We start from the raw sequence: 56350 nt of genomic DNA on the forward strand, positions 1-56350 counted from the left end.
TCAGGGTCATGCCCGGATTCACCCGCTGGCTGACCACCGCGCGGGCGGCAATGGCGCCGTTCGTGTTGAACAGCTCGACCCAGTCGTTGTCCTCGATGCCCGCGGCCTTGGCGTCGGTCTCGCTCAGCCAGATGACCGGACCGCCGCGGTTGAGCGTGAGCATCAGCAGGTTGTCGGTGTACGTGCTGTGAATGCCCCACTTCTGGTGCGGGGTGATGAAGTTCAGCGCGATTTCCTTGTTGCCGTTGGGCTTGCGACCCATCATCTCGTCCACCGTCTTGAGGTCGACCGGGGGACGGTAGCTCGACAGGCCTTCACCAAATGCCAGCATCCAGGGATGATCCATGTAGAACTGCTGACGACCGGTGAGGGTGCGCCATGGAATCAGCTCGTGCACGTTGGTGTAGCCGGCGTTGTAGGACACCTTCTCGGACTCGAGGCCGGACCAGGTCGGCGAGGAGATGATCTTGCGCGGCTGGGCCTGGATGTCGCGGAAACGGATCTTCTCGTCCTCGCGGTGCAGGGCCAGGTGGGTGTGGTCACGGCCGGTGATCTTGGACAGCGCTTCCCAGGCCTTGACCGCCACGTGGCCGTTGGTCTCGGGCGCCAGTTGCAGCACCACCTCGCAGGCGTCGATGTCGCTCTCGATCTTCGCCATGCCCTTGGTCACACCCTCGGTGTGCACCTTGCCGTTGAGCTCCTTGAGCTGCCCGACCTCGGTCTGGGTGTTCCAGCCGATGCCCTTGCCGCCGTTGCCGGCCTTTTCCATCAAGGGACCCAGTGCCGTGAAGCGGGCATAGGTATTGGGGTAGTCGCGTTCGACCACCGTGATCTGCGGCGCGGTCTTGCCCGGGATCAGGTCGCACTCGCCCTTCTTCCACTCCTTGACGTCGAAAGGCTGGGCCAGCTCGGCCGGCGAATCGTGCATCAGCGGCGTGAGCATGAGCTCCTTCTCGACGCCCAGGTGGCCGACACAGACCTCGCTGAAGGCCTTGGCAAACCCCTTGTAGATTTCCCAGTCGCTGCGGCTCTGCCAGGCCGGGTCCACCGCCGTGGACAGCGGATGGATGAAGGGGTGCATGTCGCTGGTGTTGAGGTCATTCTTCTCGTACCAGGTGGCCGTGGGCAGCACGATGTCCGAGTACAGACAGGTCGTGCTCATGCGGAAGTCCAGCGTGACCAGCAGGTCCAGCTTGCCTTCGGGCGCATTCGCGTGCCATTCCACTTCGGTCGGCTTGGCATCGTTGGGGCCGAGGTCTTTGCCCTGCACGCCGTTGGTGGTGCCCAACAGGTGCTTGAGGAAATACTCGTGACCCTTGCCTGACGAGCCCAGGATGTTGGACCGCCAGACGAACAGGTTGCGCGGCCAGTTGTTGGGGTGATCCGGATCCTCGCAGCTCATGCGCAGCGTGCCGTCCTTGAGCGCCTTGACCGCATAGTCCTTGGGGTCCATGCCGGCGGCCTGGGCATCCCTGACCACCTGCATCGGGTTGGTCTGCAGCTGCGGGGCACTGGGCAACCAGCCCATGCGCTCGGCGCGCACGTTGTAGTCGATCAGGCTGCCCCCGAACCGTGTCTTGTCGGCCAGCGGCGAAAGAATCTCCTCCACCCCCAGCTTCTCATAGCGCCACTGGTCGGTGTGGGCGTAGAAGGCACTGGTCGAGTTCTGCTGGCGCGGCGGACGGACCCAGTCCAGGGCAAAAGCCAGTGCGGTCCAGCCGGTCTGCGGGCGCAGCTTTTCCTGGCCCACATAGTGCGACCAGCCGCCGCCACTCTGACCGATGCAGCCACACATCATCAGCATGTTGATGATGCCGCGGTAGTTCATGTCACTGTGGTACCAGTGGTTCATGGCCGCACCGATGATGACCATGGATTTTCCGCGGGTCTTGTCGGCGTTGTCGGCAAACTGGCGGGCCACGGCCGTCACCTGGTCGCGCTTGACCCCTGTGATCTTCTCTTGCCAGGCGGGTGTGTAGGGCACGTCCTCGTCGTAGCTGCTGGCACCGGTGTCGCCCGGCAGGCCGCGATTGACCCCGTAGTTGGCCGCCGTCAGGTCAAACACGGTGGCGACCAGGGCGTAACGCTCTTCGCCGGCCTTGCCCAGCTTGATGCGGCGCACCGGCACCTTGCGCACCAGCACATCGTCCTGCTTGTTGGCGTTGAAATGCGGTGTGTCGATGCCACCGAAGTACGGGAAGGCCACGTCGCCCACGTCGTATTCGCTGCCCTCGCCTTCCATCAGGCTGAGCTTGAGCTTGACCTGCTCGTCGCTGCGGGCTTCCTTGTCTTCCAGGTTCCACTTGCCGGCATCGGCGCGACCTTCGGCGCCCCAGCGGAAGCCGATGGAGCCATTGGGCAGGACGATCTTGTCTTCCTGATCCACCGCCACCGTTTTCCACTCGGGGTTGTTGTCCTGGCCCAGCTTGCCGTTGAAGTCGCTGGCGCGCAGGTAGCGGCCGGGCACGGCCACCTTGCGGCCATCCGTCAAGGTGCGTTCTTCCAGCATGACCAGGTTGGGCATGTCGGTGTAGCGGCGCACGTAGTCGTCGAAGTACGACGAGCGTTTGTCGAAGTAGAACTCCTTGAGGATCACATGACCCATGGCCATGGCAATCGCCGCGTCGGTGCCCTGCTTGGGGTGCAGCCAGATGTCGCAGAGCTTGCTGATCTCGGCGTAGTCGGGCGTGATCGCCACCGTCTTGGCGCCCTTGTAGCGGACCTCGGTGAAAAAGTGGGCGTCGGGGGTGCGCGTCTGGGGCACGTTGGAGCCCCAGGCAATGATGTAGGTGGAGTTGTACCAGTCGGCCGATTCCGGCACGTCGGTCTGTTCACCCCAGACCTGCGGGCTGGACGGGGGCAGATCGCAGTACCAGTCGTAGAAGCTCATGCAGACGCCGCCGATGAGCGACAGATAGCGCGAGCCGGCCGCGTAGCTGATCATGGACATTGCCGGAATCGGCGAGAAGCCCCACACACGGTCAGGACCATATTTCTTGATGGTGTAGACGTTGGAGGCGGCAATGATCTGGTTGACCTCTTCCCAGGTGCTGCGCACCATGCCACCCAGACCGCGCTGCTGCTGCCATTCGCGACGGGCTTCGGCGTTTTCGACGATGGAAGCCCAGGCATCGACCGGGCTCTTGGCCACCGCCAGCGCGGCGCGCCAGTGCTTGAGCAGCTTGCCGCGCACCATGGGGTACTTCACGCGGTTGGCGCTGTACAGGTACCAGCTGTAGGAGGCACCCCGGGCACAGCCGCGCGGCTCGTGGTTGGGCAGGTCGGCGCGGGTGCGCGGGTAGTCGGTCTGCTGGGTTTCCCAGGTGACGATGCCGCCCTTGACATAGATCTTCCACGAGCAGGAGCCCGTGCAGTTCACGCCGTGGGTAGAGCGCACGATCTTGTCGTGGGCCCAGCGGTTGCGGTAGGCGTCTTCCCAGGTGCGGTCTTCGCCGGTGGTCAGTCCGTGCTGTCCCGAGAAGCTCTCCGTGGGTGCAGAGAAATGGGTGAGTCGGTCGAGAAAATGGCTCATCGTGGGCTCCAGTGAGTTTTCTTGGGGTCAGCAGGGATTGGCGGCGCCGCGGCGGGCATACATCCACCAGTTCAGCACGACGTTGAAGGCGAAGAAGGCGGCCAGGCCGTAGAACACCGGCGTGGCGGATTTGAAGGCGCCGAAGGAGGCGGCAAACAGCATGCCGAACAGGAAGGGCCCGTAGGCGGCGATGGCGGCAGTGAAGCCGATCACACCACCGGCCTGGCGCGGCTCGAACAGCATGGGCATCTGCTTGAAGGTGCTGGCGTTGCCCACGCCGGCGAAGAAGAACATGGTCAGCATGCCGGCCACGAACATCGGGAAGCTGTCCAGACCGGTGGGGCTGGTGAGCGTGGTCACCCAGACGGCGGAGGCGAGCATCCCCAGGCCAGCCCAGTGCGTGACGCGGGCACCGCCGAGCTTGTCGGACAGCGGACCGGCCACCACGCGGGCAGCGGAACCCACCAGCGGACCGTAGAAGGCCCAGGCCAGCGGATCGGGCGCACCTTCGAAGCCGCCATAGATCTGCTTGATCAGCAGCGGGAAGGTGGCGGCCAGGCCCGAGAAGGCACCGAAGGTCATCATGTACAGCGAGGTCATGCTCCAGGTGTGACCCGAGCGGAAGATGTCGAACTGCTGGGCGAAGTTGGCCTTGACCGGCACCGACTTGAGCATCAGCCAGGCGCTGACACCGAAGACGAAGGTGAAGGGGATCATCACGGCGGCAGCGTTCTGCAGGTAGACCTGGCTCTGCACGCCCGCCTTGGTCAGCGTCTGCGAGTCACCCATGAAGGCGGCGCCACCCATCAGCGCGAAACCGATGATCCAGGGCGTGACGAACTGGACGATGGACACACCGAAGTTGCCGATACCGGCCTGGATGGCCAGCGCCGTGCCCTGCAGCCGCTTGGGGAAAAACAGGCTGGTCGACGGCATGAAGGACGAGAAGTTGCCGCCGCCCAGACCGGCCAGGAAGGCCAGCAGCATCAGCATCCAGTACGGGGTGCCCGGATCCTGCACCGCGTAGAACCAGCCCACCAGCGGGATCAACAGGCTCAGGGTGGACAGGCTGACCACCAGGCGCGTGCCGAACATGGGCGTGAGGAACATGTGCACCAGACGCAGGGTGCCGCCAGCCAGGCCGGGCATGGCCGCCAGCCAGAACAGCTGCTGCGGCGTGAACTTGAAACCGATCTGCGGCAGGCGAACGACCAGGGCCGAGACCAGGAACCAGACGATGAATGCCATCGTCAGATTCAGGGTGGTGATGGTCAGTGTTCGCCAGGCCAGTCCGGACGCGCCGGCGCTCCAGAATGATGTGTTTTCGGGCTCCCAGCGCGACAGCCAGGTGCCATCGGTGGTGGCCGAAGGATTGAGGGTAGCCATGGTGTTTCCTTGCGGGTGAATGGGGGTGTGAAGCGTCACTTGACCGTCTAGGCCAACGGCGAGGCAGCGGCGTTGCTGCCCATGACCTCGGTGCGGCGCACTTCGGTCCAGTACATCCAGATGAGGGATACCCAGACCACGCCATACATCAGCATGAAGGCGCTGGAGCGGATGCCGGTCAGGTCCATCAGGGCACCGAACAGGATGGGCAGGATGAAGCCGCCCATGCCACCCGCCAGGCCGACGATGCCGCTGATGGCACCGATGTTTTTGGGATAGTCGTCGCTGATGTACTTGAAGACACTGGCCTTGCCGAAGGCCCAGGCCACGCCCAGGATGCCCATCAACGCGGTGAAGGCGTAGACGTTCAGGCCGATGTGGAAGGTCCTGGGCCCGTCGACGGTGGTGACGGTGAAGTCGGTCTGCGGATAGGACAGCAGGAACAGGCAGATCCAGCTGACCCACATCACCCACCAGGTGACCTTGTGCGCACCGTATTTGTCGGACAGCACCCCGCCGATGGCGCGCAGCACGCCGCCGGGCAGCGAGAAGCAGGCGGCCAGCAGGGCCGCGACGCGGATATCCAGCCCGTATTCACCCACGTAGTACTGCACCATCCACAACGAAAGGGCCACGTAGCCGCCGAACACGATGCTGTAGTACTGGCAGTACTTGAGCACCTTGGGGTCCTTCAACGCCTTGAGCTGGTCGGTGAACTTGACGTTGCTGGGCACCAGGTGCGACGGGTCGCTGTGGCTGAACAGCCAGAACAGCACCAGCGTACCCAGCATGATGGCGGCGTAAACCTGAGGCACCATGGCCCAGCCGAAGGCCACCAGCAGCACCGGCGCGACAAACTTGTTCACCGCGGCGCCCGAGTTGCCGGCGCCGTACACGCCCATGGCCATGCCCTGGCGGTTCTTGGGGAACCAGCGGGCCACATACGGGGTGCCCACCGAGAAAGAACCACCGGCCAGACCGACGAACAGGCCGATCACAAGGAAGTGCCAGTATTCGGTGGCGTAGCTCATCAGCCAGATGGCTGGCACAGTGATGGCCATGACGCAGGCCATGACGATGCGGCCGCCGTACTTGTCGGTCCAGATGCCCAGCGGCACCCGGATCAGCGAGCCGGTGAGCACCGGCATCGCGGTCAGCAGACCGAACTCGGTCGCGTTGAGGTTCAGCATCTTCTTGATCGGGATGCCGATCACGCCGAACATCATCCAGACCATGAAGCAGACCGTGAACGCCAGCGTGCTGACAATCAGGACCGACCAGGCCTTTCTCTCGTTTCTCAGTTCTGTTCCCATGGTTCTTCTCCTGAAGACATGCGTGAACTGTCGACGATCCACGGACGAATGCCCATCCACCGATGGCATGTCGACCCGTGTCGGAAGTAGTACGGAGATCTGAGCCCCCTCGTCCGAAAGGACTATGTGGGCATCAAAGCGGGGCTAGTTTGATCTATGTCAAACGATGCCGTGCGTGGTGGCGTACACGGCGGCCTGGACGCGGGACGTCAGGCAGAGCTTGCGCAGGATGTGCTGGACGTGGATCTTCACCGTGGTCTCGGCGATGTCCAGTTCGCGGGCAATCAGCTTGTTGCTGTCGCCCCGGGCGATCAGCAGGAGGATTTCACGCTCACGCGGCGAGAGCAGGTCCAGGCCGGGTGCCACGGGTTGGTCCGGCGGTGGCGCAGGTGCGGGCGCCACCCGTGTGGCGGCAGAATCCGGCACCGGGGCTAGCGGCATCATCGGACGCTGACGGAACACCGCCACCAGTTTGGTCATCATTTCGGGGCTGATGACCGATTCACCGGCCAGCACCTTCTCGATGGAATCGGCCAGCTGCTCCGACTCCATGGTCTTGAGCAGATAGCCGTCCGCCCCACCCTGCAGCGCAGCCGCCAGATCCTCGGCGTTTTCGCTGACGGTGAGCATCAGCACGCGCACCCCGGGCAATGCGTCCTTGAGGGTGGCAATGCCGTCCACACCACGAACACCGGGCAGGTGGTTGTCCAGCAGGATCAGGTCGGGCCGGGCTTGCGCGAGGCAGCGCAGGGCCTCCCCCAGATCGGAGGCCTCGCCGGTGACTTCCAGCCGCTCGTCCTGGGACAGCAGGGCTTTGAGTCCCCGGCGAAACAGCGTGTGGTCGTCGACCAGCAGCAGACGGATGGCGCGAGTGGCGTTCATGATGGCAAGGCTGTCGATTCTGGCAGATTCAGGCCCACGGTCCCGACATTGACCATGGCCACCGGGTAAGGTGGCAAGCTCAGCGTCATGCTGGTGCCCTGGCCGGGATGGGAGTCCACCACCACGCTGGCACCGATGCGCTCGGCCCGCTCTCGCATGATCTTGGTGCCCACATGGGTTTCCCCGTGACGCACCTGGGTGTCAAACCCCCGCCCGTTGTCCCTGACCACGAAGGTCCAGCCATTGCCCTTGGTCACATCCAGGCTGACATGGCTGGCCTGCGCGTGTTTGCGCACGTTGGACAGGGCTTCCTGCACCACGTGCAGCACTTGAACCTGCACATCTGGCGGCAGGGGAAGGCCTTCACCGTCGACCTGCAGGCGCGTGGGGATGCCGGTCTGGTGCTGGAACTTCTGCAGGGTCTCCTGCAGGGCGGCCTCGATGTGCTCGCTGTTGGTGCGGGTCCGGAAATGCACCAGGAGTTCGCGCACGTCGCTGATGCTCTCGCGCAGGCCCTCATCCAGTTCGTCCAGCGTCTGCTGCACCTTGGCAGGCTGGGCCCGGTCGATGGCGGTGCGCAGAAGCTGCACCTGGATTTTCAGAAACGCCAGGGATTGCGCGATCGAGTCATGCAGCTCGCGCGCCAGCAAGGCACGCTCCTCGCCGACCGCCGCCTCCCGCTCCAGCGCAGCGGCCCTCAGTCCCTCCAGGGCACTGGCCAGGTGGGCCGCCAGCGCATCCAGCAGTTCGGTTTCCTCGGTGCTGAGGTGGACCTCGCTGCGAAAGAACAGATCCATCTCGCCCAATAAGCGCTGCTGCAACCGTACCGGCACACTGACGAGGTTTTCGTAGCCGGCACGCGCGCAGTGCCTCATCGGGGCTTCGTCGTGCGCATGGATGGGGATGACACGGGTGCGCGCGTCGGGCTTGAGGTTGCCGCAGGCGCAGGCACCGGCCAGGAGACTGCGCTCCTCATCCTGCATGTCGGACGGGAAGCAGTCGGAGGCCAGCATCAGGTAGCGCTGGTTCGCCTCGTCCGACCAGCGCACCGCCACCGCATCGGCTTTCATGACTTCGCGCACCCGTTGCGAGAAACCCCGGGCCAGTTCCTCGATGTTGTTGGCCTTGGCCAAGAACGCGCTGACCTCATACAGCGACTCCAGACGTGCTCTCTGGGCTTCGATGCGCCGCGTCTTCTCCACCACCTTGGCTTCCAGGCCGCCGTACAGCGACTGCAGGGTCTGCGCCATGTGGTTGAAGCCCGCCGCCACCTGACCGAACTCATCCTGCGTGTCCACGTCCACCCGGGCACTGAAGTCTCCCGACTCCAGGCGCCGCAGGCCCTGGCGCAGGTAGTCCAGCGGGTGGATCACGTACATGTAGCCGGTATAGAGCATCACCACCGCCCCGATGATGGCCAGCGCCATCATCACGAACTGGAACAGGTTCAGGGTGGCGGTCAGACCCGAGAGCTGGAGCTCGATGGCCAGCACCAGCCGGTCAATAGCGTTGACGAAAGCCTCGGCCGCCACCTGCGACGAATTGCCTTCGCTCATGTGGCCATCCAGCCAGGCCGTACGCTGACCGGACCACAGGCGTTCCACCTCGGTGAAACGCTGGCGAACGTCCTGGTCCCAGGGCACAAACAAGGGGCGCGTGGCATCGCCTTCGCGCAGCAGGCTCAGACCCCGGTCAAACTCGCTCACCAACGCCGCAACGTCCTGGGCCGGCAGTTCGGCCTGCACCGCACTGCTCAGGCGCCAGGTCTGCATGCGCATGCGCCCGGCTTCGTTGACGGCGGCCGCACCGCCTTCGAGCTGCCAGGTCACCCAGAGCGTCAGGCCGATCGAGGCCAGCGCCACCACCAGCAAGCCGACCCCGATGCGGATCAGTTTGGTCGACAGGGAAGCGGTTTTTCGCATGCGCTGAGGTGATCTGAAGGGGACACAAACCCGTGGCCATGTCCGGGGATTGTCCCATCAGGATGCCCTTCGCACAAAACATTCATATAATATGAATTATAAGGAGATGACCATGACCCACGTCGTGACCGAGGCGTGCATCCAGTGCCGCTACACCGACTGCGTCGACGTCTGCCCCACCGATGCCTTCCGTGTCGGCAGGAACATGCTCGTCATCGCCCCGGACGACTGCATCGACTGCGCCGTCTGCGTACCCGAGTGCCCTGTCGATGCCATTTACTTCGAGGGCGACCTGCCGGCGTCGCAGCGCAAGTACATCCCGATCAACGCCGATCTGAGCAAGGACTGGCCGCTGATCACCCGCAGCAAGCCCGCCCTGCCCGACGCCGACCAATGGGCCAAGATCGCCGACAAGGCCGATCAGCTGGATCCGCGGGGTGCCGACCATGAGTGAACCGGCGGGGGCCGACGACGCACTGGTGGTGCGTTCGCTGTACGAAAAGCGCAAGAAGATTTATCCCCGCGCCGTGACCGGGCTGTTCGCGCGCTGGCGCTGGGTCATGGTCTGGGCCACGCAGCTGTTCTTCTACGGCATGCCCTGGCTTCAGTGGAACGGGCGGCAGGCCCTGTTGTTCGATGTGACCGAGCGGCGCTTCTATGTGCTGGGCCTGGTGCTGCAGCCGCAGGACTTCATCTACCTGGCCGCGCTGCTGGTGATCAGTTCGCTGGCGCTGTTCTTCTTCACGGCCATTGCGGGCCGGCTGTGGTGTGGCTATGCCTGCCCGCAGACGGTCTATACAGAGATGTTCCTGTGGATCGAGCGCCGCACCGAAGGCGACCGCAGCGCCCGCATCCGGCTCGATGCCCAGCCCTGGGGTCCCGGCAAATTCTTGCGCAAGGGAGCCAAGCAGGCACTCTGGGTGGGCCTTTCCCTGCTCACCGGATTCACCTTCGTCGGCTACTTCCACCCCATCCGGGAGCTGGCGCCCGCCCTGCTGGAGCCAGGCCTGTCCCCGTGGCTGTGGTTCTGGGTGCTGTTCTACGGCCTGGCCACCTACGGCAACGCAGGCTATCTGCGTGAGCAGATGTGCAAGTACATGTGCCCCTATGCCCGCTTCCAGAGCGCCCTGATCGACATGGACTCCCTGGTCATTGCCTACGACACCGCTCGTGGCGAGAACCGGGGTCCCCGCTCCCGCAAGACCGACCACAAGGCGGCTGGTCTGGGCGACTGCATCGACTGCACGCTCTGCGTGCAGGTCTGCCCGACCGGCATCGATATCCGTCATGGTCTCCAGAACGAGTGCATTGCCTGCGCGGCCTGCATCGATGTCTGTGATGACGTCATGGACAAGATGGGCTACCCCAAGGGTCTGATCCGCTACACCTCCGGCAACGCCGTCAGCCAGGGATGGGACAGCACCCGCATGCTGCAGAGGGTGTGGCGCCCACGCGTGCTGATCTACGGCGGCTTGCTGGCGGCCCTGGTCATCGCCTGGCTCTGGAGTCTGGGCCACCGCCGGGATGTCGACGCCGTGCTGATCAAGGACCGCGGGTCACTGGCCCGCATGGTCAGCAACGGCAGCATCGAGAATACCTACCGGCTGCAGGTGACCAACAGCCAGGAAGTGACGCGCCGCTTCGATCTGCATGCGCAAGGCATCCCGGGCCTGCGCATCGACACCGCCACCTCCCTGGAGGTGCAAGCAGCCGGCAATGCGTCGATGCCTCTTCGGCTGGTCATACCCGGCTCGGTGGCACTGGAGCACGCGGGCCAGACCCTCAGAGCCAGCGTGGCCGTGGCGCCTGAGGGACAGGCACCCGACAGCCCGGACGTCGTTCACGTGGAGGCCAGCTTCACCGTGCCGCGCTGATACCGATGCCGTCGGCCTGATCGTCGATCAGGTCGGCAAGGGTCACGCCATCGAGCACGGCGAGGTAGTTGTCGAGTGCCCGACCGATGAGGTGCTTGAGCTGACAGTAGCCATCCATGCGGCATCGGCTGGTCGCTGCATTGAAGCACTCCACCAGATGAAAGTCGGTCTCTGTCTGGCGGACGATCTGTCCCACAGAGATCTGCGCCGCCGGCTTCGTCAGCCGCATGCCCCCTCCCCGCCCACGTGTCGTCTCCAGCCAGCCCGCATGGGCCAGCGTCATCACCACCTTGGTCAGGTGGCTGCGGGAGATGCCGTGCACGCGGGCGACTTCGGCAATGGTGGGACAAGGGCGACGCCCTGCATGCATGGCGCAGTACATCAGCACGCGCAGGCTGTAGTCAGTCCAGTGGGTGAGCTTCATGGTGGCGCCCTCCGTCGTCCCGATGGAAAGCCCTCATCGTTCTTTGGAAATATGCACAGATTCTGAACTTTATTGAATAATACATTCATTACTGATGCATCTTTAAGGAATCACACCATGACCACGATCACCCCAGACCGCGCCGAGCAGGCCATCGGTCAGATTGCCGTCGAACTGCCCGGGGCCACCGCCATCTTCCGTCGCCTCAAGCTCGACTTCTGCTGTGGCGGCCAGATCGCCCTGCGCGAGGCCTGCGCCGGCAAGGGCCTGGCGGTGGATCAGGTGCTGGCGGAACTGGCCACGCTGGACCGGCCGGTCAACCAGGATGCGCCGGTGGAGGCCCCGGCCCTGATCGACCACATCCTGGAGCGCTACCACGCCGTGCACCGCGAACAGCTGCCCGAGCTCATCCGCATGGCCCGGCGCGTGGAGGCGGTGCACCGTGACCACCCGCAGGTGCCCGCCGGCCTGGCCGATCATCTGGAGCAGATGGAAGGCGAGTTGCTGGACCACATGGCCAAAGAGGAAGAGATCCTGTTCCCGCTGCTGCAACGGGGCGAATCCTCACTGGCGGCCTTTCCCATCGAAGCCATGCGGCACGAGCACACCGGCCACGGCCAGCAGCTCGAACGCCTGATGGCGCTCACCTGCGACGCCACCCCCCCGATGGGCGCCTGCAACACTTGGCGCGCGCTGTATGCAGGCATCGCCCAGTTGCAGAACGACCTGATCAACCACATTCACCTGGAAAACAACCTGCTCTTCCCCGGGTTCGAGCAGCACCAGGACGCCTGCTGCGCCTGAGCACCATGGACCTGATTTGCCCGGCAGGCAGCCTGCCTGCGCTCAAGGAGGCGGTCAACCACGGCGCCAGCGCCGTCTACCTGGGATTGCGCGACGCCACCAACGCGCGCAACTTCGCGGGCCTGAATTTTGATGACGCGGCCATCGCCACCGGCGTGGCCTACGCACACGCACGGGGCTGCCAGGTCTTCATGGCGCTGAACACCTATCCGCAGGCGGCCCAGCCCGAGCGCTGGCAGCGCGCCATGGACAAGGCCGTGAACCTTGGGGTGGATGCGGTCATTCTGGCCGACCCAGGCCTGATGCGTTATGCGAACAAGCGCCACCCGCGCCTGCGGCTGCACCTCTCGGTGCAAGGATCGGCCACCAACCACGACGCCATCAATTTCTATCACCGCCAGTTCGGTGTTTCGCGGGCGGTGCTGCCGCGCGTGCTCTCGCTGGATCAGGTGCGGCAGGTTATCCAGAAGACACCGGTGGAGATCGAGGTGTTCGGCTTTGGCAGCCTGTGCGTGATGGTCGAGGGACGCTGCGCATTGTCCTCCTACGTCACAGGGGAATCGCCCAACACCCATGGCGTCTGTTCACCGGCCAAGGCGGTGCGCTGGCAGGAAACCCCCAAAGGACTGGAGTCCCGCCTGAACGGGGTGCTGATCGACCGCTACGGCCAGGGCGAGAGTGCCGGCTACCCCACGCTGTGCAAGGGACGCTTCGACGTCGAGGACGACGAGAACTACTACGCCATCGAGGAGCCGACCAGCCTCAACACCCTTACGCTCCTACCCCAGTTGCAGCAGAGCGGCGTCAAGGCGATCAAGATCGAAGGTCGTCAGCGCAGCCCGGCCTATGTGGCACAGGTCACCAGGGTATGGCGCGAGGCCATCGACGAATGCACGGCGCAACCGCAGCACTACACCCCGCGTGGCAGCTGGATGGCTTCGCTCGATCAGGTGGCCGAAGGCCAGCAGCACACGCTGGGCGCCTACCACCGCCCCTGGAAATGAAATGAAGCTATCCCTTGGCCCCTTGCAGTACTACTGGCCGCGCCAGACGGTGTTCGACTTCTATGAGGCCGTCGCCGGGACATCGGTGGACATCGTCTATCTGGGCGAAGTCACCTGCTCGCGGCGGCATGAGCTGCGCCTGAGCGACTGGATGGACGTGGCGCGCCTGCTGCAGGAGGCGGGCAAGACACCGATCCTGTCGACCATGGTGCTGCTCGAATCGGGCGCCGATGTCAGTGCCATGCACAAGGTGCTGGATAACGGCGAGTTCGGGGTCGAAGCCAACGACATGGGGTCGGTGAGCGCCGTCGCCGGACGCCTGCCCTTCGTGGCCGGACCACACCTGAACCTCTACAACGGCCCCTCCCTGGACTGGATGGCCTCGCTGGGGGCCAGCCGTTGGGTGGCACCGCTGGAGATGCGACGCGACGATCTGGCGATCCTGCAGGGTGAGCGCCCTGCCACGCTGCAGACGGAGGTGTTCGCCCATGGCCGCCTGCCCCTGGCGTTTTCGGCCCGCTGTTTCACCGCGCGCCACCGCAATCTGCCCAAGGACGACTGCCGCTTCAGTTGCATGGACCACCCGGACGGTCTGATGATGCGCACGCGAGAGAAAAGCGAGTTTCTGGTGCTCAACGGCATCCAGACGCAGTCGGCCCGGGTGCACAGCCTGATCGACGTCTGGGATGAGCTGGTGACGCTGGGCGTGGACGTGGCCCGCATCAGCCCACAGTCTGCCCACACGACCGAGATCATCGGGCTTTACGACACGGTGCGCAGCGGCCGGACATCCCCTGCGGCAGCACGTCAGACCTTGCTGGACTGGCTCCCGGACAAGGACTGCAACGGCTACTGGCATGGGCAGCCGGGATTGGACCGGGTAGAACCGACAGCCTCTCTGGTGACCTGAAGCCATGGTGACCGGAGAACGCTTCAACAGCATCAGCCACCTGTTCGGCGCCTTGCTGGCCGTGGCTGCCGCAACGATGCTGATCACCACTGCGTCCCTGCAGGGTGACCCATGGCGCATCGTGAGCTTCAGTGTCTACGGCGCCATGCTGATCGCGCTCTATGTGGCCTCTACGCTCTACCATGCCCTGCAGGGCCGCGCGAAAGCTGTGTTCCAGAAGCTGGACCACTGCAGCATCTACCTTCTGATCGCAGGCAGCTATACGCCTTTTGCCCTGGTGTCACTGCATGGAGTCTGGGGCTGGAGCCTGCTGGGCATCGTGTGGACGCTGGCCGTTCTGGGCATCGTGCAAGAGATCTGGATGGCGCGGGGGGCCAGGGTTCTCTCGCTGGTCATCTATGTGCTCATGGGCTGGCTGGCCCTGGTGGCCGTTGTGCCGCTTTGGCAGGCGCTGGGACCTGAGGGGTTCGCCTGGCTGGCCGCAGGGGGTGCGTTGTACACCGGCGGTATCGCCTTCTACGCCACCGACCACAAGCTGCGCCATGGACACGGCATCTGGCACCTGTTCGTGCTGGGCGGCAGTACCTGCCATTTCTTCACCCTCTTCCTGTACGTGGCCTGAAGGTCATCGCAAGCCCATGAACCAACACGCTGCCCATGACCGTCACCATGCGGTGCCTCCACCGGTCGCCGCCGTGCTTTCACGCCTGCCGGCCTACCCGGGCTCCCTCCTGCTGGTCACCGGCCTGAATCTGGTGCTGGCTCGGCAGCTCCCGGATGATGTGAAGGACCGGCTGCGCGGACAGCGGGTGCGCATCCAGGTGCGCGACGCCGGCCTTCGGTTCGACTTCGTCTGGCAAGGCCAGCAGTTCCGGGCCTGCCAGCCCCATGACCGGACCGATCTGACCATCAGCGCCAGCGCCCACGACTTCATTCGCCTGGCCCAGCGTCAGGAAGACCCGGACACCCTGTTTTTCAACCGTCGCCTGTCGATGGAAGGGGACACCGAGCTGGGTCTGCTGGTCAAGAACGCACTGGACGCCCTGGAGCTTCCCGTGTTCAACCTGGCCGAGTATTCACCGCCCGCCGTGCTGGAGCGATTGCGTCAGCGCTGGCACACGAGCCGTCCCACCCATCCCCCCGCGCACTGAGGAGATCACCATGGACACGATTGCCCGGCAGCAGAAACCCGTGGTCTATTCCTGTTCGGGCTGCTCCAGCGCAGCCCAGCTGGCCAACCACGTCGCGGTGCGCCTGGACCGCAGCGGTGCGGCAGAGATGTCCTGCATCGCCGGGGTGGGTGGTGATGTGCCCTCGTTGGTGAAACTGGCCAAGGCGGGACGGCCGATCATCGCACTGGACGGCTGCCAGCTCGCCTGTGCCCGCCATTGTCTGGAGCGGCACGGCATCACACCCGACCAGCACCATGAGCTTCAGATCTACGGGGTACGCAAGCGCCTGCACGAGGACTTCGATCCGGACCAGGCCGAGATGGTGCTGCTGCGCGTGCGAGCCGACATCCAGCAGCTGATGTCCGCCCCCAGGGAAACGATCCATGACTGAAGGCAGCACTTCGGCCCGGCGGGTGCTGGTGGCCATCACCGGCGCCAGCGGTGCTGTCTACGGCTGGCGCCTGCTGCAGGTTCTGAGCGAGGTGCCAGACGTCGAGTCCCATCTGGTGGTGTCACCCTCGGGCTGGACCACCCTGCGCCATGAACTGGACCTGGGGCCGGAAGCCCTGCAGCCCATGGTTCACCGCCTGCACGATGCGGGCGATCTGGGTGCGGGTCCGGCCAGTGGTTCCTTCCGATGCCACGGTATGGTCATTGCCCCCTGTTCCATGCGGACACTGGGCGCGGTGGCCCACGGGCTCGCCGACAACCTGGTCACGCGGGCCGCCGACGTCATGCTCAAGGAACGCCGCCGACTCGTTCTCATGGCCCGCGAGACGCCCTTGCACCTGGGCCACCTGCGCAACATGACCACGGTCACCGAGATGGGGGGCATCATCTGCCCGCCCATGCCGGCCTTCTATCTGCGCCCCCAGCGCATCGAGGACCTGGTCGACGCCAGCATCGCCCGCGTGATGGATCTGCTGGACCTGCCCCACCAGCTCAGCGACCGCTGGAGCGGTCTGCGGCAGAGCGTCTGAGCGGCATGGCCTACCGGGACCTGCGCGACTTCATCACCCAGCTGGAAGCGGCCGGCGAACTGCGCCGGGTGCGGGAGCCCGTCTCCCCCCATCTGGAAATGACGGCGCTGTGCGACCGGGTGCTGCGATCCGCCGGCCCCGCCTTGCTGTTCGAACGCCCCACCGGCCACCGCATCCCCGTCCTGGGCAATCTCTTTGGCACGCCCGATCGGGTGGCACGTGCCATGGGGGTGAACAGTCTGACCGAGCTGCGGCTGTTCGGCGAACTGCTGGCGCGACTGAAGGAGCCCGAGGCACCCAAAGGCCTCAAGGACATGACCGGACTGGGCAGCATGGTCCGATCGCTGTGGCACATGAGTCCTGCCCAGGTGCGACACGCGCCCTGCCAGGCGGTGGTGATCGAGGGCGACGATGTCGACCTGCATCGCCTGCCCATCCAGCACTGCTGGCCGGGCGACGTGGCGCCACTGCTCACCTGGGGCCTGGTCATCACGCAAGGGCCGCACAAACCCAGGCAGAACCTGGGCATCTACCGCCAGCAACTGCTCTCGCGCAACCAGCTGATCATGCGCTGGCTCGCCCACAGGGGCGGCGCGCTCGACTTCCGCGACCACTGCCGCCAGCACCCCGGCCAGCCCTACCCGGTCGCGGTGGCCATCGGTGCCGATCCGGCCACCATTCTGGGCGCCGTCACCCCGGTGCCCGACAGTCTCTCCGAATACCAGTTTGCCGGCCTGCTGCGCGGCGCCCGCACCGAAATCACTCCAGCCATCGGCGTCCCCCTGCGTGTGCCAGCCCAGGCCGAGATCGTGCTCGAAGGCCATATCCTCCCGGACCCGTTACACCCCAGCGGCTGGCAGCATGCGCTGGAAGGACCCTACGGCGACCACACCGGCTACTACAACGAACAGGCCGAGTTCCCGGTCTTTACGGTCGAGCGCATCACCCACCGCACCGATCCGATCTACCACTCCACCTACACCGGCAAGCCCCCCGACGAGCCCGCCGTGCTCGGCATGGCCATGAACGAGCTGTTCATCCCGCTGCTGCAGCGCCAGTTCCCAGAGATCACCGACTTCCACCTGCCACCCGAGGGCTGCAGCTACCGCATGGCCGTGGTCAGCATCCGCAAGGCCTACGCCGGCCATGCGCGCCGCATCATGATGGGCATCTGGGGCCATCTGCGCCAGTTCATGTACACCAAGTTCATCGTGGTGGTGGACGACGATGTCGACGTGCGGGACTGGCGCGAAGTCATCTGGGCGATCACCACCCGCATGGACCCCGCCCGCGACAGCTTCACCATCGAACGCACCCCCATCGACTACCTGGACTTCGCCTCCCCTGTGAGCGGCCTGGGCAGCAAGATGGGGCTGGACGCCACCAACAAGTGGCCGGGCGAAACCCAGCGCGAGTGGGGCAGAACCATGCAGATGGACCCGGCGGTCAAAGCCCGCATGGATGCCCTGGCTCAAGGTATCGGTCTGTGATGCAGTCCGACGAAGGGGCCCCGTACTGAAACCAACGGCGCCCGATAGCTCCTTCGGACGATGGTGCATGGGGCAGCAAATTCCTACAGTGAACGGCATCATTCACCTACCCGAACTTGCCATGCAACGCCGTCATCTTCTGGTCCTGCTGGGCTCCTCGCCGCTCGCCCGGTACGGCCACGCCCAGCCCACTGAATCCCTGCCGCTGGGCACAGCCATCAACCGTGCCGGTCGCCTGCGCGCGCTGTCACAGCGCATGTCCAAGCTGCATGTCCAGTCCAGCCTGGGTGTGCTGCCCGATCGGGCCCGCGATCTCATGCGCCAGTGTCGCCAACTGATTGAAAGCAGCATGCAGGAGTTGGGACGTCAACCGGCGGGCACCGACACCCAGACGCTCATGCCGCGTTTGCAAGGACACGTCGAACGGCTCCTTGTGCTCACCACCGGCAACACCATGTCCAGCCGGACGGACGACGTGGTCCGCGCTGCGGACGACATGCTCAGGTCGGCCGACGATCTCACCACCGCGTTCGAAAAGCAGAGCAACCAGAGCGGTGCACGGGTGGTCAACGTGGCCGGTCGCCAGCGCATGCTCTCGCAGCGTGCCGCCCGCGCCTACTTCCTGCAGGCGACCGGTGGCGCGGCCTCGGCCGGCCATGCGCAGCAACTGGATGCCGCGCGCCGCGAGTTCGATGACGGGCTGGGCTATCTGAGCAATGCCTCCCTGTCGACCCCCGCCATCCGCCAGCAACTGGAGCTCGCGCGCGGCCAGTGGCTGTTTTTCGAGCAGGCGCTGCGCAAGCCCAGCCAGGGTGACACCCTGCAGACTGTGGCCACCACCAGCGAGCGCATGTACGAGGTCATGGATCAACTGACCCTTCAGTACGACCAGGCGGTGCGCGAACTGTTCCGCTGAACGCTGACACGATTGCATCGGCCGGCACCATCGCTGACTTGCGTCAATCCGGTGACTGATGATTTCAAATATTATTGCGATCGATTCCTATTCGCTTTTTATTTGACTTTCCCATGCGCTTTTCCCGGAACCGTCGCTTTCTGCTGAGCAGGATGTTGCCCGTTGCCACTGCAGCAGCGTCTCTCCCCGCCCTCGCCACGCCTGCGGCGCCCATGCCGGACATGGTCAGGCTCGGTGCGGCCTGGCGCACGGCCGAGGGTGACCGTGCTGTGGATCACGTCGGCATCCTTCAGGTCGACTGGTCCGCCGGGTCGATCCGGATCACCAGCGATATCCGTCTGGACAGCCGCGCACATGGCCTGCTGCCCGAAGCCGGTGGCGGTTTTCTGGCCATCGCCACGCGACCTGGTCGCTGGCTGGTGCGCGTAGACCCCCAAGGGCAGGTCGTCACACGCCGCCGCATCGACAGCGAATCCCCCTTGAGAACCTTCGGCGGCCATGTACTGGCCAGCCCCGACGGCCAATGGCTCTACACCAGCGAAACCGACGTGCAGGATGGCGCCGGCTGGATCTCGGTGCGCGATGCACGCAGCCTTGAACGCGTGGCCGCCTGGCCTTCGCATGGTCTCGATCCCCACCAGATGCAGCTGTCCGATGACGGCCGTTCGCTGTTCGTGGCCAACGGCGGCATTCCCCGGGATACCAGCGGCAAGAAACGCGATCTGGATCGGATGGCGCCGTCGCTGGTACGCCTGGACCTGCAAACGGGACAACGGACAGGGCAGTGGCATCTGGACGATCCGCGCCTGAGCATCCGTCACCTCGCGTGGAACCGCCATGCCGACGGCACACCCCTGCTGGGGATCGCACTGCAGGCCGAGCACGACGACGCCAGCCGCCGACGCGATGCCCCGGTGCTGGCCCTGTGGGATGAGCGCCAGGGCTTGCGCCTGGCCACCCGAGCCGGGGGTGGCGCAGGCTACGCTGGCGACATCAGCGCCGGTCCGGGAGGCGGGTTTATCGTCAGTGGGCAACGCACGGGCGAGGGTCTGCTCTGGCACCCCGATGCCCCCGACGACTGGCTCACCGTGGCCCGCCTGACCGAACCCTGCGCGCTGGCCGCCTGGCCGTCACCCGCCGGTGTGCTCATCGGCGCCGCCCGAGGCATCGCCCGCTGGGGCACGCAGGCACCGGCGGCCATGCTGCCCTGGCCTCAGGCCATGAACCCGGACAACCACTGGGTTGTCCTGGGCTGAGCAGCTGATCGTCCGACTCAGCGCGGGACCAGGAAGGTCGTCTTCTCGTCGACCTTGATCGATGGATCCTGCTGCGCCTGCACGCTGAACCGGATCGGATGCGATCCGGTCTCGGCGCCCGGTGGCACCTGGACCCGCACCGCCACACTGCGGACCTCGGCCGGCAACACCTCCACCTTTGATTCCGACGCCAGGGTGATGCCTTCCATGCCCTCGACGGCAATGGCCACTTCCTGACGCTGTTCGGTCGCGTTCATGATCTGCAGACGGTAGACGTTTTCGATGCGCCCGTGCTCGACCATGCGTGCCATGGAGCCCCGGTCGCGGATCACGTCCACCTTCATGGGCACGCGCAGGAACAGGCTCACACCCACGGCCACCACAATGGCCATGAGGATGGCCGAGTACACCAGCACCCGCGGCCGCAAGGCGCGTCTGATGATCTGCGCCCGGTCCCAGCCCTGCGTCATCGCGTTCTGGGTGGAGTACTTGACCAGGCCCCGTTCATAGCCGAACTTGTCCATCACCTCATCGCACACATCGGCACAGGCACCACAGCCGATGCACTCGTACTGCAAGCCCTTGCGGATATCGATGCCCGTCGGGCAGACCTGCACACACAGGGTGCAGTCCACGCACGAGCCCAGTCCCTTCTCTTTCGGGTCCACCTTCTTGCCCCGCGAACCGCGTGGCTCACCGCGCGCCTGGTCGTAGGTCACGATCAGCGTGTCCTTGTCGAACATCGCACTCTGGAAGCGGGCGTAAGGGCACATGTACTTGCACACCTGCTCGCGCATGAAGCCGGCGTTGCCGTAGGTTGCAAAGCCGTAGAACAGGATCCAGAAGGTCTGCCAGGGCCCCAGGGTACCCATCACCACCTCGGCACCCAGGGTGCGGATCGGCGTGAAGTAGCCCACGAAGGTGAATCCCGTCCAAAGCGCGAACAGGATCCACAGCGCGTGCTTGCCTGCCTTGCGCCCGGCTTTCGCTGGCGACATGGGTGCGCCGTCCAGGCGCATCCGTGCGGCACGGTCGCCCTCGACCCATTTTTCGATCCACAGGAAGATTTCGGTGTAGACCGTCTGTGGACAGGCATACCCGCACCACAACCGGCCTGCCACCGCGGTGAACAGGAACAGCGACAAGGCCGAAATCACCAGCAGCCCGGTCAGGTAGATGAAGTCCTGGGGGTACAGCACCAGGCCGCCCAGGTAGAAGCGACGAGAGAGCAGATCAAAAAGCACCGCCTGACGCTCGTTCCAGTGGATCCAGGGCAGGCCGTAGAACACGATCTGCGTCAGCCAGACGAAAACCCAGCGCCAGCGGGTGAAGAGACCGGTTACGGCCTTCGGATAGATCTTCTTGTGCGACTGGTACAGGGAGATCTCCACCTCCGGCGGCTCTGCGGGGTGGTTGGTGTCGGCGGTGGCGGAAGAAACGTGGGAATTCATCGGATACCTCAAGGGTTTTCCCTGACTTACCAAGATCCATGCCAGACCGGACCACCTCAAAAAATCCAATGCCCACAGCCACTTGCCTCGATGGACCATGCGGCGTCCGCCTGTTCTTTGCCAACACTGGCAGTCATGTCCGCCATTCATGACATACCAAGGGAAAACCGCCCACCCTTGAAAACAGCGACCACCACCCTTATCATTAGCACTCGCTGGAGTTGAGTGCTAACAAGCTGCTCCACATCGTTCGGTGGTCAGTCCTCCTAACTGGCCGCGTTGTCTGATGTCAACCAACCATCCTCATCTGGAGATGCAATGAAACTTCGTCCTCTCGCCGATCGCGTGATCGTCAAGCGCCTGGAAAACGAAACCAAGACCGCTTCGGGCATCGTGATCCCCGATAACGCCGCCGAGAAGCCCGACCAGGGTGAGGTGCTGGCTGTCGGCCCGGGCAAGACCAACGACAAGGGCGAAACCAAGGCCCTGTCCGTCAAGGTGGGCGACCGCGTGCTGTTCGGCAAGTACAGCGGCCAGACCGTCAAGGTCGATGGCGACGAACTGCTGGTCATGAAGGAAGACGACCTCTTCGCCGTGGTCGAGAAGTAATCCTTCCCTCATTCATCCCATTTACCGAAACCGGAGAAATCAAACATGGCAGCAAAAGACGTCATTTTCGGCGGCGAAGCCCGCGCCCGCATGGTCGAGGGTGTCAACATCCTGGCCAACGCCGTCAAGACCACCCTGGGTCCCAAGGGCCGCAACGTGGTGCTCGAGCGCTCCTTCGGCGCCCCCACCGTGACCAAGGACGGTGTGTCCGTGGCCAAGGAAATCGAGCTCAAGGACAAGCTCCAGAACATGGGCGCCCAGATGGTCAAGGAAGTCGCTTCCAAGACTTCTGACAACGCTGGTGACGGCACCACCACCGCCACCGTGCTGGCCCAGGCCATCGTGCGCGAAGGCATGAAGTACGTGGCCGCCGGCATGAACCCCATGGACCTCAAGCGCGGTATCGACCGTGCCGTGGAAGCCCTGATCGCCGAGCTGAAGAAGGCCTCCAAGCCCACCACCACCAGCAAGGAAATCGCCCAGGTCGGCTCCATCTCCGCCAACAGCGACGCCTCCATCGGTGACATCATCGCCAACGCGATGGACAAGGTCGGCAAGGAAGGCGTGATCACCGTCGAAGACGGCAAGTCCCTGCAGAACGAACTCGACGTGGTCGAGGGCATGCAGTTCGACCGTGGCTACCTGTCGCCCTACTTCATCAACAACCCCGAGAAGCAGGCCGCCCTGCTGGACAACCCCTTCGTCCTGCTGTTCGACAAGAAGATCAGCAACATCCGTGACCTGCTGCCCACGCTGGAAGCCGTGGCCAAGGCCGGCCGTCCGCTGCTGATCATTGCCGAAGATGTCGAAGGTGAAGCCCTGGCGACCCTGGTGGTCAACACCATCCGCGGCATCCTGAAGGTCGTCGCTGTCAAGGCCCCTGGCTTCGGCGATCGCCGCAAGGCCATGCTGGAAGACATCGCCATCCTGACGGGCGGCAAGGTCATCGCCGAAGAAGTCGGCCTGACCCTGGAAAAGGTGACCCTGGCCGACCTGGGCCAGGCCAAGCGCATCGAAGTGGGCAAGGAAAACACCACCATCATCGACGGCGCCGGCGCTGCCGCTGACATCGAAGCCCGCGTCAAGCAAATCCGCGTGCAGATCGAAGAAGCCACCAGCGACTACGACCGCGAGAAGCTGCAAGAGCGCGTGGCCAAGCTGGCCGGCGGTGTGGCCGTCATCAAGGTCGGTGCCGCCACCGAAGTCGAGATGAAGGAAAAGAAGGCCCGCGTGGAAGACGCCCTGCACGCCACCCGCGCTGCCGTGGAAGAAGGCATCGTCGCCGGTGGTGGCGTGGCCCTGCTGCGCGCCAAGCAGTCCGCTGGCGCCATCAAGGGTGACAACGCCGACCAGGACGCTGGTATCAAGCTGGTCCTGAAGGCCATCGAAGCCCCGCTGCGCGAGATCGTGGCCAACGCCGGTGGCGAGCCCTCCGTCGTGATCAACAAGGTGCTGGAAGGCAAGGGCAACTTCGGCTTCAACGCCGCCAACGACACCTACGGCGACATGATCGAAATGGGTATCCTGGACCCGACCAAGGTGACCCGCACCGCCCTGCAGAACGCCGCTTCCGTGGCTTCCCTGATGCTGACGACCGAGTGCATGGTCGCCGAGGCACCGAAGGAAGACGCTCCGGCCGGCATGCCTGGTGGTATGGGTGGCATGGGTGATATGGGCGGCATGGGCATGTAATGTCTCCTGCTCTCCTTGCCTGAGGCTCCAGGCCGTTGTTGCAAGGGCTTGCCGTGGCGATGCCACTGTCTGCGCCCTTGCGCCTAGGCCTGAAACCTCATGCAGCGTCGGGATGCCTCTTAGCGTTCTGACAGAGCCCCAAACAAAAAACCCCGCGAAGCGATTCGCGGGGTTTTTTTGTTTTTTGACGCAACGACCGCCAGTAGCGAGGGTGCTCGGACGGGCCGGGCGGCGATTTGCTGGCGCGCAGCGACTGATGAGCCGCCTGGCCCGCCCGAACGCCCTCGCGTTCCATGGGAGAAGAGCGAGCTCAGCGCATCATGGCTTCGAGCTTGATCGTGTCCGCCACAAACGCCCGAATGCCTTCGGCCAGCTTCTCGGTCGCCATCGCATCCTCGTTCAGCGCAAAGCGGAATGCCGCCTCGTCATACTGGACGAAGGGAATGTCCATGGCTTTCGCGGCATCGGCATCCAGGGCCTTGGCCAACGGCGCCTCGGTGCCGGCCAACTGGGCCAGCAGATCAGGGCTGATGGTCAGCAGGTCACAGCCAGCCAGCGCCGTGATCTGACCGACATTGCGAAAGCTCGCGCCCATCACCTCGGTGGTGATGCCGTACTTCTTGTAGAAGTGGTAGATCTTGCGCACCGACTGCACGCCCGGATCGTTCGCACCGGCCATCGCGGCCTCATCCCAGGAAGCCCCAGCCTGCTTCTTGTACCAGTCGTAGATGCGCCCCACAAAGGGCGAAATCAGCTGTACCTTGGCCTGCCCGCAGGCCACTGCCTGACAGAACGAGAACAGCAGGGTCAGGTTGGTGTGAATGCCCTCGCGCTCCAGCCGAGCGGCCGCCTGAATGCCCTCCCAGGTCGACGCGATCTTGATCAGGATGCGATCCACGTGCACACCCTCACCCTGATACAGATCGATGATGCGGCGCGCACGGGTCACAGTGGCTTCGGTATCGAAGCTCAGGCGGGCATCCACCTCGGTCGAGACGCGTCCCGGCACCTGCTTGAGAATCTCCATGCCGAAACGCACCAGCAGCCGGTTCATCACCTCTTCCACGCCATACTGACCGTACATCTCCACCGTTTCCTTGAGCAGGTGAGCGTACTCAGGCTTCTGCACGGCCTTGAGGATCAGCGACGGATTGGTCGTCGCATCGCGCGGCGAGTAAGCGGCGATCTGGTTGAAGTCACCGGTGTCGGCGACCACGGTGGTGAGCTGTTTGAGGGCGTCAAGCTGGTTCATCCGAGCATTATCGGGTGTAATAAGGTTTCACGCTTTGTGGTAACTCAACCCGAAACCATTCCGTAACCATGCTGGACCGCATCAAAGCCTCCCTGCCCTCCCTGGCCCCCGCAGAGCAACGCGTCGGCAAACTCGTGCTGGCCGATCCGCGCAGCTTTGCCAGCCTGCCGGTCTCGGAACTGGCCGACCGGGCGCACGTGAGCAAGCCGACCGTGGTGCGATTCTGCCGCAGCATGGGCTATGACGGTCTGTCGGACTTCAAACTCAAGCTGGTGGGCACGGTCAGTGAAGGCGTGCCCTTCATCCACCGCAGCGTGGACGTGGACGACAAGGTCAGCGATGTGCTGGTCAAGGTGATCGACAACACGGTGGCCGCCTTCCTCAAATACCGCAACGATGCCTCCACCCACGCCATCGAGAAGGCGGTTGACGCGCTGATGGAAACCTACCGCCGCCGCGGGCGCATCGAATTCTTCGGCGCCGGCAACTCAGGCATCGTGGCGCAGGACGCGCAGCACAAGTTCTTCCGCCTGGGCATCAACGCCATCGCCTACAGCGACGGCCACATGCAGGTGATGAGCGCCTCCCTGCTCGGTCCGGGTGACAGTGTCGTGATCATTTCCAACTCGGGTCGCACACGGGATCTGATGGATGCCGCGGACATTGCCCGCAAGCACGGCGCCACCGTGATCACCGTGACCGCCAGTGGATCTCCGCTGGCCACCGCCGGCCACATCCACCTGGCGGCCGACCACCCGGAGGGTTACGACCGCTACAGCCCCATGACCTCGCGCCTGATGCACCTGATGATCATCGACATCATGGCCACCTGCCTGGCGCTGCGCATTGGCGGCACGGCCCTGCAACCGATGCTGCGCGAGATGAAGAACAACCTGCGCAGCAAACGGTACGCCTGAGCCTCAGATCCGGCCTTCCTCGACGGCGTGGCAGGCGATGCGGATGCCACCCAGCGTCTGCAGGGTGGGTCGCTCCTGACGGCAGCGCTCGTTGGCGTGCGGGCAACGCGGGTTGAAGGCACAGCCGGATGGTGGGTTCAGCGGATTGGGCACCTCGCCCTGCACCGGCGTACGCGCCTTGCCGGTGTCGTGCATCTTGGGGATGGCGTCCAGCAACATGCGGGTGTAGGGGTGACGAGGGGTGTCGAACAGCGTGTGCTTGTCCGCCAGCTCCACCAGACGCCCCAGGTACATCACCCCCACCTGATCGCTCACATGGCGCACCACCGCCAGGTTGTGGCTGATGAAGAGATAGGTCAGGCCCTGCTGGCGCTGCAGGTCCTTCATGATGTTCAGCACCTGGGCCTGCACCGACACGTCCAATGCCGACGTCGGTTCGTCGCACACCAGAAACTCGGGATGTGTGGCCAGGGCTCGCGCAATCGAGATGCGCTGACGCTGACCGCCCGAAAACTGGTGCGGGTACTTGACACGATCCAGCGGTGACAGGCCCACCGAATGCAGCAGCTCTTCGACCCGGGTCCGCAGATCGCCCTCGTCGCTGAGAATGCCATGCTCGCGCAGCGGCTCGCCGATGATGTCCTCCACGCGCCAGCGCGGATTCAGGCTGGCATACGGGTCCTGGAAGATCATCTGGATCCGCTTGCGCAACTGCCGGCCCTGCGGGGTCTTGAAGGCCGCATGGGCATCCATGCCATCAAACTCGAAGCCGCCACGCGTGGGCTCATACAGACCCACCAGGAGGCGAGCCACCGTGCTCTTGCCGCAGCCGGACTCGCCCACGAGGGCCAGTGTCTGCCCCTTGGGAATCTCGAAGCTGACACCATCGACAGCGCGCAGAAGCTGGCGCGGCTTGCCCTCCAGCACCCGGTTGAGCCAGGGTGCGGACACATCGAAGGTCTTGGCCAGGTCGGTGGCCTTCACCAAAGGAGACTGGCTCATGCGGCCTCCCCAGTGGTCAGCATGCTGGAGGCGTCGTGCAACCAGCAGGCGGCCTGCGTGGCGCCCGCGGGCATCAGATCAGGGCGTTGCTCGTGGCAACGGTCAAAGCCGCGGTCACAGCGCGGGTTGTAGGCACAGCCTTTGGGAATGGCATTGAGTCGGGGCATGGCACCGTCGATCTGGTGCAGGCGCTCACGGTCGGCAGTCATGTCGGGAATGCAGGCCATGAGACCCTTGGTGTAGGGGTGGGCGGGGTGGTTGATGACGTCGTGCACCGGCCCGATCTCGGCCACCCGGCCCGCGTACATGACCGCCACGCGGTCGCAGGTTTCGGCGATCACACCCATGTCGTGCGTGATCAGCATCACCGCCGCGCCACGTTCCTTGCAAATCGTCTTGAGCAGGGTGATGATTTGCGCCTGGATGGACACGTCCAGGGCGGTGGTGGGTTCGTCGGCCACGATCAGCTGGGGCTCGGCGGCCAGCGCCAGGGCGATCACGACGCGCTGACGCATGCCACCCGAGAACTGGTGGGGATAGTGGTCGATGCGCTGCTCGGCCGCCGGAATGCCGGTATCGCGCAACAGCTGAATGGCGCGCTCGCGCGCCTCCACCTGGCTGACCGGCAGGTGGGTGGTGATGGTCTCGATCAGCTGCCGCCCCACCGAGTACAGCGGGTTCAGCGAGGTCAGCGGGTCCTGGAAGATCGCACCGATCTTGCGGCCACGCACCTTGCGCATCTGCTCGTGCGGCAGGTTGTCGATGCGCTGCCCCTCCAGCAGGATCTGGCCCGACGCCACCCGGCCCGGGGGCTCCAGCAGGCCGATGATGGAGGCACCGGTCAGTGACTTGCCGGCACCGGACTCACCGACCACGCCCAGGATTTCTCCGGGCGCAATGTCGAACGAAATGTCATCGAGGGCGCGGAGGGTACCGCGCCGGGTCGGGAACTCCACGACCAGGTTTTTTACTTGCAGCAGGCTCATGGGATTCTCAGCGCAGTCGGGGGTTCAGGGCATCACGCAGCCAGTCGCCCAGCAGGTTCACGCTCAGGGCAATCAGCACCAGCATCACGCCCGGGAAGATGGTGATCCACCATTCGCCCGAGAACAGGTAGTCGTTGCCGATGCGGATAAGCGTCCCCAGCGACGGCGATGTCGGGGGTGCACCCACCCCCAGGAAGGACAAGGTGGCCTCGGTGATGATGGCGGTCGCCACCTGGATGGTGGCCAGCACCAGTACCGGCCCAAGCACGTTGGGCAGCACGTGCTTGCGCATGATGCGCAAGGGCGCCACACCCGTCACGCGGGCCGCCTGCACATACTCCTTGTTGCGCTCCACCAGGGTCGAACCGCGCACCGTGCGTGCGTACTGAACCCACCCGGTCAGGGTGATGGAGATGATCAGCACCCCGAACGCCAGCGTGTCGTGGGCATTGGGGAACAGGGCCCGGCCCACCCCGGCAATCAGCAGTGCCACCAGAATGGCGGGAAAGGACAGCATCACATCGCACACGCGCATGAGCAGCGTGTCGACCCAGCCGCCCAGGAAACCGGCCAGCAGGCCCAGGGCCACGCCGATGATGACCGACAGGACCACCGAAGCGATGCCCACGGCGAGCGAAATGCGGGCGCCATACATCAGCGCCGACAAGATGTCGCGCCCCTGGTCATCGGTGCCGAGCAGGAAAGAAGTGTTGCCGTCCGGACTCCAGGCCGGGGGCAGGCGTGCATTGGACAGTTCCAGCGTCGCCAGATCAAACGGATTGTGAGGAGCCACCCAGGGGGCGAACAGCGCGGCCACCACGCAGATGAGCGCAATGATCGCCGCCACGATCGCGGTGGGCGAGGTCTTGAAGCTGTAGCCGACATCGCTGTCGAGCCATTGACGGATACGGGAAATCACAAAGTCTCGTGGGTAGTGGGAGATTGGAAGCCGGTGACCTTCTTGTGAAAGGCCACCGGCGACGGAGAAGCGCGGAACTTACTTGACCGACATGTAGCGGAACGGCATCTGGTTGTCGGCCCGCTGGATCAGCTGGACGTTGTTGCCGACGCCCCAGGCCAGTGCCTGCTGGTGCAGCGGCAGGTGCCCGATGTCTTCCGAATGGATGGTGTAGGCCTCCTTGATCATCGCGTTGCGCTTGGCCTGATCGGTCTCGGACGCGATCTTCAGCGTCAGCTCGTCCACCTTCGGGTTGCAGTACGAACCCAGGTTGAACTGGCCGGCGCCCTTGTCGTCCACACAGCGGATGATGGCGTTGAGCACGTTGTGGGCGTCATAGGTCGACGGCGACCAGCCCAGCAGGTAGAAGCTGGTGTCGCGGCGCAGGATCTTGGGGAAGTAGGTGCCCTTGGTCTCGGCCTGCAGGTTCACCTTGACGCCAATACGGGCCAGGTTGGACGCCACCGCCTGGCAGACGTTGGAGTCGTTGACATACCGATCGTTCGGGCAGTTCATGCCCACCTCGAAGCCGTTGGGATAGCCCGCATCGGCCAGGAGCTTCTTGGCCGCCTCGACATCGTAGGGCAGACGCTTGTCGATCGAGGCGTCATAGCCGCTGACCCCGGGACCAATCAGCAGCGCGGCCGGCGTGGCGGCCCCGCGCATCACGTTCTTCTGGATGCCGTTGATATCAATGGCCTGGTAGAAGGCCTGACGGACACGCTTGTCCTTGAACGGGTTCTTGCCTTTGACGTTCGAGTACAGCAGTTCGTCGCGCTTCTGGTCCATGCCCAGGAAAATCCAGCGCAGTTCCGGCCCTTGCATGACCTTGGCCTTGCCACCGGCATTGATGCGGGCCACGTCCTGCACCGGCACAGGCTCGATCACGTCCACCTGACCGGACAGCAGTGCCGCCACACGGGTGGCGTCGTTGCCGATCGGCGTGTATTCCACATTGACGACATTGCCCTCGATCTTGCCCCAGTAGTTGCCGTTGCGGACGAAGCTGGTCTTGACGTTGGGCTGGCGCTCGCGCAAGCGGAACGGCCCCGTGCCATTGGCGCGGAAAGAGGCTGCGTTCTCCACGCCCTTGCGGCGGTCCACCGGGCGCGTGGCCTGGTTCTCCTCCGACCACTTCTTGCTCATGATGTACAGGAACGAGAGCTGGGCGGGCAGGATGGGAAAGGGTGCCTTGGTCTCGATCTCGACCGTGTGGCTGTCGATCTTGCGCACCTCCTTGATGTCGTTGGTGTAGGTGCGCATGTCCGACCCGTCACCCGAAGCACGAGCAATGCTGAAGAGGACATCATCGGCGGTGAAAGGCGTGCCGTCGTGGAACTGGACGCCCTTGCGCAGTTCGAAGCGCCAGACCGTGGGAGACGTCTGCTTCCAGCCAGTGGCCAGCGCCGGGATCAGGTTCAGGTCCTTGTCGCGCGTGACCAGCGGCTCGTAGACGTTGCCGGTCACGCTCAGCTGCAGCGATTCATTGAGCGAGTGCGGATCCATCGACAGCGCATCGCCCTGGTTGCCGATGCGCACCGTCTGGGCGGACGCCGTGCCCAGGGTCGCCAGCGCGGTGGCCACGAGGGCGGCGGACAGTGTCTGCTTGAAATTCATCGATCGCTCCTTGTCGTTGGTGGAAAAACGTCAAACGAAACCGGAAAACCGGTGCCTCAGTCGGTGGCACCAGACAACGGCATGCCTTGCTCGATGAGTCCGGCATGCAGCGCCGCCCCCAGGGGCAGCACCTCGTCATTGAAGTCGTAGCGGCTGTTGTGCAGCATGCAACTGCCCTCGCCGCCCTGCCCCAGCCGCAGGTAGGCACCGGGCTTGACCTGCAGCATGAAGGAAAAGTCCTCGGCACCCATGCTCGGCTCCATGTCACGCACGACATGTTCATGCCCCAGCAGGCGCTGAGCCACGTCGGCGGCAAAGCGCGCTTCGGGCGCCGAATTGATGGTGGCCGGATAGACCCGGTCGTACTGGACATGTGCGGTGGCTCCAAGGCCCATGGCCACGCCGGAACAGACCTCGGCCAGGCGGCGCTCCACCAGGCTCTGGATGTCGGGATTGAAGGTGCGCACCGTCCCGACCAGGGTGGCCTTGCCGGGCACCACACTGAAGGCCCCCGGGTCACCGGCCTGCATCGAGCACAGGCTGATGACCGCGCTGTCGATGGCGCGCACGTTGCGCGAGACGATGCTCTGCACGGCCGTGATAATGTGCGCGGACACCAGCACCGGGTCCACGGTCAGGTAGGGGTGCGCGCCATGCCCGCCCTTGCCGGACACCTCGATCGTGATGCGATCGGCCGCCGCCATCATGGGGCCGGGATTGATGCCCACGGTACCCGGCTTCATCTGCGGCCAGTTGTGCATTGCATAGACCGACTGCACCGGGAAACGGTCAAACAGGCCGTCCTCGATCATGGCCTTGGCGCCGGCAAAGCCCTCTTCGCCCGGCTGGAAGATCAACACGGCCGTGCCGTCGAACTGCCGAGTCTCGGCCAGGTAGCGTGCGGCACCCACCAGCATCGCCGTGTGGCCGTCGTGACCGCAACCGTGCATCATCCCCGGACGGCTGGACTTCCAGGCGAAGTCGTTGTGCTCGGTCATGGGCAGGGCATCCATGTCCGCCCGCAGCCCGATCATGCGACCGCTGGTGCGTTGCCGACCATGAATGACCGCCACGACCCCCGTGCGACCGATACCGGTATGGACTTCGTCCACCCCACAAACCTTCAGCGCCTCCACCACGCGACGCGCGGTGTAGTGCTCCTCGAATCCGATTTCGGGATGCGCATGCAGATCACGCCGCAGCGCCGTCAGCTCGGGATGGAACTCGGCAATGTGGGCAAAGGCCCGCCCATGGGCCCGAATGCGTGGGGAGAGCATGGATGTCACCGGCTCAGTGTCCGCCCGCCTTCTCCACGCGCAGGCGCGGATCGACGGCAAAGTACAGCAGGTCGACGATCAGGTTGATCACGACGAAGATCAACGCGATCAGGCACAGGTAGGCGGCCATCACCGGAATGTCGGCAAAGGTCACGGCCTGAATGAACAGCAAGCCCATGCCCGGCCACTGGAACACCGTTTCGGTGATGATGGCAAAGGCGATCAGACCGCCCAGCTGCAACCCGGTAATGGTCATGACCGGGACCAGCGTGTTCTTCAGCGCATGACCGAAGTGAACGGCACGGTTGGTCAGGCCGCGGGCACGAGCGAACTTGATGTAGTCGGTGCGCAGCACCTCCAGCATCTCGGCACGCACCAGCCGCATGATCAGTGTCAGCTGGAAGATGGCCAGTGTGATGGCGGGCAGCGTGATGTGATGCCAGCCCTTGGCACTCAGCAGCCCGGTGGTCCACCCCCCGATTTCCGTGACCTCGCCACGACCGAAGCTCGGGAACCAGCCCAGGTTCACGGCGAACACCAGGATCAGCAGGATGCCGATCAGGAAGGTCGGCAGTGACACGCCCAGCAGGGAAATGGTCATGAACACCTGGCTGGTGAAGGTGCCCCGTTTCAGGGCGGCGTACACCCCCATCGGAATGCCGACCACCAGCGCCAGCATGGCGGCCACCAGGGCCAGCTCCAGCGTCGCCGGGAAGCGCTCCGCGATCAGGCTGGACACCTTGGAACCCTGGCGCAGGCTAAGACCAAACTCGCCCTGCGCGGCGTTGACCAGGAAATGCCAGAACTGCACGAAGAAGGGCTGATCGAGCCCGAGATCGGCACGCAGCTCACGGATCTGCTCCGGTGTCGCGTCCTGGCCGAGCAGGAACACCACCGGATCACCGACGTATTGAAACAGCATGAAGGCGATCAGCGCAACGCTGACCATCACGACGACTGCCTGGACCAGCCGCCGGAGAATGAATGCAAACATGAGATGTGGGAACAAATAGAGGGTCGCCACCGCTGTGCGCGACCCTCCTGTTATCAGACGTGGATCAGTTTACCTTGATCAGGCGCCAGTCCAGACGATTGTCCGCACGGTGCACCACGTCAATGTTCTTCTTCATCGCCCAGGGGATGACCTGGTTGTGCAGCGGGATGTGGGCTACATCGTCGTTCTGCAATTGCAGGGCCTTGGTCAGCAGCTCGGTGCGCAGCTTCAGGTCGGTTTCCTTCTTCGCGCGCTCGATCAGACCGTCCATCTGCGGGTTGGAGTAACGGCCCACGTTGTAGTTGCCATCACCACCAGCGCCCACCGAGCGGGTGAGGGACTGCAGGCTGTACATCGCGTCAAAGGTAGGCACGCCCCAGCCCAGCATGTAAATGCTGGCTTCGTAGCGCTGGATCATCGGGAAGTAGGTCACCAGCGGCATGGTGCGCAGCTTGGCCTTGACACCCACCTTGGCCCACATGGCCGCCACCGCCTGGCAGATGGCCTCGTCGTTGATGTAGCGGTTGTTCGGGCAGGCGAAGTCGACCTCGAAACCGTCCTTGTAACCCGCATCGGCCAGCAGCTTTTGCGCGGCGGCGGCGTCGAACGGATAACGCTTGTGCACCGCCTCGGTCCAGCCGTTGACCTGTGGAGCCACCAGGGCGCCGGTGGGTTGCCCCAGGCCGCGCAGGGTCACGCGGGCGATGGTGTTCATGTCGATGGCCTGGTACAGGGCCTTGCGCACGCGCTGGTCCTTCAGCGGGTTCTTGCCCTTGATGTTGCTGCCCGGCAACTCGTCGCGGAACTGGTCCATGCCAAAGAAGATGGTGCGGTTTTCCACGCCATCGATCACCTTCAGCGCGCTGTTCTGACGGATGCGCGGCAGGTCCTGCGGGCTTGGGTCCAGCACGAAGTCCACCTCACCGGACAGCAGGGCGGCCATGCGGGTGGCCACGTTCTTGACCGGGGTGTAGACCACTTCGGTCACGTTGGTGTCCGACTTGCCCCACCAGTTCGGGTTGCGGGCCAGCACCAGCTTCTGGTCGGGCTGCCACTCCTTGAGCACGAACGGACCGGTGCCGTTGGCGTTGCGGTGCGCAAAGTTCTCGTCCTGGGTCTTGATGTCCTTGGGCTCGACCGACTTGTTCTTCTCGGCCCAGGCCTTGCTCATGATGCGCAGCTCGGTCAGCTGGTTCAGCAGCACCGGGTTCGGGTCCTTGGTGAAAATGTCGAATGTGAGGTCGTCGACCTTGACCACGCGGTCGATGCCGGCGGCATACACCGCGAAGTTGGACGTCTTGGCCATGGCGCGCTGCAGCGAGAACACCGCGTCATCGGCCGTCAGCTCGCTGCCGTCATGAAACTTGACGCCTTTGCGCAAGGTCATGCGCAGCTGGGTGGGGCTGACCTGCTTCCAGGAAGTCGCCAGCACAGGCTCGGGCTTGAAGGTCTTGCTGTTGTAGTAGACCAGCGACTCATAGACAGCCGCGTGGATACCGTTGGCCAGCGCGTTGTTCTGCGAGTGGATGTCCCAGGTCGGGATATCGCTGGAGCTGGTCCATTTGAACGTCTTGGCGTTGGCAGCGCCTGCGGCCAAGGCCACAGCAGCCACCAGTGCGGTCAGATGAAGTTTCATTGCTTGACACCTAAAAGAATGTGATAACCCGTGACTATGCAACAAGCGTACCCGCGTGTTGCACCGGGCTAACCCTATTGTGTGCACCAATCTGGTACCAATCGGTCCAATCCGGCACGCAAGGGAGGAGCCAGTCTCTTGTGTCTCCCCTTTCGTCCCCTGTTTCAGGATTCCCTGACACCTGTGGTGGGATTAGTCTCCCCGGTGCACCATCCCGCAGAGAGTGGCTGTTACCGCACACATCACAAGGAGGAAACAGAATGCTTCGCCGCACAGGAGTGACCCTGGTCGTGCTGCTCATGAGCCTGTGTCAGGCATGGGCTGCCGTGGACATCAACCACGCCACCGAGCTGGATCTGGACAGCATCAAGGGCATTGGCCCCAGCACGGCCCGAAAGATCATCACCCAGCGTCAGCTCAAGCGCTTTGACAGCTGGCAGGACTTCATTCAGCGGATCCCCGGGATCGGCGAGAAGAAGGCACAGCGCATGTCGGAAAGTGGCCTGACCGTCAATGGCCAGCGCTTTGGCACCGGTGCATCGCCACCGGTGGCCATCGCACCCAGGAAACCTGCCACCTTGCCCCCGGACCCGTTCCCAGGCGGCTCCATGCTGGTCGAATGGCCCCGGCAACGTACCGGTGCCGACGGCCGGGCCCAGAAATGAAAAAAGCCACCGGCTTTCACCGGTGGCTTTCAACCTTGAAGAACCGGATGACCTCACGGTCATCCCAGGGTCATCAGAAGGTGTGCTTCACGCCAACAGCAACGCGGCTCCAGTCGCCAGCGTCCTTGTTGTCCTTGTTGAAGCCGGTGTACACGCTGGTGCGCTTGGACAGGGCGTAGTTCACGGCCATGCCGAAGCGGGTCGGGTTGCCGTCTTCGCCATCGACGTCCACGCGGGTCAGGCCAGCAGACAGCACCAGAGCGGAGGACAGAGGCACGTCCACACCCAGGGTGAAGTCCTTGCTCACGTCCTTGACCTGGCCGTAGGAAGCCAACAGCTTGGCAGCGCCGAAGTCATACGAACCGCTGACGCGGGTCAGCTTGGCCAGATCGCCGGTGTCGTCCTTCTGCTGTTCGTAAGCAACACCCACGAACACCGGACCACCTTCGTACTTGACGTGGAAGGCGTTCACGCGGGCGTTGGTCGCACCGGTCTTGAACGTCGTGCTCACAGCACCGCTGAAGCCACCAAAGGAGGGCGTAGCGTAGTACACAGCGTTGTTCGGGTTGCCAGCTTCGAGAACATAGCTGGGAGCGATGTTGTTGGTCGTCAGGGCGCCTGCGTCGAACAGGGGGCTGGTGGCACCGACGATGTCGTCGTAGGCGTTCCACATCTTGCCCAGCTTGACTTCACCGAAGCCACCGCTGAAGCCGACGAAGGCTTGGCGGTTGAAGCCATCACCACGCAGGGAGCCGTCGGTCAGGTTCAGGCCTTGCTCGAAGTTGAAGTTGGCCTTCAGGCCGCCGCCCAGGTCTTCGCTGCCCTTGATACCCCAGCGGCTGGTGCTCACGCCGCCCGAAGACATCTTGGCGCTTTCGCCCTTGTCCTTGTGGATGACCACGTCGGCGATACCGTACAGGGTCACGGAGGATTGGGCCATGGCGGCGCCGGAAACGGCCACTGCGGCCAGTGCGATCAGGGTTTTCTTCATGACAGGGTTCCTTGAAGTTGGTGCTGCCCCGCAATAGGAGACAGACTGGTGAAACAAAATCACCATGCCATCCTAAACGGCACAAGCCCAGAATCAAGGGTTTTCCCTGAAATGGTGATGACAAGCAGGATTTTTTGTAGCTTGATCGCAACAAATCTCCTCTTTGGTGCATCGCGCGTCAGCTCGGCGCCAGCCTGATGCGATGGAGCAGCAAAAAAAAACCCGCTGCGTGAGCAGCGGGTTTTGCCTCATGATCGCGTCAGACCGGGACAAACCCGGTGGCTGCATCAGAAGTTGTGGCGGATACCGATGCCAAGACCGGTCACGTCGTCGCCAGCAGCGCCCAGAGCACCGGCCTTCTTCTTGCCGTCGCGCAGCAGAGCGACGTAGCTGAAGGTGCGCTTGCTCAGCGGGTACTTGACTTCAACCAGCAGGTCGGTGTCCTTGGCTTCGGTGTCGCGAGCGATGTCCAGCACCAGATCGACCGGGCCAGCCTTCACAGCACCACCGATGGAGAAGCCCTTGGCGTCGCCAGCGGGATCCATGTAGCCACCGGCCAGGGTGAACATGCCGAAGTTGTAACGTGCGCCAACGTGCACGTTCTTCTCGGCGTCCTGGACCTTGTTGTAGCCCAGAGCAACAGCCAGCGGGCCGTTGGCGTAGATGGCGTTCAGGTCAACCTTGGCCTTTTCGTTGGCGCTGTTGCCCTTGAGCACGTAGCCCACGGTGGCGCTGAAACCGCCCATGTTGGGGGAGGTGTAAGCAATCTGGCTGGAGTTGCGGATGCCACCCAGCACGGCGCCGAACTGGCTCACCACGACGGAGTAGTTGGCAGCGCCGGTCAGTTCCCAAGCGGCAGCAGCGTAGAACGAGGGGTTCAGGGTGCGGCCCAGACGGACTTCACCGAAACCGCCGGACAGGTTCATCCAGGCAGCGCGGCCGAATTCACCAGCACCCGACTTGGCCAGCGTGCCGTCATTCAGGCTCAGGCCTTGCTCGAAGTTGAAGCCAGCCTTCAGGCCACCGCCGAGGTCCTCGGTGCCACGCACGCCCCAACGGCTGGTGCCGTTGTTCATGGCGCCAGCGCTGGACAGAGCCGCGGACTTGTCGGTCACCTTGGACAGGGAAGCGTCAGCCACGCCGTACAGGGTCACGGAAGATTGGGCGAAGGCAGCGGTGGAAGCCAGGGCTGCCAGGGCAATCAGGGTCTTTTTCATGTTGAAAGTTCTCCAAGGTTGATAAAGAGGCTGCGGGTCTAGCGCCCCCGAGCCAACCTCCGTTGCGGGAAGCTGAAAGCCATTGCACCAGAACGAGCGCAGGTATGCAAAACTTTCGGCGCGTTTTGTTCGCATTTGTCGCACCCCCACAACATACCGGGCAAACACCCGAAAAGACGCCAAAGTTTTGCTTTCTTTGGACTGACAGGGTTATCCCTAGATCCGTTGAAATACCATCCAAAGTCTCATCCGCCACCCGCCCCGGAGAATCTCATGGACCATCTGATTGCCGCCGCCGATGATGCGTTGCGCACCCTGTTCGCGCAACCACGCGCCACACGGGTTTGCCCCACTCTGCCGGAGACGCCGGATCACCCCCTCTCTTCCGAGGACAAAGCCCTGTCAGGCGCCCTGATGCGGGTCAACCACGTGGGCGAGGTCTGCGCCCAGGCGCTCTATGCCGGACAGGCCCTGGCGGCACGCCAGTCCCCGCAGCCGGACCTGGCCTTGGCCCGCCACCTGGAAGCCGCCGGCCGCGAAGAGACCGATCACCTGGCCTGGACGCGTCAGCGGCTGAACGACCTGGGCGCGCGCCCGTCCCTGCTCAACCCCCTGTGGTACGCCGGCGCCTTCGGCCTGGGCTGGGTGGCGGGACGGATGGGCAAAGCCGCGAGTCTGGGCTTCGTGATCGAAACCGAGCGACAGGTGGAGGCCCATCTGGACGGCCACCTGGACCGTCTGCCCGCCGGTGATCAGGCCTCACGCGCGATCGTGGCCCAGATGAAAGACGACGAGGCGCGCCATGCGCGCGAAGCCCAGCGGGCCGGGGGAGCGGAATTGCCGGCTCCGGTCAAAGGCCTGATGCGCGCGGCGGCCAAAGTCATGACCACGGTGGCCCACCGGATCTGAGCGGGCTCTCAGGCCTCCACCAGATCGAAGCTGGTGGTGATGTCGGCGGTCTTGGCCAGCATGATGCTGGCGGAGCAGTATTTTTCGTGGCTCATGGCAATGGCTCGCTCGACGGCCGCCGGGGGAATGCCCTTGCCCGTGACGGTGAAATGCATGTGGATGCGGGTGAAGACCTTGGGATCGGTCTCGGCACGCTCGCTGGTGAGCTTGACCGAGCAGCCACGCACATCGTGCCGGCCCCGCTTGAGGATCAGCACCACATCGTAGGCGGTGCATCCGCCCGTGCCCGCCAGAACGGTCTCCATGGGCCGCGGCGCCAGGTTGGCACCGCCATTCTCGGGCTTGTTGGCGTCGGGCGCACCATCCATGGTCAGCACATGCCCGCTGCCGGTTTCGGCGACAAATCCCATGGATGAACGGGTGCCGGCGGCGCCGGTCCAGGTGACGGTGCATTCCATAGTGGTGCGTTGTGGAAAAAGTCCGGAAGTTGGGGGCAGCTCTCTAAAAGGGAGCAGGGATCACCCCGAATGTGTTGCATTGCAGCATGAGCACGCTACAATGCAGCCATTGTATTGAAGGTTGTCTCCTCTACCCTCCACGGGTGGATTCAGGCCCGGACCCGCCCTGCGTGTCCGGGTTTTTTTTCGCCCCGCTGCGCCCTGGCGGTGCTTGTGAGGGCCGCCCCTTATGATCGGTATCGAGGAACCGCCATGCCCAGAAGCCCATCCAAGTCCACGATTGCTCCGTCGCCCGTCACGTCTCTTCAGCCGGCCGACTACCTCAAGAAGATCCTGACCGCCCGCGTCTACGACGTGGCCAGGGAGTCACCACTGGAGGTCGCGCGCCACCTGAGCCGGCGTTTGCACAACACCGTGCTGCTCAAGCGGGAGGACCAGCAACCGGTGTTCAGCTTCAAGCTGCGGGGTGCGTACAACAAGCTGGCGCACCTGACGCCGGAGCAGCTGAAGCGGGGCGTGATCTGTGCCTCAGCCGGCAATCACGCCCAGGGCGTGGCGCTGGGGGCTCACAAGCTGGGGTCGCGGGCGGTGGTCGTCATGCCGGTCACGACGCCGCAGGTCAAGATCGATGCGGTCAAGGGCTTCGGTGGCGAGGTGGTGTTGCATGGGGACAGCTACTCCGATGCCTATGGTCATGCCCTGACCCTGCAGAAGAAGGAGGGGCTGACCTTCGTCCATCCGTTCGACGATCCGGACGTGATCGCCGGCCAAGGGACGATCGCCATGGAAATTTTGCGCCAGTTGCAGGGTCTGGGAGGATCGGGTCGGCTGGATGCGGTGTTCGTGGCCATCGGCGGTGGCGGCCTGATTGCCGGGGTGGCCAACTACATCAAGGCCGTACGCCCCGAAATCAAGGTGATCGGCGTCCAGATGAACGACTCGGACGCCATGATGCGATCGGTGCAGGCCGGCGAGCGGGTGAGCTTGCCGGATGTGGGCCTGTTCTCCGACGGCACCGCCGTGAAGCTGGTGGGGGAGGAAACCTTCCGCATCGCCAGTGACCTGGTGGACGACTTCATCGAGGTGGATACCGACGCCGTCTGCGCCGCCATCAAGGACGTGTTTGTGGACACCCGCAGCGTGGTGGAGCCCGCGGGCGCCCTGGCGGTGGCCGCCATCAAGAAGTACGTGGCCAGCCGCAAGACCCGGGGCGAAACCTACGCGGCCATCCTGTGCGGCGCCAACATGAACTTCGACCGCCTGCGCTTCGTGGCCGAGCGCGCCGAGGTGGGTGAAGAGCGCGAGGCCCTTCTGGCGGTCACGATTCCGGAAGAACGGGGCAGCTTCAAGCGCTTCCTGGAGGTGATCGGCACCTTGCCGGGCGGACCGCGCAATGTCACCGAATTCAACTACCGCATTGGCAGCGCCGAACTGGCCCATGTGTTCGTGGGCCTGACGACCCATGGCAAGGGCGAGTCCGGCAAGATCGCAGCCAGCTTCAACCGCCACGGCTTCGAGGCCCTGGACCTGACGCACGATGAACTGGCCAAGGAGCACCTGAGGCACATGGTGGGCGGCCATTCGCCCCTGGCCCAAGATGAACGCCTGTTGCGCTTTGTGTTCCCCGAGCGGCCGGGAGCGTTGCTCAAGTTCCTGAGCCTGATGCGGCCTGGTTGGAACATAAGCCTGTTCCACTACCGCAACCAGGGCGCAGACTATGGCCGCATCCTGGTCGGCCTTCAGGTCCCCCCCAAGGACGACAAGGCGTTCCAGCGGTTCCTGGACACGCTGGGGTACCCGTACGTGGAAGAAACCCACAACCCGGCCTACCGTCTGTTTCTCAAGAGCTGAGGAGCCCGAGGATGAAAGCACCGCCCAACGGTCCGGATCATGGCCTTGCGGCGGCCTTGCCGCCGACGCTGCCCAGCGGATTGCATTTGCCGACGGTGCTGCCGGCCAGCCCCAGCGGCCAACCAAACAGGCCCGAATGGGGTCGCATGGCGAATCTGGCCAACCGGATCGGCGCCGTCCTGCGCAAGGACAGCCTGCGGCGCCCGGGCCTGGTGCAGCCCCAGTTGCTGGTGTTTGCCGCGGACCACGGCATTGCGGACGAGGGCGTATCGCGCTTTGGTCAGGAAGCCACCCGCCACCGGGTGGAAGCCCTTGTCCAGGGCAACACCGACGTCAACCGGATGGCCAGGGACGCCGGCGTGGCGCTGACCGTGGTGGATGCCGGCATTTCGGTACCGCTCACACCGGCCCCGGCGACCGAGGCAGGCGCACCCCTGCTGTCGCGAAAGATCGCGTATGGCACCCGGAACATGGTCCTGCGATCGGCCATGTCGACCGAACAGACCATCGCCGCCATGCGGGCCGGCATGGATGTGGTGCGGCATCTGCCCGGCAACGCCGTGCTGGTGGCTGAGACGGGCGTGGCCAACACGTCATCGGCCATTCTGATGCTTTCACGTTTGTGCGGCGTTCCCCTGGCAGACGCCTGCGGCCACCATCCCGACCTGAACGATGAGATGGCCCGGCACAAGCTGGAGAAACTGTTCGCGGCGGCCACCCGCCACCGCAAGGCGGTGCGGCCCTTCGAGGTGCTGATCACCATGGGCGGTTTTGAGCTGGCGATGATGGCGGGCGCCATGATCCAGGCGGCCAGCGAGGGAAGGCTGGTGGTGGTCGATGGCTTTGTCGCGGGCGCCGCGGCACTGGTCGCACGCGGACTGGTGCCGGCGGTGTCTGACTATCTGGTGTATTCACACCTCTCGGTTGACCCGGGGCACCGCCTGCTCATGATCCATCTGCAGGACAGGCCCCTGCTGGACATGGAATTGCGCCTGGGACAGGGTGCTGGCGCCTTGCTGGCCTGGCCGCTCATCCTTGCAGCAGAACAGCTGGGACAGACCGGCACCTGAGGCCCTCAAGGCGTCGACGGTGGGAGAGTCAGTTCGACCGCCCCACCTGCGCCATCGCTGGCCGACAGGCGGACGCGCTGGCGGTCCACACTCTCGAGCACCCAGGTATCGGCCACCTTGTCACCGACGCGAAACGGACGGGGCGGCTGCCCATCCACCGACAGGAGCGCCGCCCCCTGAGATGCTGGCTGTGCTGCCACGCCCAGCAGGCGAAGGCGCGACACCGGGGAAGGCTGACTCGGCGCAGCGACCGGCGAGGCGTTTTCACGGTAGCCCAGCGCCCTGGCCACCGCGGCAGGGTCCGCCACCACTGCTGGAGCCGGCAGGACGGGCACCGGCTGCCATGAACCCCTCCCGGAGAAGGCCAGAAGCCACCAGACCACCGCAGCCCCAGCCAGCAGCCACGTCACTACTGCGCCGATCATGGGAAGACGCAGGTCCGCCCTGGTCGCCAACAGCTTCCAGTTTCCTCGTCCGGGTAAGGTCTGCAACTTCATGCGGCGATTATGATCCACACCCACTGTCACGCCGCGCGACATCCGGTACCTGGATGCCGCGCCGAAACCTTGACCGGCGCCTGTGGCCGGCTTCCCGGGAGATTGTCTTGCTAATGCCTTCTGTCTTTCCTGCCCGCACTGGACGACTTGCACGCTGGCGACGCCTGGCGGGCTTCACGCTGATCGAGCTGATGGTGGTGCTGGTGATCATCGGCGTGCTGGCCGCCCTGATCGTGCCCAATGTGCTGGACCGCGCTGACGATGCACGGGTGACCGCCGCAAGAACCGATGTGAGCAACCTGATGCAGGCACTCAAGATGTATCGCCTGGACAACCAGCGCTATCCGACGGCAGAGCAGGGCTTGCGCGCTCTGGTGGCCAAACCGGCCACCAATCCCGTGCCCCCCAACTGGCGGCCCTATCTGGACAAGCTGCCCTCGGACCCCTGGAATCAGCCCTATCAGTACATCAATCCGGGGGTGCACGGGGAAGTGGACGTGCTGTCCTTTGGTGCCGACGGCAAGGCCGGTGGTGAAGGCCGGGATTCGGACATCGGCAGCTGGCAATAAGCGCGGGGACGGGGCAGATGCCAAGGCCCTCACGTCGGTGGAGCAGATCCGGTGGGTTCACCTTGCTGGAGTTGCTGGTGGTCGTGGCGCTCATCGCACTGGCCACCACGGGGGTCAGCTTCGCCCTGCGGGACAGCCAGGCCTCTGTGCTGGAGCGTGAGGCAGCCCGTTTGCTGGCCATGCTGGAAACCGGCCGGGCGCAGTCAAGAACGACGGGGGCCACTGTCCGGTGGACACCCGATGCCAAAGGCTTTGTCTTTGACGGCGTGAGCACTCGCGGCGTGTCGACCGAATCGCTGGCAGGTCCCCGCCCCTGGCTCGATCCGGCCATCGAGGTTCAGGTGATGGAGCCCGCGGGCGAACGCAGCCTGGTGCTGGGTCCTGAACCGCTGCTGCCACGTCAGTCGTTCGTGCTGCGCCTGGGGGCTCATCAGCTGCGCCTGGGCACGGACGGACTGGCTCCCTTCGCACTGCAGACCGGTGGAGAGCCTTGATGCCCGCACGCCAGGCAAGCCGCCGCCCGAGGGGCTTCACGCTGATCGAGATCCTCGTGGCATTGTCGATCGTGGCCGTCGCGCTGACCGCCGGCGTACAGGCCAGCGGCGCGCTGATGCGGGGTACCGAGCGGCAGGGCGAAGTGTGGCTGGCCCAGATCTGTGCCGAAAACGCGCTCGGCGCGCTCCGGCTCCAGCGGCAGCTGCCCGCCACCGGCGAGAGCTCGTCACCGTGTGAGCAAGGCGGACGTCAGTTCGCTGTGACGGTATCGGTACAGCCCACCCCCAACCCGAACTTCAGGCGCATCGACGCGCGTGTGGCCTCTGGCGACGGACGACAGGTGGTCAGCGTGGCCACCGTCCAGGGGCGGTTCTGATGAATGCCGCACGCCATCACCGCCCCCCCGGAGGGTTCACGCTGATCGAGGTGCTGGTGGCGGTGGCCATCCTGGCGGTGCTGGCGCTCATGAGCTGGCGCGGCATCGACGGCATGGTCCGCACCCAGACGCTGACGCGCACCCACGCGGATGCCCTGCTGAGCAGCCAGGCGGCCCTGGAGCAATGGGTGACCGACCTGAATGCCCTGCAGGAAACTGGTGAGCTCAACGCCCTGGAATTCGATGGGCAGGTGCTGCGCATGACCCGGACGGCGCCCCCGGACGCCACAGGCACCAGCACGGGCGTTCAGGTGGTGGCCTGGGCCCGACTGACCGCGGCGCCTGGGGCCAATGGGCCCCAGTGGATGCGGTGGCAATCGGCCGCGTTGAACCAGCGTGCGGACCTGGCACGCGCCTGGCAGCGCGCGGCGCAGTGGGGTCGTGGCTCACCCGTGACCGATCCGGACCCACGCGACACGTCCGTGAGACTGATGGGACTGGACAACTGGCAACTGTTCTACCACCGGGGAGAAACGTGGACCAATCCCCAGTCGTCCACGGGCAATGAAACGCCGGGAACGGTGGTGTCCTCGGACGGCCAGATCCCCAACGGAGTGCGACTGGTGATCGAACCGGCGCCAGGTCAGGCCCTGTCGGGCCGGATCGTGCGGGACTGGGTCCGTCCATCACTGGGAGCGGGTCGATGACCCCCAGCGGCGCGACTCCCCCGCGCTGGCGCCAGCAAGGCGCCGCGCTGCTGCTGGCCATGCTGACTGTGACGCTGGTGGCCACGCTGGCGGCGGCCGCTGCCTGGCAGCAGTGGCGATCGATCGAAATCGAAATGGCGGAGCGCCAGCGCAGCCAGGCCTCGTGGATCCTGACGGGCGCGCTGGACTGGTCGCGACTGATCCTGCGCGAAGATGCCCGAGGCAATCGCAACAGCGGCAACGCCGACCACCTGGCGGAGCCCTGGGCCATGCCGCTGGAAGAATCGCGGCTGTCCACGTTTCTGGCGGCCGACCGCAACAACAACGCTGACGACGTGATGGAGGCCTTCCTGTCCGGCCGGATCATGGACCTGCAGGGGCGCCTGAATTTTCGCAACCTGCTGGCCGCCGCAGGCAGTGGCAAGGCGCCCACCCTGTCGCCTTCCGACATGGCTGCCTTCCGGCGACTGTACGCCAGCCTGAACCTGCCTGTGGAGGAACTGGAAGCTGCGGTGCAGTTGCTGCTGGCCAGCATGCGCCAGGCCGAGGAAGACGCCAAGCCCTCGCCGTCACCCCTCATGCCTCAGAGATTTGAACAGTTGTCCTGGCTGGGCATCAGCCCGGAAAGCCTGCGTGTACTGACGCCTCACGTGACCCTGTTGCCCGCCAACACCCGCGTCAACCTGAACACCGCCAGTGCCGAAGTGCTGGCCGCGACCCTGGAGGGGGTGGAAACCGGCCTGGCGCGCCAGCTGGTCGCGCAGCGGGAGGCCACCCCGTTCACCAGCCTGGATGATGTGCGCAGGTATTTGCCCGAGAGCTTGCAGGAGGCGGTCAACAGTGAACGCCACGACGTGCGCAGCCAGTACTTCGAGATTCACGGACGCCTGCGGCTGGGCGATACGGTGATCGAGGAGAAGTCCGTGGTCGTCCGCAGCGGCCTGCAGGTCAGCGTTCGCTGGCGTCAACGCAGCTCCCGGCTGGACCGGCCTCCTGGCCGTATATCCGGGCAGGCGCGTCAGTGAAGGCCCCATACTCCTGTAACACCTTCCGGTTCCATCCGCTCTCTAGAATGGCGTCCATGCGGCAACCGGTCCTCCTCACTCCCCATCCCATTCCGTGCTGATCCTCAGTCCCTCCCTGACCTCGAATGTCGCATCCGACGCCCCTTTCGACTGGGTGCAGTCGGCCAGCGGGCAGGCAGCCAACGAACACGGTCAGACCCAGGCCTCGCTCCTGCCGCGGGATACCGAGGTGGTTCTCGTCATTCCGCCGTTGGCCATGTCCTGGCACCGGGTCAACCTGCCCAAGGTGCCGGTCAAGCGCCTGCGTGCGGTGCTGGACGGCCTGCTGGAAGAAAAGGTCCTGCAAGACATCAACGAGCTCCATCTGGCGCTGGAGCCGGGCAGCCGGCCCGGCCAGACGGCCTGGGTGTGTGCCTGCGACCGGCAATGGCTGCGATCCCTCCTGGAGCGGCTGGAGTCCGCGCAGCGACCTGTCAGCCGCATGGTTCCGGCGGTCTGGCCGGGACGGGCGGGCGAAGGAGATGCCACGCACCTGGCGTTCCAAGCCGCTGGCACCCCCTGGCTGGCCTCGTCCACGCCCGATGGTGTCTCGCTCCTGCCCCTGGAGAACCCTGTTGGCGCCCAGGCTTTGACGGGCCCCGGGCAGGAAGCAGGGACCCCTGGTGATCGGGATCGACCAGGCGCCACCTGGCTGGCGGATCCTTCGGTGATCGCTCTGGCCGAGGACCGGCTGGGGCAGCGGTTTGCGCCCCTGTCCTTGTCAGAACACCTCCTGCGCTGTGCGGCCAGTCCCTGGAATCTGGCCCAGTTTGATCTGAGCCTGTCATCGGGTGCCCGGATGGGGCAGCGCTGGCGGCAGCACTGGCGTGCCTTCTTCAATGCGCCACAGTGGCGCCCGACCCGATGGGGGCTGGCTGTGCTGGTGCTGGCCTGCCTGGGCGGGCTCAACACCGCCGCGTGGATGGAACGCCGGGCGCTGGCCAGCAAGGCCGCCGCCATTGAGCAAACCCTGCGGGCGAGCTTTCCGCAGGTCGCGGTGGTGTTGGATGCCCCCGTCCAGATGCAACAGGAACTGCGTCGACTGCGCAGCGCCAGTGGCGCTTTGGGTCCGCAGGACATGGAGGCCCTGCTGGCTGCGGTGGGTCGCAGCCTGCCTGCCACAGCGCCCCCACCCACCCGCATGACCTACGACGGACGGGCACTGGTGCTCGAAGGTTGGGATGGATCGGCAGACACCCTGGAGTCCGTTCGCGCTGCACTGGCTTCGCAAGGACTGGATGCCCGTGTGGACGCGCAGGCACTGCGTGTGGAAGCGGTCAAGGATTGAGTCGGCATGAGCCAGAATGAACAACGTCCGGGCGTGACTGACGCCATTCGTGCGCGCTGGAGCGCGCTGGCCCCTCGCGAGCAGTTGATGGTGGCCGTCGCCCTCTGGACAGTGTCGCTCGGGTTGATCTGGGCTCTGGGTCTGTCCCCCGCCTGGAAAGCACTCCGTGAAGCCCCCGCGAAACACGAGAAGCTGGATGGACAACTCAGCCGCATGCAGGCCCTGGCCGCACAGGCGCAGGCCATCGAGCAGGAGCGCAGTGGCAGCGCCCCCGACCGCAACACGACCACACGCCTGCTGCAGGATTCAGTCCAGGGCTTGGGCAGCGGCGCCCAGCTGAGCCTCTCGGGATCCCAGGCCGTGATCCGCATGGAGGGCGTTGCGCCGCAGGTGTTGGCCCGCAGCCTGGACCAGTGGCGCCGGGTGGCGCGTGTGGTGCCGACAGGCGCTGACCTCCGGTGGCAAGGGAGTGGCTGGAGCGGGACCGTGACACTGGCTGGTCCGGGTCTGGGAGAGTGACGATGAGCGCTCGCCTCTCCCAAAGCCTGCGGCGTTGGTCCATGGGTGCTGCCCTGGCCGGTGCGCTGGCGGCCACCCTGCTGTTCCTGCCCGCGCGATGGCTGGCCGGGCCCGTGGCGTCGATGACCCGGTCTCATGTACAGCTGGTCAATGCCAGCGGCACGCTCTGGAACGGACGTGCGGACGTGGTGCTCAGCGGAGGTGAGGACAGTCGGACCCGTGCCTCGCTGCCCGGTGGCATCTCATGGCGGCTGCGTCCTGGACTGAGTCCTCTGGCCAGCCTGAGTCTCACCGCCAGCTGCTGCACGGCCGAGCCGCTTCAGCTGGAGTTTCGACTGGGTTGGGGCCTGAGGGAGCTGCGCTGGAAGGCCGGATCCCTGCGCTGGCCCACGGAGTTGCTGGCTGGACTGGGTACCCCCTGGAACACCCTGGGCCTGGAAGGACGCATGGACATCGAGACACCCGGATTGTCGGTGGCGCTGGCCCGGGGACGCCTGGTGGTGGATGGCCAGGTGACGGTTCGGGCCCAGGATCTTTCATCGCGCATGGCCACGCTGCGACCACTGGGCAGCTACCAGATCGACGTTCGCTCAGGAGAGGATGGCGGCGCCACCGAGATTGGCCTGTCGACACTGCGCGGTGACCTGCAGATCCAGGGCACCGGCCAGTGGGTGGGAGGACGGTTGCGCTTTCGGGGCGAGGCCTGGGCATCACCCAACCGTGAAGCCGCACTGGCCAACCTGCTCAACATCATCGGTCGACGCCAAGGCTCGCGCTCGATCATCAACCTGGGCTGACCGGGACCGTCGCACCAGGACAAGGGATAGGATCAAAGCATGGACAAGTTTGACAAACAGAACACGGCAGCACGCCGAGCGCGTGATCACGGCATTCGCTGGCGGGTGTCTGTCCTGGCGCTGATGCTGGCGGGCATGACAGGCCTGACCAACGCACAGACACCCGCACGCAAGGCGACCGAGCCGGTCACGTTGAACTTTGTCAATGCCGACATCGAGGCGGTGGCCCGGACCATGGCCACCCTGACCGGCCGCAACGTGGTGGTGGACCCCAGGGTCAAGGGCGTGGTCAGCATTTCCACCGACCGCCCGGTGCCGCCTGACGCTGCGCTCAACCAGTTTGCAGCGGCCTTGCGCCTGCAGGGTTTCACCCTGGTCGACACCAACGGTCTTTACAAGATCGTGCCCGAGGCGGATGCCAAGCTGCAAGGCAATGTGGTGAGCGCCGGTGAGGGGGTGACGCGGGCCCAGTCCAACCAGATCGTCACGCAGATCTTCCGGCTGAACCACGAGGCGGCCAACAACCTGGTGCCGGTGCTGCGGCCCCTGATCGGACCGAACAACACCATCAATGTCAACCCGGGCAACAACTCGCTGGTCATCACCGACTACGCCGACAACCTGCAGCGCATCGGGCGCATCGTCGCCGCGCTCGATGTGGCGGGTGCCACCGATGTGGACATCGTGCCGCTGGAGCATGCGCTGGCGGTGGACATCGTGCCGATCGTGACCCGTCTGGCCGAGGGCGGAACCGCGGCGGGTGTCCCTGCGGCCGGGCAAGCGGCCGACACCTCTTACCGCACGTCGATCATCGCCGAGCCGCGCAGCAACAGCGTGATCATCCGCGCAGCCAACCCGGCACGACTGGCGCTGGTGCGATCGTTGATCACGCGGCTCGACAGGCCGAGCTCAGACCGGGCCGCGGGCAACATCCACGTGGTCTACCTGAAGAACGCCGACGCCACGGCGCTGGCCACCACGCTGCGCGCGGCCATGGCCGGTGAAGGCAGTGCCAGTACCAGTGCCGCCACCACGGCGAGTACCCCGACAAGGGGTTCGGTCAACACCAGCGCTGCCGCAGGGGCTGCTGCCGGCTCGTCGGACCGCGCGAACGCGGCCGTGGCCCAGAGCGGACAACCATCAACCGGCGGCCAGATCCAGGCCGACCCGGCCACCAATGCCCTGATCATCACCGCACCCGAGCCGCAGTACCGGCAACTGCGCGCGGTGATCGACCAACTCGACTCGCGGCGTGCGCAGGTGTATGTGGAGAGCCTGATTGCCGAGGTAAATGCCGACAAGGCAGCCGAATTCGGCATCCAGTGGCAGGGCCCGCTGGGCAACTTTGGCGACAACACCGTTGGCATCCTGGGTACCAACTTCGGCACCGGTGGCAACAACATCCTGACCAACACACTGCCGATTGCCCAGGGTGACTACACCGGGATCACCGCCCCGGGCACTGGCATCAACCTGGGCGTGGCGCAGCGCCGCGGCGGCGTGTACGTGCTGGGTTTCCTGGCCCGTTTCCTGCAGCAGAACGGCGAAGGCAACATCCTCTCGACTCCCAACCTGCTGACCCTGGACAACGAGGAAGCCAAAATCGTGATCGGCCAGAACGTGCCTTTCGTGACCGGTCAGTACACCAACAACAACAGCAACAATGGCGCGGTCAACCCGTTCCAGACGATCGAGCGCAAGGACGTGGGTCTGACGCTTCGAGTCAAGCCGCAGATCAGCGAGAACGGCACCATCAAGATGACCATCTTCCAGGAGGTCAGCAGTGTGCAGCCGTCATCGGTGAATTCGACCACCGGTCTGATCACCAACAAGCGGACGATCGAATCGACCGTCCTGGTCGATGACGGTGCCATCGTGGTGCTGGGTGGCCTGCTGCAGGACGAATACGCCGGCAATCAGGAGAAGGTGCCCGGCCTGGGCGACGTGCCGCTGTTCGGCAACCTGTTCAAGAGCGAAAACCGCAGCCGCAAGAAAACCAACCTGATGGTGTTCCTGCGCCCGGTGGTGCTGCGCGATGCGCGGGACACCGCCAACCTGTCGCTGGACCGGTACGAGCTCATGCGCGGCGTACAGCAGCGGGCACAGCCGGATGGCAACCGCCTGGTGCCGGTCAACGAAGCGCCCGTGATGCCGGATTCGACGACGCTGCCGCAGAAGCCGGCGAACACGCCGCAGCGCTGACCATGGCACGACATCCCCTGCCCTACGCATTTGCGCGCGAGCACCTGTGGTTGCTGGAAGATGACGGCCAGCAGCTGACGCTGACCGGCTGTTCGACCCCGGCCGCTTCGTCCGACGAACAGCAGCGCCGGCTCTCGGCCCTGACCGAGATCCAGCGCCGGCATGCCGTGCAGCAGGTGCACTGGCTGCCGGCCGACGAGCTGGCGCAGCGCATCAGCGCCGCCTATTCACAGGACGAATCGAGCGCTGCCGCGGTGGTCAGCGAGGTGCAAAGCGACGCAGACCTGACGCGCATGATGCAGGAGCTGCCGGCGATCGAGGACCTGCTGGAAACCTCGGATGACGCCCCGATCATCCGCATGCTCAATGCGCTGCTGACCCAGGCGGCGCGCGATGGTGCCAGCGATATTCACATCGAACCGTACGAGCGGCATTCGAGTGTGCGTTTCCGGGTCGACGGTACCTTGCGCGAGGTGGTGCAGCCCAACCGGGCGCTGCACGCCGCGCTGATCTCGCGCCTGAAGATCATGGCCGAGCTGGACATCTCGGAAAAGCGCCTGCCCCAGGATGGCCGCATCAGCTTGCGCATCGGCACGCGGGCGGTGGACGTGCGGGTCTCGACCCTGCCCAGCGCCCATGGTGAGCGCGCCGTGCTGCGCCTGCTGGACAAGAGCGAAAGCCGTCTGACGCTGGAGGCGGTGGGGATGCAGGGGGATGTGCTCAGCCGCTTCGAGGGGCTGATCGCGCAGCCGCACGGCATCATTCTGGTGACGGGTCCCACCGGGTCGGGCAAGACCACCACGCTGTATGCGGCCCTGCAGCGGCTGGATGCGGGATCGCTCAACATCATGACGGTCGAGGACCCGATCGAATATGAGCTGCCGGGCATCGGCCAGACGCAGGTCAATGCGAAGATCGAGCTGACCTTTGCCAAGGCCCTGCGCGCCATCCTGCGCCAGGACCCGGATGTGATCATGATCGGTGAGATCCGCGACTACGAGACGGCCCAGATTGCGATCCAGGCCTCCCTCACAGGTCACCTGGTGCTGGCCACCCTGCACACCAACGACGCAGCCAGTGCCGTCACGCGCCTGACCGACATGGGCGTGGAGCCCTTTCTGCTGTCGAGCTCCTTGCTGGGGGTCCTGGCACAGCGGCTGGTCAGGCGCCTTTGCCCGCACTGCCGACGCCAGGACGGGGAAGGCCGCTGGCATCCCGTGGGTTGTGCACACTGCAACCAGACCGGCTACCGGGGCCGGACCGGCATCTACGAATTGTTGGTGGCCGACGAGCAGATCCGTGCACTGGTCCACAACCGGGCAGCCGAAGCCGAGATCGCGGCCACCGCGCTTGCCGCAGGCACCCGGCTCATGCGTGCCGACGGGCAACGACTGATCGACGAAGGCATCACCTCCCTGGCCGAAGTCATGAGCGTGACGAGAGACTGACCCGTCAGGAACCGACCATGCCCGCCTACGCCTTCGAAGCCCTGGACGCGCAGGGTGCCTCGCACAAAGGGGTGATTGACGCCGATTCGGCCAAGGCTGCGCGCAGCCTGCTGCGCACGCGTGCGCTGATCCCCTTGTCGGTGGAGCCTGCCACGACCGGCGCCGGAACCCAGGCCCGTGCGGGCTGGAACCTGACCCTTTGGGGTGGCCGTGTCTTCAACGCCACCTTGCTGGCGGTGTGGACCCGCCAGCTGGCCGGGCTGGTGGCCGCCGGTCTGCCTCTGGAGCGGGCCCTCGCGGCCCTGGCCGAGGAAGCCGAGAAGCCAGACCAGAGGGCGCTGGTGGCCTCGCTGCGGTCGGAGGTCAACGCGGGCTCGGCGTTCGCGCGCGCGCTGGCCCAGCATCCGCGCGAATTCTCTGCCACCTATGTGGCCGTCATCGCAGCGGGCGAACAAAGCGGCCAGCTCGGCAGGGTGCTGGAGCGGCTGGCCGACGACCTGGAGGCCCGCGAGAACCTGCGCAACAAGCTGATCGCCGCCTCGCTGTACCCGGCCATCGTCAGTGCGATCGCGGTCATCATCGTGGTGTTTCTGGTCACCTATGTGGTGCCACAGGTGGCCAGCGTTTTCTCGGGCAGTCAGCGTGCGCTGCCGCTGCTGACGGTGATCATGATGGGCATCAGCGATGGGGTACGCGCCCATGGCTGGTTGATGCTGGGGGCTTTGGTGCTGCTGACTGGTGGCGTGATCTTTGCGAGGCGCCAACCTGACCTGAGGCTGCGCATGGACGCCGCCTGGCTGCGACTGCCGCTGGCGGGTCGCCTCGCCCGCGGCTACAACGCGGCCCGGTTCTGCGGCACGCTCGCCATGCTGGCGTCATCGGGTGTTCCGATCCTCAAGGCCCTGCAGACCGCGGCCGAAACGCTGTCCAACCAGGCCATGCGGGCAGACGCCCTCGACGCGCTGGTGCTGGTGCGCGAGGGTGCACCGCTGGCCTCGGCCATCGGCAGCAAGAAGCGCTTTCCGCCACTGGTCGCCATGTTCGCGCGGCTGGGCGAACAGACGGGCCAGCTGCCCACCATGCTGCAGCGTGCCGCCGAGCAGCTATCGGCCGAAGTGCAGCGAAGGGCCATGCATCTGGCCACGGTGCTGGAGCCCTTGCTGATCGTGGCCATGGGCGTGGTCGTCATGCTGATCGTGCTGGCGGTGCTTTTGCCCATCATGCAGCTCAATCAACTCGTCACCTGATCCACACAGGACATCACCCATGGCGGTCAATCTGAACGGGCAACTGGTCGTCGCCATCTCATCCCGGGCGCTGTTCGACTTCGAGGAAGAGAACCGGGTGTTCGAGACCGGCAACGACCAGGACTACATGAAATTGCAACTGGACCGGCTGGAGTTGCCCGCACCACCCGGTGTGGCCTTCTCGCTGGTGCGCAAGCTGCTGGCCTTCAACGATGCGCTGGCGCGCAGGGTGGAGGTGGTAATCCTCTCGCGCAACGACCCGGTCTCCGGGATGCGGGTGTTCCGCTCGGCCCAGCATTACGGACTGCCGATCGAGCGCGGGGCGTTCACCCGGGGTCAGTCCCCGTGGCGTTATCTCAGGCCCCTGCAGGCCAACCTGTTCCTGTCGGCCCACCTGTCGGACGTGCGCGCCGCGCTGGATGCCGGTGTGCCGGCCGCCCAGGTGTACCCGCACTCGGCGCGAGCCACCGATGCGCACCCGCACGAGGTGCGCATTGCCTTTGACGGAGACGCGGTGCTGTTCTCTGACGAGGCCGAGCGGGTCTATCAGGCCGAGGGGCTCAACGCCTTCCAGGCCCATGAAGCCAGCAAGGCAGCGCTGCCCCTGCCGGGAGGCCCGTTCAAGCCGCTGCTGGAGGCCTTGCACCGCCTGCAGACCGAGGGCACGAGCCAGATGCGCGTGCGCACGGCCCTGGTCACCGCGCGCAGCGCCCCGGCGCATGAGCGGGCCATCCGCACGCTGATGGACTGGGGCATTGCGGTGGATGAGGCCATGTTTCTCGGGGGCCTGCCCAAGGGTCCGTTCCTGCGCGAGTTCGAACCCGATTTCTTCTTTGACGACCAGACAGGCCACATTGAGTCGGCTGCCGAACACGTGCCAGCCGGCCATGTGGCAGCGGGCATTTCCAACCGCTGAGGTTCTGCCATGACGCTGATCGAGAAGTTCCGCAGCTTTGGCCAGTTTGCGCGCAAGGTGGGGCACCTGGCCCTGCCGTACTTCAACTCGCAGGAGAAATGGAAAGCACGGGGCCTGCTGGCCGCCATCGTGGTCCTGAACCTGGCGGCGGTGTACATGCTGGTGCTGATCAACGAGTGGAACCGCGTGTTCTACGACGCCCTGCAAAACAAGGACGCACCGGTGTTCTGGCGCGAACTGGGACGGTTCACCTGGCTGGCCTTCGGCTTCATCGTCATTGCAGTCTACCGGTTCTACCTGACCCAGTTGCTGGAGATGCGCTGGCGGGCCTGGATGACCGGCCACTACCTGGACCGCTGGCTGGCCGACAAGGCCTTCTACCGGATGGAGATCACCCGCTTCGCCCGGGAAGGCGACGCGCCGCCGGACAACCCGGACCAGCGGATTGCCGAGGACATGAACCTGTTCACGAGCTATTCGGTCAGCCTGTCCATGGGACTGCTCAACGCGCTGGTGACCCTGGTGAGTTTTGTCGGCATCCTCTGGTCGCTATCGGGCAGTTTTGCCTTCGACTGGAACGGCCAGACCATTGCGATCCCGGGCTTCATGGTCTGGATGGCTGTGGTCTATTGCGTACTGGGCAGCGTGGCCACCCACTACATCGGTCGCCCGCTGATCGCCCTGAACTACGAACAGCAGCGTCGTGAGGCCGATTTCCGCCACCACCTGGTGCGGGTGCGTGAGTACAGCGAGTCCATCGCACTGGACCGAGGGGAACCGGTGGAACGCCAGCAGACCGGTCTTCGGTTTTCCGAGGTGCTGGCAAACTACCTGCGCCTGATCCGCGCGCAAAAGCGCCTGACCTGGTTCACCACCGGCTTCGGACAAGCCGCCGTGGTCTTCCCCTTCATCGTGGCGGCACCTCGATTCTTCAGCGGAGCCATCCAGCTCGGCGAGCTGATGCAGATTGCCTCGGCGTTCGGTCGGGTGCAGGATTCGCTGTCCTGGTTCGTGGACAACTACGACCGGCTGGCCAGCTGGCGCGCCACCACCGACCGGATCACGGGCTTCGAAGCCAGCTTTGCCCGCATTGCCGATGAGGGCGGGCAGGCGCATCAGGAGCGATCGACCCGCGCAGAAGGGCAATGGCACACCAGCCCGCTGCAGGTCTCGCTGCCCACCGGAACACCCCTGATGGCCACCGACGCCTTGACGGTCGCACCGGGTGACCGGATTCTGCTCAGAGGCCCTTCGGGCAGCGGCAAGTCAACCCTGTTGCGGGTGCTGTCGGGCATCTGGCCTTGGGCGCGTGGGCAGGTGCAAGCGCCGGCCGGTGATGACGACGATGTCATGTTTCTGCCCCAGCGGCCGTACTTTCCGAATGGCCCGCTGCGAGATGCACTGGCCTATCCCATGCCCGCCAACCGGTTCAGTGACGCACAGCTGAGAGAGGCCCTGAGCGACGCCCTGCTGCCCCACCTGGGCGATGAGCTGGACCGGGCCGACGCCTGGGGACAGAAACTCTCCGGTGGCGAACAGCAGCGTCTGGCCATCGCCCGGGTGCTGCTCAAGAGGCCGCGCTGGTTGTTCGTGGATGAGGCCACGAGCGCGCTGGACGAGACGGCCGAACGCGTCCTGTACAGCCGCATGCAGTCCATGGTGAGCGAGCGCGGTGGCGCGCTGGTGTCCATTGCCCATCGGCCCAGCGTGGCAGATTTCCACCGCAGCGCATGGGTCATGGAGCCCGAGTCGGGATTTCTGGCGGGGGGTGACCGGCCGGCCTGGCGGGTACGACCCCAGACCTGAATCAGCGCAGACTCAGGAACCGGCGCGCCAGCGCTGCCAGCCCGCGGCGCGCAATTCACAGGCGGGGCACTGTCCGCAGCCATAGCCCCATGCATGCCGGTGCTCGCGATCACCCAGGTAGCAGGTGTGGCTGTGTTCGACGATCAGATCCACCAGTGCCTGACCACCGCCGGCCACGCCACTGGCCTCGCCCAGATCGCAGGCGAGTTGCCACGTCTGCGCCTTGTCGATCCACATCAGCGGTGTGTCGATCAGGAAGCGATGGTCCATGCCCAGCGACAAGGCTATCTGCATGGCCTTCATGCTGTCGTCCCGGCAGTCTGGGTAGCCTGAGAAATCGGTCTCGCAGACGCCGGTGACGATCACGCTCAATCCGCGCCGATAGGCCATTGCCGCCGCCAAAGTGAGAAACAGCAGATTGCGACCGGGCACAAAGGTATTGGGCAGGCCGCTGGCTTCCATGGCAAAAGCCGTGTCGCGGGTCAGCGAGGTTTCGCTGACCTGACCCAGCACGCCGACATCCAGCAGATGGTCTTCGCCCAGCCGAAGCGACCAGGCGGCAAAGCGCTGCCGCAGTTCGGCCAGCACCGCCTCACGCGCCTGGAGTTCGACACGATGCCGCTGGCCGTAGTCGAAGCCGATGGTCTCGACATAGGCGTAGCGCTGCAGGGCATGGGCCAGACAGGTGGTGGAATCCTGGCCGCCGGAGAACAGCACCAGGGCGCGGGAATGGACAGGGGAAGTGATCATGGCGCGATGGTAGCGCGCCATGATCGTGGCATGGACTGTCAGCCTTGGCGATGATCCCGGCTGGTGGCGAGCATGCGGATCAGCGCCTGGTTGGCTGACTCCAGGCTGATGTCGTGCTTCTCGCAGATCTGGGGCAGGCGATGGAGCTGCTCGGTCTGCCCCTGAGCGTCGGACACGTCCAGGTAAGCGTTGTAGGGGCCGGTCTGGCGCAACAGTGCGTCGTACACACGACCTGGCAACGGCAGACGCTGC

Annotated in this window: 53 protein-coding genes (2 of these 53 running past the window's edge); 32 read left to right on the plus strand and 21 right to left on the minus strand. The window is 64.9% G+C overall.

Going from position 1 to position 56350, the window contains the following annotated elements; all coding sequences use genetic code 11:
• The 5 genes from ACFQNJ_RS09600 to ACFQNJ_RS09620 form a co-directional block, all read right to left on the minus strand.
• On the minus strand, nt 1-3532 hold the 5' portion of the coding sequence (locus ACFQNJ_RS09600) for a nitrate reductase subunit alpha (protein ID WP_382256497.1). The gene continues 251 nt to the left of window position 1, outside the view; 3532 of the gene's 3783 nt are visible here — the first part of the coding sequence; it begins with the start codon at nt 3530-3532; its stop codon lies beyond the left edge, outside the window.
• A 27-nt stretch (nt 3533-3559) separates the two neighbouring features.
• Nucleotides 3560-4918: an MFS transporter gene (locus tag ACFQNJ_RS09605; protein ID WP_382256499.1), complete on the minus strand. Its 1359-nt coding sequence runs from the start codon at nt 4916-4918 to the stop codon at nt 3560-3562.
• Nucleotides 4919-4965: 47 nt separating this feature from the next.
• The gene (locus tag ACFQNJ_RS09610) at nt 4966-6231 is read right to left on the minus strand and encodes an MFS transporter (protein ID WP_382256502.1); all 1266 of its coding nucleotides are present in this window, start codon (nt 6229-6231) and stop codon (nt 4966-4968) included.
• Nucleotides 6232-6390: 159 nt separating this feature from the next.
• Nucleotides 6391-7113, minus strand: coding sequence for a response regulator (locus tag ACFQNJ_RS09615; RefSeq protein ID WP_382256505.1), 723 nt, complete (start codon nt 7111-7113; stop codon nt 6391-6393).
• Nucleotides 7110-9035 carry a type IV pili methyl-accepting chemotaxis transducer N-terminal domain-containing protein gene (locus ACFQNJ_RS09620; RefSeq protein WP_382256508.1) on the minus strand — a complete coding sequence of 642 codons (1926 nt, stop codon included), beginning with the start codon at nt 9033-9035 and terminating at the stop codon, nt 7110-7112. The genes ACFQNJ_RS09615 and ACFQNJ_RS09620 overlap by 4 nt, the downstream gene beginning before the upstream one ends.
• Before the next feature lie 112 nt (nt 9036-9147).
• Here ACFQNJ_RS09620 and fdxA point away from each other — a divergent pair, with 112 nt between their 5' ends.
• Together fdxA and ccoG (ACFQNJ_RS09630) are read left to right on the plus strand one after the other, a co-directional pair.
• Entirely contained in the window at nt 9148-9489 is a 342-nt protein-coding gene (fdxA, locus tag ACFQNJ_RS09625) for a ferredoxin FdxA (RefSeq protein WP_382256511.1), read from the plus strand.
• On the plus strand, nt 9482-10909 hold the full coding sequence (gene ccoG, locus ACFQNJ_RS09630; RefSeq protein WP_382256514.1) for a cytochrome c oxidase accessory protein CcoG: 1428 nt from the start codon (nt 9482-9484) through the stop codon (nt 10907-10909). The genes fdxA and ccoG (ACFQNJ_RS09630) overlap by 8 nt, the downstream gene beginning before the upstream one ends.
• On the opposite strand, the gene ACFQNJ_RS09635 is transcribed toward ccoG (ACFQNJ_RS09630), so the two are convergent.
• Nucleotides 10893-11333, minus strand: coding sequence for an RrF2 family transcriptional regulator (locus tag ACFQNJ_RS09635; protein WP_374640079.1), 441 nt, complete (start codon nt 11331-11333; stop codon nt 10893-10895). The two genes, ccoG (ACFQNJ_RS09630) and ACFQNJ_RS09635, sit on opposite strands and share 17 nt — an antisense overlap.
• Nucleotides 11334-11450: 117 nt before the next feature.
• On the opposite strand from ACFQNJ_RS09635, the gene ytfE reads away from it, so the two are divergent.
• The 10 genes from ytfE to ACFQNJ_RS09685 all read left to right on the plus strand — a co-directional run bounded on the left by ytfE (nt 11451) and on the right by ACFQNJ_RS09685 (nt 19865).
• Nucleotides 11451-12137 (plus strand): iron-sulfur cluster repair protein YtfE, encoded by a 687-nt coding sequence (gene ytfE / locus ACFQNJ_RS09640; RefSeq protein WP_382256516.1) that lies wholly within the window; start codon nt 11451-11453, stop codon nt 12135-12137.
• Between the two features lie 5 nt (nt 12138-12142).
• The gene (ubiU, locus tag ACFQNJ_RS09645) at nt 12143-13141 is read left to right on the plus strand and encodes a ubiquinone anaerobic biosynthesis protein UbiU (RefSeq protein WP_382256519.1); all 999 of its coding nucleotides are present in this window, start codon (nt 12143-12145) and stop codon (nt 13139-13141) included.
• Nucleotide 13142: 1 nt separating this feature from the next.
• A complete protein-coding gene (gene ubiV / locus ACFQNJ_RS09650; protein ID WP_382256521.1) occupies nt 13143-14051 on the plus strand; it encodes a ubiquinone anaerobic biosynthesis protein UbiV in 909 nt (302 codons plus the stop codon).
• 4 nt (nt 14052-14055) lie between these two features.
• Nucleotides 14056-14673 carry a PAQR family membrane homeostasis protein TrhA gene (gene trhA / locus ACFQNJ_RS09655; RefSeq protein ID WP_382256523.1) on the plus strand — a complete coding sequence of 206 codons (618 nt, stop codon included), beginning with the start codon at nt 14056-14058 and terminating at the stop codon, nt 14671-14673.
• A gap of 16 nt (nt 14674-14689) precedes the next feature.
• Entirely contained in the window at nt 14690-15202 is a 513-nt protein-coding gene (gene ubiT, locus ACFQNJ_RS09660; protein ID WP_374640074.1) for a ubiquinone anaerobic biosynthesis accessory factor UbiT, read from the plus strand.
• Nucleotides 15203-15212: 10 nt separating this feature from the next.
• Nucleotides 15213-15614: a putative zinc-binding protein gene (locus ACFQNJ_RS09665; protein WP_382256525.1), complete on the plus strand. Its 402-nt coding sequence runs from the start codon at nt 15213-15215 to the stop codon at nt 15612-15614.
• Complete coding sequence (locus ACFQNJ_RS09670) at nt 15607-16203, plus strand: UbiX family flavin prenyltransferase (RefSeq protein WP_382256528.1); 597 nt, start codon at nt 15607-15609, stop codon at nt 16201-16203. The genes ACFQNJ_RS09665 and ACFQNJ_RS09670 overlap by 8 nt, the downstream gene beginning before the upstream one ends.
• A 5-nt stretch (nt 16204-16208) precedes the next feature.
• Nucleotides 16209-17693, plus strand: coding sequence for a 4-hydroxy-3-polyprenylbenzoate decarboxylase (ubiD, locus tag ACFQNJ_RS09675; protein WP_382256531.1), 1485 nt, complete (start codon nt 16209-16211; stop codon nt 17691-17693).
• A gap of 121 nt (nt 17694-17814) precedes the next feature.
• Nucleotides 17815-18609: a type IV pili methyl-accepting chemotaxis transducer N-terminal domain-containing protein gene (locus ACFQNJ_RS09680; RefSeq protein WP_382256533.1), complete on the plus strand. Its 795-nt coding sequence runs from the start codon at nt 17815-17817 to the stop codon at nt 18607-18609.
• A 152-nt stretch (nt 18610-18761) separates the two neighbouring features.
• A complete protein-coding gene (locus tag ACFQNJ_RS09685) occupies nt 18762-19865 on the plus strand; it encodes a DUF1513 domain-containing protein (protein ID WP_382256536.1) in 1104 nt (367 codons plus the stop codon).
• A gap of 17 nt (nt 19866-19882) precedes the next feature.
• Here the strand turns inward: ACFQNJ_RS09685 and ccoG (ACFQNJ_RS09690) are convergent, their stop codons facing one another.
• Nucleotides 19883-21316, minus strand: coding sequence for a cytochrome c oxidase accessory protein CcoG (gene ccoG / locus ACFQNJ_RS09690; protein ID WP_382256539.1), 1434 nt, complete (start codon nt 21314-21316; stop codon nt 19883-19885).
• Nucleotides 21317-21634: 318 nt separating this feature from the next.
• Here ccoG (ACFQNJ_RS09690) and groES point away from each other — a divergent pair, with 318 nt between their 5' ends.
• Nucleotides 21635-21925: a co-chaperone GroES gene (groES, locus tag ACFQNJ_RS09695; RefSeq protein WP_050715183.1), complete on the plus strand. Its 291-nt coding sequence runs from the start codon at nt 21635-21637 to the stop codon at nt 21923-21925.
• Between the two features lie 45 nt (nt 21926-21970).
• On the plus strand, nt 21971-23617 hold the full coding sequence (groL, locus tag ACFQNJ_RS09700; RefSeq protein WP_382256543.1) for a chaperonin GroEL: 1647 nt from the start codon (nt 21971-21973) through the stop codon (nt 23615-23617).
• Between the two features lie 310 nt (nt 23618-23927).
• On the opposite strand, the gene tal is transcribed toward groL, so the two are convergent.
• Nucleotides 23928-24869, minus strand: coding sequence for a transaldolase (gene tal / locus ACFQNJ_RS09705; protein WP_382256546.1), 942 nt, complete (start codon nt 24867-24869; stop codon nt 23928-23930).
• Nucleotides 24870-24937: 68 nt separating this feature from the next.
• On the opposite strand from tal, the gene ACFQNJ_RS09710 reads away from it, so the two are divergent.
• A complete protein-coding gene (locus tag ACFQNJ_RS09710; protein WP_374640062.1) occupies nt 24938-25786 on the plus strand; it encodes a MurR/RpiR family transcriptional regulator in 849 nt (282 codons plus the stop codon).
• A gap of 3 nt (nt 25787-25789) precedes the next feature.
• Here the strand turns inward: ACFQNJ_RS09710 and ACFQNJ_RS09715 are convergent, their stop codons facing one another.
• The 7 genes from ACFQNJ_RS09715 to ACFQNJ_RS09745 all read right to left on the minus strand — a co-directional run bounded on the left by ACFQNJ_RS09715 (nt 25790) and on the right by ACFQNJ_RS09745 (nt 34256).
• Nucleotides 25790-26788 (minus strand): ABC transporter ATP-binding protein, encoded by a 999-nt coding sequence (locus tag ACFQNJ_RS09715; protein WP_374640061.1) that lies wholly within the window; start codon nt 26786-26788, stop codon nt 25790-25792.
• Nucleotides 26785-27774: an ABC transporter ATP-binding protein gene (locus ACFQNJ_RS09720; RefSeq protein WP_374640060.1), complete on the minus strand. Its 990-nt coding sequence runs from the start codon at nt 27772-27774 to the stop codon at nt 26785-26787. The genes ACFQNJ_RS09715 and ACFQNJ_RS09720 overlap by 4 nt, the downstream gene beginning before the upstream one ends.
• Nucleotides 27775-27781: 7 nt before the next feature.
• Nucleotides 27782-28693 (minus strand): ABC transporter permease, encoded by a 912-nt coding sequence (locus ACFQNJ_RS09725; protein ID WP_382256549.1) that lies wholly within the window; start codon nt 28691-28693, stop codon nt 27782-27784.
• 78 nt (nt 28694-28771) lie between these two features.
• Nucleotides 28772-30349: an ABC transporter substrate-binding protein gene (locus tag ACFQNJ_RS09730; RefSeq protein WP_382256552.1), complete on the minus strand. Its 1578-nt coding sequence runs from the start codon at nt 30347-30349 to the stop codon at nt 28772-28774.
• A gap of 56 nt (nt 30350-30405) precedes the next feature.
• The gene (locus ACFQNJ_RS09735) at nt 30406-31626 is read right to left on the minus strand and encodes a M20 aminoacylase family protein (RefSeq protein ID WP_382256555.1); all 1221 of its coding nucleotides are present in this window, start codon (nt 31624-31626) and stop codon (nt 30406-30408) included.
• Nucleotides 31627-31639: 13 nt separating this feature from the next.
• Nucleotides 31640-32620 (minus strand): ABC transporter permease, encoded by a 981-nt coding sequence (locus tag ACFQNJ_RS09740; protein ID WP_374640056.1) that lies wholly within the window; start codon nt 32618-32620, stop codon nt 31640-31642.
• Nucleotides 32621-32684: 64 nt separating this feature from the next.
• The gene (locus ACFQNJ_RS09745) at nt 32685-34256 is read right to left on the minus strand and encodes an ABC transporter substrate-binding protein (RefSeq protein ID WP_382256559.1); all 1572 of its coding nucleotides are present in this window, start codon (nt 34254-34256) and stop codon (nt 32685-32687) included.
• A gap of 260 nt (nt 34257-34516) precedes the next feature.
• Here ACFQNJ_RS09745 and ACFQNJ_RS09750 point away from each other — a divergent pair, with 260 nt between their 5' ends.
• A complete protein-coding gene (locus ACFQNJ_RS09750) occupies nt 34517-34921 on the plus strand; it encodes a ComEA family DNA-binding protein (RefSeq protein WP_382256561.1) in 405 nt (134 codons plus the stop codon).
• A 73-nt stretch (nt 34922-34994) separates the two neighbouring features.
• On the opposite strand, the gene ACFQNJ_RS09755 is transcribed toward ACFQNJ_RS09750, so the two are convergent.
• Nucleotides 34995-35912, minus strand: a complete 918-nt coding sequence (locus ACFQNJ_RS09755; RefSeq protein WP_374640053.1) for a porin — start codon at nt 35910-35912, stop codon at nt 34995-34997.
• A gap of 287 nt (nt 35913-36199) precedes the next feature.
• Nucleotides 36200-37129 (minus strand): porin, encoded by a 930-nt coding sequence (locus tag ACFQNJ_RS09760; RefSeq protein WP_382256563.1) that lies wholly within the window; start codon nt 37127-37129, stop codon nt 36200-36202.
• 273 nt (nt 37130-37402) lie between these two features.
• Here ACFQNJ_RS09760 and coq7 point away from each other — a divergent pair, with 273 nt between their 5' ends.
• Nucleotides 37403-38038 carry a 2-polyprenyl-3-methyl-6-methoxy-1,4-benzoquinone monooxygenase gene (coq7, locus tag ACFQNJ_RS09765; protein WP_382256566.1) on the plus strand — a complete coding sequence of 212 codons (636 nt, stop codon included), beginning with the start codon at nt 37403-37405 and terminating at the stop codon, nt 38036-38038.
• Nucleotides 38039-38046: 8 nt separating this feature from the next.
• On the opposite strand, the gene ACFQNJ_RS09770 is transcribed toward coq7, so the two are convergent.
• Nucleotides 38047-38496 carry an OsmC family protein gene (locus ACFQNJ_RS09770; RefSeq protein WP_374640049.1) on the minus strand — a complete coding sequence of 150 codons (450 nt, stop codon included), beginning with the start codon at nt 38494-38496 and terminating at the stop codon, nt 38047-38049.
• A gap of 252 nt (nt 38497-38748) precedes the next feature.
• On the opposite strand from ACFQNJ_RS09770, the gene ilvA reads away from it, so the two are divergent.
• Together ilvA and ACFQNJ_RS09780 are read left to right on the plus strand one after the other, a co-directional pair.
• Complete coding sequence (gene ilvA, locus ACFQNJ_RS09775; protein WP_382256568.1) at nt 38749-40347, plus strand: threonine ammonia-lyase, biosynthetic; 1599 nt, start codon at nt 38749-38751, stop codon at nt 40345-40347.
• An 11-nt stretch (nt 40348-40358) separates the two neighbouring features.
• On the plus strand, nt 40359-41417 hold the full coding sequence (locus ACFQNJ_RS09780; protein ID WP_382256570.1) for a nicotinate-nucleotide--dimethylbenzimidazole phosphoribosyltransferase: 1059 nt from the start codon (nt 40359-40361) through the stop codon (nt 41415-41417).
• A 5-nt stretch (nt 41418-41422) separates the two neighbouring features.
• Here ACFQNJ_RS09780 and ACFQNJ_RS09785 read toward each other — a convergent pair whose 3' ends face one another.
• The gene (locus ACFQNJ_RS09785; protein ID WP_382256573.1) at nt 41423-41914 is read right to left on the minus strand and encodes a type II secretion system protein N; all 492 of its coding nucleotides are present in this window, start codon (nt 41912-41914) and stop codon (nt 41423-41425) included.
• Nucleotides 41915-42027: 113 nt separating this feature from the next.
• On the opposite strand from ACFQNJ_RS09785, the gene gspG reads away from it, so the two are divergent.
• The 13 genes from gspG to ACFQNJ_RS09850 all read left to right on the plus strand — a co-directional run bounded on the left by gspG (nt 42028) and on the right by ACFQNJ_RS09850 (nt 55348).
• Nucleotides 42028-42483, plus strand: coding sequence for a type II secretion system major pseudopilin GspG (gspG, locus tag ACFQNJ_RS09790; RefSeq protein WP_374640173.1), 456 nt, complete (start codon nt 42028-42030; stop codon nt 42481-42483).
• A 17-nt stretch (nt 42484-42500) separates the two neighbouring features.
• Nucleotides 42501-42977 (plus strand): prepilin-type N-terminal cleavage/methylation domain-containing protein, encoded by a 477-nt coding sequence (locus ACFQNJ_RS09795; protein WP_382256575.1) that lies wholly within the window; start codon nt 42501-42503, stop codon nt 42975-42977.
• A complete protein-coding gene (gspI, locus tag ACFQNJ_RS09800; protein WP_382256577.1) occupies nt 42977-43354 on the plus strand; it encodes a type II secretion system minor pseudopilin GspI in 378 nt (125 codons plus the stop codon). Before ACFQNJ_RS09795 ends, gspI begins: the two co-directional genes overlap by 1 nt.
• Nucleotides 43354-44061 (plus strand): PulJ/GspJ family protein, encoded by a 708-nt coding sequence (locus ACFQNJ_RS09805; RefSeq protein WP_382256579.1) that lies wholly within the window; start codon nt 43354-43356, stop codon nt 44059-44061. Before gspI ends, ACFQNJ_RS09805 begins: the two co-directional genes overlap by 1 nt.
• Nucleotides 44058-45086 (plus strand): type II secretion system minor pseudopilin GspK, encoded by a 1029-nt coding sequence (gene gspK / locus ACFQNJ_RS09810; RefSeq protein WP_382256582.1) that lies wholly within the window; start codon nt 44058-44060, stop codon nt 45084-45086. The genes ACFQNJ_RS09805 and gspK overlap by 4 nt, the downstream gene beginning before the upstream one ends.
• A gap of 94 nt (nt 45087-45180) precedes the next feature.
• The gene (gene gspL / locus ACFQNJ_RS09815; protein WP_382256585.1) at nt 45181-46413 is read left to right on the plus strand and encodes a type II secretion system protein GspL; all 1233 of its coding nucleotides are present in this window, start codon (nt 45181-45183) and stop codon (nt 46411-46413) included.
• Nucleotides 46414-46419: 6 nt separating this feature from the next.
• Entirely contained in the window at nt 46420-46932 is a 513-nt protein-coding gene (gene gspM / locus ACFQNJ_RS09820; protein ID WP_382256587.1) for a type II secretion system protein GspM, read from the plus strand.
• A 2-nt stretch (nt 46933-46934) separates the two neighbouring features.
• A complete protein-coding gene (gene gspN / locus ACFQNJ_RS09825) occupies nt 46935-47729 on the plus strand; it encodes a type II secretion system protein N (protein ID WP_382256590.1) in 795 nt (264 codons plus the stop codon).
• 123 nt (nt 47730-47852) lie between these two features.
• Nucleotides 47853-49931: a type II secretion system secretin GspD gene (gspD, locus tag ACFQNJ_RS09830; protein WP_382256677.1), complete on the plus strand. Its 2079-nt coding sequence runs from the start codon at nt 47853-47855 to the stop codon at nt 49929-49931.
• A 2-nt stretch (nt 49932-49933) separates the two neighbouring features.
• A complete protein-coding gene (gspE, locus tag ACFQNJ_RS09835) occupies nt 49934-51379 on the plus strand; it encodes a type II secretion system ATPase GspE (protein WP_382256593.1) in 1446 nt (481 codons plus the stop codon).
• Nucleotides 51380-51396: 17 nt separating this feature from the next.
• On the plus strand, nt 51397-52626 hold the full coding sequence (gene gspF, locus ACFQNJ_RS09840) for a type II secretion system inner membrane protein GspF (protein ID WP_382256596.1): 1230 nt from the start codon (nt 51397-51399) through the stop codon (nt 52624-52626).
• A 19-nt stretch (nt 52627-52645) separates the two neighbouring features.
• Nucleotides 52646-53542 carry a 5'-nucleotidase gene (locus ACFQNJ_RS09845; protein WP_374640035.1) on the plus strand — a complete coding sequence of 299 codons (897 nt, stop codon included), beginning with the start codon at nt 52646-52648 and terminating at the stop codon, nt 53540-53542.
• Nucleotides 53543-53551: 9 nt separating this feature from the next.
• Entirely contained in the window at nt 53552-55348 is a 1797-nt protein-coding gene (locus ACFQNJ_RS09850) for an ABC transporter ATP-binding protein/permease (protein WP_382256598.1), read from the plus strand.
• 12 nt (nt 55349-55360) lie between these two features.
• Here the strand turns inward: ACFQNJ_RS09850 and queC are convergent, their stop codons facing one another.
• Together queC and ACFQNJ_RS09860 are read right to left on the minus strand one after the other, a co-directional pair.
• Nucleotides 55361-56098 carry a 7-cyano-7-deazaguanine synthase QueC gene (gene queC, locus ACFQNJ_RS09855; RefSeq protein WP_382256601.1) on the minus strand — a complete coding sequence of 246 codons (738 nt, stop codon included), beginning with the start codon at nt 56096-56098 and terminating at the stop codon, nt 55361-55363.
• Between the two features lie 38 nt (nt 56099-56136).
• Nucleotides 56137-56350 carry the end of an HDOD domain-containing protein gene (locus tag ACFQNJ_RS09860; protein WP_382256603.1) on the minus strand. The gene runs 1022 nt beyond the window's last position, so 214 of the gene's 1236 nt are visible here — the last part of the coding sequence; the start codon falls outside the window, past its right edge — the gene reads right to left on this strand; it ends in the stop codon at nt 56137-56139.

It is taken from the genome of Hydrogenophaga bisanensis (assembly GCF_042665135.1).
In the GTDB taxonomy this organism is placed as follows: Bacteria; Pseudomonadota; Gammaproteobacteria; order Burkholderiales; family Burkholderiaceae_C; genus Hydrogenophaga; species Hydrogenophaga bisanensis.

Excerpts from the sequence above, each read along its gene's own strand:
- ACFQNJ_RS09605 (WP_382256499.1), bottom strand. The coding sequence starts at position 4,918 with ATGGCTACCCTCAATCCTTCGGCCACCACCGATGGCACCTGGCTGTCG.
- ACFQNJ_RS09610 (WP_382256502.1), bottom strand. The coding sequence starts at position 6,231 with ATGGGAACAGAACTGAGAAACGAGAGAAAGGCCTGGTCGGTCCTGATT.
- ACFQNJ_RS09615 (WP_382256505.1), bottom strand. The coding sequence starts at position 7,113 with ATGAACGCCACTCGCGCCATCCGTCTGCTGCTGGTCGACGACCACACG.
- ACFQNJ_RS09620 (WP_382256508.1), bottom strand. The coding sequence starts at position 9,035 with ATGCGAAAAACCGCTTCCCTGTCGACCAAACTGATCCGCATCGGGGTC.
- fdxA (WP_382256511.1), top strand. The coding sequence starts at position 9,148 with ATGACCCACGTCGTGACCGAGGCGTGCATCCAGTGCCGCTACACCGAC.
- ccoG (WP_382256514.1), top strand. The coding sequence starts at position 9,482 with ATGAGTGAACCGGCGGGGGCCGACGACGCACTGGTGGTGCGTTCGCTG.
- ACFQNJ_RS09635 (WP_374640079.1), bottom strand. The coding sequence starts at position 11,333 with ATGAAGCTCACCCACTGGACTGACTACAGCCTGCGCGTGCTGATGTAC.
- ytfE (WP_382256516.1), top strand. The coding sequence starts at position 11,451 with ATGACCACGATCACCCCAGACCGCGCCGAGCAGGCCATCGGTCAGATT.
- ubiU (WP_382256519.1), top strand. The coding sequence starts at position 12,143 with ATGGACCTGATTTGCCCGGCAGGCAGCCTGCCTGCGCTCAAGGAGGCG.
- ubiV (WP_382256521.1), top strand. The coding sequence starts at position 13,143 with ATGAAGCTATCCCTTGGCCCCTTGCAGTACTACTGGCCGCGCCAGACG.
- trhA (WP_382256523.1), top strand. The coding sequence starts at position 14,056 with ATGGTGACCGGAGAACGCTTCAACAGCATCAGCCACCTGTTCGGCGCC.
- ubiT (WP_374640074.1), top strand. The coding sequence starts at position 14,690 with ATGAACCAACACGCTGCCCATGACCGTCACCATGCGGTGCCTCCACCG.
- ACFQNJ_RS09665 (WP_382256525.1), top strand. The coding sequence starts at position 15,213 with ATGGACACGATTGCCCGGCAGCAGAAACCCGTGGTCTATTCCTGTTCG.
- ACFQNJ_RS09670 (WP_382256528.1), top strand. The coding sequence starts at position 15,607 with ATGACTGAAGGCAGCACTTCGGCCCGGCGGGTGCTGGTGGCCATCACC.
- ubiD (WP_382256531.1), top strand. The coding sequence starts at position 16,209 with ATGGCCTACCGGGACCTGCGCGACTTCATCACCCAGCTGGAAGCGGCC.
- ACFQNJ_RS09680 (WP_382256533.1), top strand. The coding sequence starts at position 17,815 with ATGCAACGCCGTCATCTTCTGGTCCTGCTGGGCTCCTCGCCGCTCGCC.
- ACFQNJ_RS09685 (WP_382256536.1), top strand. The coding sequence starts at position 18,762 with ATGTTGCCCGTTGCCACTGCAGCAGCGTCTCTCCCCGCCCTCGCCACG.
- ccoG (WP_382256539.1), bottom strand. The coding sequence starts at position 21,316 with ATGAATTCCCACGTTTCTTCCGCCACCGCCGACACCAACCACCCCGCA.
- groES (WP_050715183.1), top strand. The coding sequence starts at position 21,635 with ATGAAACTTCGTCCTCTCGCCGATCGCGTGATCGTCAAGCGCCTGGAA.
- groL (WP_382256543.1), top strand. The coding sequence starts at position 21,971 with ATGGCAGCAAAAGACGTCATTTTCGGCGGCGAAGCCCGCGCCCGCATG.
- tal (WP_382256546.1), bottom strand. The coding sequence starts at position 24,869 with ATGAACCAGCTTGACGCCCTCAAACAGCTCACCACCGTGGTCGCCGAC.
- ACFQNJ_RS09710 (WP_374640062.1), top strand. The coding sequence starts at position 24,938 with ATGCTGGACCGCATCAAAGCCTCCCTGCCCTCCCTGGCCCCCGCAGAG.
- ACFQNJ_RS09715 (WP_374640061.1), bottom strand. The coding sequence starts at position 26,788 with ATGAGCCAGTCTCCTTTGGTGAAGGCCACCGACCTGGCCAAGACCTTC.
- ACFQNJ_RS09720 (WP_374640060.1), bottom strand. The coding sequence starts at position 27,774 with ATGAGCCTGCTGCAAGTAAAAAACCTGGTCGTGGAGTTCCCGACCCGG.
- ACFQNJ_RS09730 (WP_382256552.1), bottom strand. The coding sequence starts at position 30,349 with ATGAATTTCAAGCAGACACTGTCCGCCGCCCTCGTGGCCACCGCGCTG.
- ACFQNJ_RS09735 (WP_382256555.1), bottom strand. The coding sequence starts at position 31,626 with ATGCTCTCCCCACGCATTCGGGCCCATGGGCGGGCCTTTGCCCACATT.
- ACFQNJ_RS09740 (WP_374640056.1), bottom strand. The coding sequence starts at position 32,620 with ATGTTTGCATTCATTCTCCGGCGGCTGGTCCAGGCAGTCGTCGTGATG.
- ACFQNJ_RS09745 (WP_382256559.1), bottom strand. The coding sequence starts at position 34,256 with ATGAAACTTCATCTGACCGCACTGGTGGCTGCTGTGGCCTTGGCCGCA.
- ACFQNJ_RS09750 (WP_382256561.1), top strand. The coding sequence starts at position 34,517 with ATGCTTCGCCGCACAGGAGTGACCCTGGTCGTGCTGCTCATGAGCCTG.
- ACFQNJ_RS09755 (WP_374640053.1), bottom strand. The coding sequence starts at position 35,912 with ATGAAGAAAACCCTGATCGCACTGGCCGCAGTGGCCGTTTCCGGCGCC.
- ACFQNJ_RS09760 (WP_382256563.1), bottom strand. The coding sequence starts at position 37,129 with ATGAAAAAGACCCTGATTGCCCTGGCAGCCCTGGCTTCCACCGCTGCC.
- coq7 (WP_382256566.1), top strand. The coding sequence starts at position 37,403 with ATGGACCATCTGATTGCCGCCGCCGATGATGCGTTGCGCACCCTGTTC.
- ACFQNJ_RS09770 (WP_374640049.1), bottom strand. The coding sequence starts at position 38,496 with ATGGAATGCACCGTCACCTGGACCGGCGCCGCCGGCACCCGTTCATCC.
- ilvA (WP_382256568.1), top strand. The coding sequence starts at position 38,749 with ATGCCCAGAAGCCCATCCAAGTCCACGATTGCTCCGTCGCCCGTCACG.
- ACFQNJ_RS09780 (WP_382256570.1), top strand. The coding sequence starts at position 40,359 with ATGAAAGCACCGCCCAACGGTCCGGATCATGGCCTTGCGGCGGCCTTG.
- ACFQNJ_RS09785 (WP_382256573.1), bottom strand. The coding sequence starts at position 41,914 with ATGAAGTTGCAGACCTTACCCGGACGAGGAAACTGGAAGCTGTTGGCG.
- gspG (WP_374640173.1), top strand. The coding sequence starts at position 42,028 with ATGCCTTCTGTCTTTCCTGCCCGCACTGGACGACTTGCACGCTGGCGA.
- ACFQNJ_RS09795 (WP_382256575.1), top strand. The coding sequence starts at position 42,501 with ATGCCAAGGCCCTCACGTCGGTGGAGCAGATCCGGTGGGTTCACCTTG.
- gspI (WP_382256577.1), top strand. The coding sequence starts at position 42,977 with ATGCCCGCACGCCAGGCAAGCCGCCGCCCGAGGGGCTTCACGCTGATC.
- ACFQNJ_RS09805 (WP_382256579.1), top strand. The coding sequence starts at position 43,354 with ATGAATGCCGCACGCCATCACCGCCCCCCCGGAGGGTTCACGCTGATC.
- gspK (WP_382256582.1), top strand. The coding sequence starts at position 44,058 with ATGACCCCCAGCGGCGCGACTCCCCCGCGCTGGCGCCAGCAAGGCGCC.
- gspM (WP_382256587.1), top strand. The coding sequence starts at position 46,420 with ATGAGCCAGAATGAACAACGTCCGGGCGTGACTGACGCCATTCGTGCG.
- gspN (WP_382256590.1), top strand. The coding sequence starts at position 46,935 with ATGAGCGCTCGCCTCTCCCAAAGCCTGCGGCGTTGGTCCATGGGTGCT.
- gspD (WP_382256677.1), top strand. The coding sequence starts at position 47,853 with ATGCTGGCGGGCATGACAGGCCTGACCAACGCACAGACACCCGCACGC.
- gspE (WP_382256593.1), top strand. The coding sequence starts at position 49,934 with ATGGCACGACATCCCCTGCCCTACGCATTTGCGCGCGAGCACCTGTGG.
- gspF (WP_382256596.1), top strand. The coding sequence starts at position 51,397 with ATGCCCGCCTACGCCTTCGAAGCCCTGGACGCGCAGGGTGCCTCGCAC.
- ACFQNJ_RS09845 (WP_374640035.1), top strand. The coding sequence starts at position 52,646 with ATGGCGGTCAATCTGAACGGGCAACTGGTCGTCGCCATCTCATCCCGG.
- ACFQNJ_RS09850 (WP_382256598.1), top strand. The coding sequence starts at position 53,552 with ATGACGCTGATCGAGAAGTTCCGCAGCTTTGGCCAGTTTGCGCGCAAG.
- queC (WP_382256601.1), bottom strand. The coding sequence starts at position 56,098 with ATGATCACTTCCCCTGTCCATTCCCGCGCCCTGGTGCTGTTCTCCGGC.